Here is a 55,589-nt window from a genome sequence, read left to right as displayed (position 1 = left end):
CGAGCGCGTCCCACCCCGCCTCGCCATGCTGGGCGGTGTACCAGGCGCGGAAGGTCAGGCTCGGCAGGTCCTGCGCCGGGCCGACCAGATGCTTCGGCGAGCGCAAGGTGAGCATGCGGGCATAGGTGATCCAGGGGCCCTCCTGCCCGGCCGGGGCCGCATCCAGCACGCGATGGTGGCGGATGCCGAGGCGGGTGAGGGCGAGGCTCGCGGTCAGCCCCAGCATCCCGCCGCCGATGATGAGCGCATCGGTGATTTCGGCGCCGCGCGGCGGCACCCAATTCGCGGCGGGTTGGTTCAACGCGACGAGGTCCTGCCGCAACTGGGCCTCAAGGGCGGGTAGGGACAAGCCGGATCTCCTGAAGCGTCGCGCTGACCTCTTGTCTAAGCCTCGGGGGGCGGGGGAGTCACGGCGCGAACCGGCGGGGTTTCGCCCTCGATCGGGCGGATGCCGCGCAAGGTGACTGCGGGATGGCCACTCCGGTGCGCGGCTGCCGTATCCCGCAGCGCAACACGGGTGGTAATTGTGGACAGGCCGTGGACGAGCCGTCAGGCTCCGCCGCGATGACGACCACCGCAGCGCTTGAATTGATTGGATTGCGTACCGAGTTCCGCATTGGCGGCGCCTGGTATCCGGCGGTGCGCGACCTGTCGCTGCGCCTCGAACGCAATGAGACACTGGCCCTGGTCGGCGAGAGCGGCTGCGGCAAGAGCGTCACCGCGCTCTCGGTGATGGGGCTGGTGCAGCCGCCCTTCGGCCGCGTCGCCGCGGGCAGCATCCTGCTGGACGGGATGGAACTCGCCGGTGCCTCAGAAAAGGCGCTGGAGACGATTCGCGGCGACCGCATGGCGATGATCTTCCAGGAACCGATGACCTCGCTGAACCCGGTGATGACGGTCGGCGACCAGGTCGCGGAATCGCTGATGATCCATCGCGGCCTGTCGCGCGGCGAGGCGCTGGAGCGCGCCCGCGCGCTGTTCGAGGAAGTGAAGATCCCATCCCCCGCCGCCCGGCTGCGGGAATATCCGCACCAGTTCTCGGGCGGCATGCGCCAGCGCGTGATGATCGCCATGGCGCTGGCATGCGAGCCCGCCGTGCTGCTGGCCGATGAGCCGACCACGGCGCTGGATGTGACGATCCAGGCACAGGTGCTGGGGCTGCTCGCCGATCTGCGCGAGCGGCATGGCATGGCGGTGCTGTTCATCACCCACAACCTCGGCGTCGTCGCGCAGATCGCGGATCGCGTCGCGGTGATGTACGCCGGCGAGATCGTGGAGCAGGGGCCGGTCGATGTCATCTTCGCCGATCCGCGCCACCCCTATACGCGGGCGCTCTTCGCCGCGATCCCGCGGCTGGACCAGGCCGAGCAGGAGCTCTCGGCGATCGGCGGCCGGGTGCCGCCGCTCGACCAGATGCCGGAAGGTTGCCGCTTCGCCCCGCGCTGCCCGCTGGCGCAGGCGGGCTGCGAACTGCCGCAGCCGCTGGTGGCTCTCGCCGCCACTCATGCGGCGCGCTGCCACGTCACCACGGCAGCCGTCATGCATGCGTGAATTTCGGATTCGGAGCTTGGCCGCCACGGCGGCCGGCGCGCAAATTTTTGGGAGTGCAGAACGATGATACGACGGTTCGGTTTCAAGGCGGCCATCCTGGCCGCTGCTCTGGCGTTCTCGACGCCGGTTTTCGCGCAGCCGCTGCCGATCCTACGGGTCGGCATGGCGGCGCAGGATGTGGGGCGGCTGGACCCGCATTTCGCCGTCTCGACCATCGACCGCGTCGTGGTCGCCTGGATGTTCAACGGGCTGGTGCGCTTCAAGCCCGGCTCGATCGATCCGGCCGAGATCGAACCCGATCTGGCCCAGAGCTGGGAGCGCAGCGACGACGGGCTGACCTGGACCTTCCACCTCCGCCCCAATGTCGCCTTCCACGGCAACTACGGCATGGTCACTGCCGATGACGTGGTGTTCAGCCTGAAGAAATCCTCGACCGCGGCGACCAGCGCCTTCGCCGCCGATTTCGCGGCCTTCGAGACCATCGAGGCGGTCGATCCGATGACCGTGCGCATCAAGCTGCGCAACCCGGTGCCGAGCCTGCTCGGCATCCTCACCAACTACGCCGGCGGCTACATCGTCTCCAGGCGCGCGGTCGAGGAACGCGGTGCGGGCTTCGTGCGCAGCCCGATCGGGACCGGGCCGTTCATGCTCGACCACGTCACGCCGAACCAGAGCGCGGAACTCGTGGCACACGAGGGCTACTTCCGCGGCAAGCCGCTGCTCGGGGGCATCAGCTACCGCTTCATCCCCTCCGACGCCTCGCGCGATCTGGCCTTCCAGGCCGGTGAGCTCGATGTGAACTATGGCCGTGCCGACCAGACCTGGGTCAACCGCACCCGCCAGCTTCCGAACGTCACCGTCGATGTGTTCGAGCCGGGCGAGCTGACCGAGCTCAGCCTGAACATCACGCGCCCGCCGTTCAACGACATCCGCGTGCGCCAGGCGCTGGCCCATGCGGTGAACCGGGCGGAATTCGTGCGTTGGCGCGGGGCCGACGTCAGCCGCGAAGGCCAGAGCGTGGTGCCGCGCGGCTACCTCGGCTTCATCAACGATCCCGGCCTGCTGCCGCATGACATCAACCGCGCCAAGGCCCTGCTGGCCGAGGCCGGCTATCCCAACGGCCTCACCATCCGCGTGATCCACACGCAGCTGCCGGAAATGCTGTCGGGTATGCAGGTGCTGCAGCAGCAGCTGCGCCGCGCCGGCATCACGCTGGACCTGAACATCGTCGAGCACGCGACCTTCCACCAGCAGATCCGCCAGGATCTGTCGCCGATGGTCTATTACTCGGCGGCGCGCTTCCCGGTCGCCGACATCTTCCTGACGCAGTTCTTCCACAGCCGCAGCATCGTGCAGACGCCGACCGCGGTGACGAACTTCAGCCATTGCGACAAGGCCGATGCGCAGATCGACGGCGCGCGCGTCGCGACCGACCTCGTCGAACAGCGCCGCCTCTGGGCCGAGGCGCAGCGCATCATCGTGCGCGAGGTCTGCGCGGTGCCGGTGATCGAGACCCTGCTGGTCTTCGGGCGCCGCAACAACGTGGACTACGGCTATGAGCTGAACGGCTCGATGAGCCTCGGCCCGCTCATCACCGAGAAGACGCGGCTTCGTTGAGCGGACTGGGCTGATCCATGCTGGGCTTCGTCCTCAGGCGGCTGCTGGCGGCGATACCGACCTTGTTGGCGGTATTGACGCTGGTCTTCGTGATCGTCCGGGTCGTTCCGGGCGATCCTGCCCTCGTCATCCTGGGCGACCAGGCGACGCCGGAAGCCACGGCGGCGGTGCGGGAGCGGCTGGGGCTCGATCGGCCCTTGCTGGTGCAGTATTTCGACTTCCTGGGCAGCGCCTTGCAGGGTGATTTCGGCAACAGCCTCGTCACCAACCGGCCCATCCTGTCCGAGGTCCGGGCGGTGCTGCCGCATACCGTGGATCTGACGCTCGCCTCGATGGTGATCGGGGTGGCGATCGGGGTGCCGGTCGGCATCTGGGCGGCGCTCAACCGCAATGGCGTCATCGATGTGATGGCGCGGCTGCTGTCGCTGATCGGTCTGTCGTTTCCGGTCTTCGTCTCGGGGGTCTTTCTTCTGCTGGCCTTCGGGCTGCATTGGCGATTGTTCCCGGTCATCGGCTCGGCGGATCTCAACGATCCGCTCGACCGGCTGCACAAGCTTGTGCTGCCGGCGATGACGCTGGGGCTGCTGATGGCTGCCTACATCACCCGCGTCACCCGCAGCGCGATGTTGCAGTCGCTCGGCGAGGATTACATGCGGACCGCGCGGGCCAAGGGCGTGCCCCGGCGCCGCGTGGTCTGGGTGCATGGCCTGCGCAATGCGGCCCTGCCCATCGTCACCGTGGTCGGGCTTTATGTCGGCATCCTGCTCGGCAACAGCGTGCTGACCGAGATCGTCTTCAACCGGCCCGGGCTCGGCAAGATCATCGTGGGCGCGCTGAACCAGCGCGACTACCCGATGCTGCAAGGATTGCTGGTGATCTACTGCTTCCTGATCGTCATCGTGAATCTCATCACCGACCTGCTTTATGGCGTGATCGATCCGCGGGTGAAGGCGGCATGAAGGCCCTGCTGGCGAAGGTGTGGGCCAATCCCATGACCTTCCTGGGCGCGCTGCTGTGCCTCGCGATCGTGCTGGCCGCGGTGCTCGCGCCATGGATCGCGCCCTATGATCCCGCCGATCAGGACATCATCTCCCGCCTGCAACCGCCGGGCGGCGCGTATCCGTTCGGGACGGACCAGTTCGGGCGGGACATCCTGTCGCGGCTGCTCTGGGGCGCGCGGATTTCGCTGACCGTCTCGCTCGGCGCCATCGCCGTCGCCGTGGTGATCGGCGGCACCATCGGGATGCTCGCGGGCTATATCGGCGGCACCTTCGATCTGCTGGTGATGCAGGTGATGGATGTGCTGCTGTCCTTCCCCTCGCTGATCCTGGGGCTGATCGTGGTGGCGCTGCTGGGGCCGGACCTGATCAACCTTGTCGTCGCCATCGCCTTGACCGCGATCGCGCCCTTTGCCCGCGTCGCGCGGGCGCCGACCATGGCGCTGAAGGAGCGCGCCTTCGTCGAGGCCGGGCGGGCGCTCGGCTTCTCGCATCCGCGCATCCTGTTCCGCCACATCCTGCCCAACATCATGTCCGAGGTGATGGTGATGGCCAGCCTGTGGATGGCGACGGCGGTGCGCGTCGAGGCGTCATTGTCCTTCATCGGCCTTGGCGTGAAACCGCCGACCGCGACCTGGGGCGGCATGACGCGGGACGGGTTCGAGAACATCCTCGATGCGCCCTGGCTCGCGATCCTGCCCGGGCTCGCGATCCTGCTGCTGGTGCTCGGGCTGAACATGGTGGGCGACGGGTTGCGCGATGCCACCGACCCGAGGCTGCGCCAGGAATGACCGAACCCCTCCTGCGCGTCGAAGGCCTGCGCAAGCATTTCGTGCTGAAGAAGGGCTTCCCCAAGCCGCGCACCATCCGGGTGCGGGCGGTGGAGGATATCAGCTTCTCGATCGAGCCGGGCCAGGCCTTCGGGCTCGTCGGTGAATCCGGCTGCGGCAAATCCACCGCGGCGCGCGCGCTGCTGCGGCTGATCGAGCCCGATGCGGGCCGCGTGCTCTTCCGTGGCGAGGATGTGCTGACCGCCAAGGGGCAGGCGCTGAAGGCGCTGCGCCGCCGCATCCAGATCGTGTTCCAGGACCCGTATTCCTCGCTCGATCCCCGGCAGTCGATCGGCTCGGCGCTGACCGAGCCGATGCGCGTGCATGGCATCGCGACGGGTGCGGAGGCCAGGCGCCGCGCCGCCGCGCTGATGGAGGAGGTCGGGCTGCCGCCCTCCGCCCTCGACCGCCTGCCGCATGAGTTCAGCGGCGGCCAGCGCCAGCGCATCGGCATCGCCCGCGCGCTGACGGTGGAGCCGGAACTGATCATCGCCGATGAGCCGGTGAGCGCGCTGGATGTCTCGGTGCAGGCGCAGGTGCTGTTGCTGCTGCGCGAGTTGCGGCAGCGGCGCGGCTTGTCCTTCCTGTTTGTCAGCCACGATCTTTCGGTGGTGCGCTGGTTCTGCGACCGGGTGGCGGTGATGTACCTCGGCCGCATCGTCGAGGAGGGGCCCGCCGCGCGCGTGCTGGCCAATCCGCTGCATCCCTATGCGCAGGTGCTGCGCGATGCCTCACCGATCCCCGACCCGTCGCGCCGCACCGCGTTGCCGCGCATCCTTGGAGAAATCCCCTCGGCCGCGAACCCGCCGCCGGGCTGCCCGTTTCATCCGCGCTGCATCCACGCGATGCCGATCTGCTCGCAGCAGATGCCGGCCTGGACCCCGGCCCCCGGCGAGAAGGCCGGGGGCGTCGCCTGCCATCTGGTGGGGTAGTCAGCCCAACTCGTTCTTCACGAAGCGGCCGGCCTGGATGATCGCCGGCAGATGCGCGCCCTGGTGCGTCAGCAACGACAGATCGGCCAGCGGATCGCCATCGACGACGATCAGATCGGCCAGAGCGCCGGGGGCGATGCAGCCGATCCGGCCTTCCTGGCGCAGCATGATCGCGGCGTTGATGGTGGCGCCGCGGATCACCTCGATCGCCGGCTGCACCCGGCCGCGGATGACGAATTCCTCCGACTGGTGGCGGTGCATCGGCCCCAGCAGATCGGTGCCATAGACCATCATCAGCCCGGCGTTGCGCATCTTCTCCAGCGAGGCGAGGCCGGCCAGGCGCACATCGTCGATCTTGGCGACGCTGCTCTCGGGCAGGCCGAGCGAGGCGCCCTCGTTCTTCAGCGCCTCATAGGTCACGAGGGTCGGGCAGGCGATGGCGCCGGCCTCGGCGGCATCGCGCGCCGTCGCCTCGGTGATGAGGTTGCAATGCTCCAGGCTGCGCACGCCACAGCGCACGGCGCGGGCGATCGCCTCATCGGTGTAGAGATGCGCCGAGACATAGGTCTGCGCGCCCCGTGCCTCCTCGACGGCGGCGAGCACTTCCTCCTCGGAAAACCCCATGAAGGCGATGGGGTCGGTGGGCGAGGCGACGCCGCCATTGGCCATGATCTTGATGTAGTCGGCACCGGCCTTGATCTCCTCGCGGCAGGCGCGGCGGACTTCGGCGACGCCATCCACCAGGCGCCCGAGGCTGCCGAGGCGGCCGGCGAAGAACTCCGCCGAGCGCGTGTCGTGCCGCCCGCGGAAATCGCAATGCCCGCCGGTCTGCGACAGCGCCTTGCCGCTGAGGGACAGGCGCGGGCCTTCGAACAGCCCTTCGTCCCAGGCCATCTTCAGCGCATAGGTGGCACCGCCGAGGTCGCGCACCGTGGTGAAGCCGCGCAGCAGCATCTCGCGCATCAGCTTCGTCGCATGCAGCGTGACCACCGCATCGGGCAGCATCGCATTGGCGCCGAGGTTCGCCAGGGCCGCCACCACATGCACGTGGCAGTCGATCAGCCCGGGCATCAGCGTCTTGCCGCCGAGGTCGATGCGCGTCGCGGAGGTCGCGATGGCGCGGTCCGAAACCTCGCGGATCGCATCGCCTTCGACCAGCACGCTCATGTTGGGCAGGGCCTGGTCCTGGCTGCCATCGAGGACCGAGGCATTCTCGAACAGGATCATCATCGGCTGGCACCTTCCAATTCGGCCATGCGGAGCAGCGGCAAGGCGATGGCCGGGGCCACGGCCTGGATGGCGGGGATCTGATCCTCGCGCAGCACGCCCGGGCCATCCAGCACGTTCAGCGTGCCGATCAACTGGCGCATCGACACGACGGGGATGTTGATGCAGCTGCCGCAGCCGAGGCTGGCGATCAGCGCATGATCCGGGAAGGCCCATTCCATCGCCGCCGCATCGGCGCCGAACCAGGGCTGCTGGGCCTCCAGCACATGCGCGCCCCAGGGCGTCGGGCCCATGCGCTTGCGCCCGGTGAGGGTGTAGGCGGCGGGGTCGGAGGAATGCACGCGCTCGACCTCCTCCCCGCTGCGGGTCACGAACAGGATGGTGAAGAGGCGAAAGCCGGTCAGCGCGCGCACCGCGGTCTCGGCGGCGACGAAGGCCTGCTGCGGGGTTGCGGCCGCGGCCGTCTCCCGGGCCAAGCGCGCGAAAATATCGATACTCATACGAGAGGGGCCTTCTGGTTGCGTTCAGGCAGGATGCCCTGCGGCCGCCAATGCAGCAGCAGGATGAGGGCGACGCCGACCGAGGCCTCGCGCAGCGCCGCCGCCTGCAAGGCGGTGACCCCGGGGATGGCGCCGGCGGCGAAGCGCGTCGCCTCCAGGAAGGCGATGAGCAGATAGCCGCCGAGCACCGCGCCGGAGGGCCGCCCATTGCCCCCGGTGGTGACGGCGAGGAAGACGTAGATCGTGACCAGCGGCGCGAACAACTCCGGCGCGATGTAGGAGCCGTAATGCCCATACAGCGCCCCCGCCAGGGCCGCGATGCCGGCGGCGATGGCGAAGGCCTCGGCCTTCATCCGCGCCACGGGCTTGCCGGCGACGGCGGCGACGGTCTGGTCCTCGCGGATCGCGCGCAGGGCGCGGCCCCAGGGCGAGGCCGAAAGCCGCCGCAGCCCGAACCAGACGCAAAAGACCAGCACGGAGATCGTGCCCATCCAGGCCGCATGGAAGCCGAGGCCCCAGTCGCGCGGAAACCCGCCCGGGATGCCCGAAATGCCATCGGTGCCGCCGGTCAGCCAGATCTCGTTGCTGGCGATGATGCGCACCGCCTCGGCGAAACCGAGGGTGACGATGGCGAGGTAGTCGTCGCGCAGCCGCAGGGTCGCGCCCGTCACCACCAGCCCCGCGACGGCGCCGGCGATCACCGCCGCCACCAGCCCGACCGGCACCGGCACGCCCCCCCAGGTGACCAGCATGGCCGAGGCATAGGCGCCGATCCCGAAGAAGCCGGCCAGGCCGAGATTCACGAGCCCCGCCATGCCCCAGGCCAGGGTCACGCTCTGCGCCAGCAGCGCATAGATGCCGCCGATGACGGCGAGGAAGACGAGATAGGAGATCATGCCCGCGCCCCGAACAGACCGGCCGGGCGCACCGTCAGCACCGCCAGGATCACCACGAAGCCGACGACGGAGCGGTAGGAGGGCGCGATCAGCAGCACGGTCAGCTCCTCCGCCATGCCGATCACCAGTGCTCCGACCACCGCACCGGGGATCGAGCCGAGCCCGCCCAGCACCGCGGCGGCGAAGATCGACAGCACGAGGCGCGGCCCGGTCAGCGGATCGATCGAGGTATCGAGCCCGATCAGCATCCCCCCCATCCCCGCGAGCCCCGCGCCCAGCGCCACCGCCACCGCCGCGATCCGCACCGGATCGACGCCGCGCAGCCGCGCGAGATCGGCATTGTCGGCCACCGCCCGCATCGCCCGCCCGAGCGGGGTCAGCGCCAGGAAGGCCCAGAGCGCCACCATGGCGGCGATGCTGATGCCGAAGTTCTTGACCTGCTGCGGCCCGACGCGGATCGCGCCGAACTGCACATCCCGCAGCATCGGCAGGTCGTAGCCGCGCAGCCCATTGCCCCAGAAGAAGCGGATCACATTCTCCAGCACGATGGCCGCGGCCAGCGAGGCGATCGCCATCATCAGCGCCCCCGCCTGGTTCAGCGGCCGCACCGCCACCCATTCGACGACGATCCCCGCCACCGCCGCGGTGGCGAAGGCGGCCAGCAGCGACACCTCCAGCGGCAGGCCGAAGACCGTATTGGCCACGAGCCCGCCATAGGCCCCGACGCTGGCCAAGGCCCCGATCGCGAAGTTCGGGTAGTTCAGCACGGCGAAGATCGCCGAAAACCCGATCGCCGGCACCGCGAGGATGGTGCCGGAGATCACGCCATTGATCAGCGCCTGGAGAATAGCTCCGAACAGAAACGAATCCGGCAAGTTCAGGCGATCCGGATCAGGGTCAGCGCCCCCGCCTTGACCTGCTCGTAGCGGAACTTCACGTCCAGCACGTCGCCGATCTCGTTGAAGTCGCAGGGACCCGAGGCGCCTTCGTAGTTCACCTCTCTGCCGGCGGCGATCGCGCGCAGCCCGTCCAGCGCAGTGTCCACCGACTCGCCCGAGCCCTGCGACACCTTGCGGATGTTGTCATGCACCGCCTGCCCGGTCGTCGCCCCGCCCTTGGCCATGGCCATCAGCACGAGGTTCACATGGTCGTAGATCTGGCAGGTATAGGGGTCCGGCGCCTGGGTGCCGGCCAGAGCCTGCACCTTGGCATAGCCGCCCGACCCGGCGGCGGGGGAGGGGGCGAGGGTCATCACGCCCTCGACCACTTCCTTGGGGATGGCGCCCAGCATCGCCTGGTTCACCGCATAGGCGAAGGCCAGCACCTTGCCGCTGAAGGACGCACGATACAGGTCGCGCAGCAGCACCGAGGTATCGGGCGTATAGCCGCCGGCCACGATCACATCCGGGCGGAACCGCATCGCCTGATCGACCTCGGTGCGCAGGCTCGGCTTGGTCGCGTCATAGATGAGCAACTCGGCGGCACCGCCCCCGGCCTCGGCCGCGGCCTTCATGGCGGCGAACTGGGATTGGGTGAAGGGCGTCTGCGGCATCATGACGAAGATGCGCTTGGCGCCCTGGGCCACCGCGAATTCACCGAATTTCTTGCCCTGCAAGGTCGTGTTCGGCTGGGTCCGCACCAGCCAGCCATTGTGCGGCAGCAAGGTGATGGAATCGGCCCCGGAGACGGTGGCGAGGAACACCTTGTTCTCCCAAGCCAGCGGCGCGACCGCGGTGGTGACGCTGGAGGCCCAGGTGCCCATGATCGCCGAGACGCGATCCACATCGATCAGCTTGCGCGCGGCGCGGACGCCGGCCTCGGGGTTGGTCTGGTCGTCTTCGCTGATCAACTCGATCTGCTTGCCGAGCACGCCGCCGGCCGCATTCACCTGATCGACGACGCCGCGCACGCAGGCGGCCATGACGGGGCCATAGGGGCCGCCGGCGCCGGTCAGCGGCGTCAGCGTGCCGAGCTTGATGGGGGCCGCCTGGGCGCGCACCAGCGAGGGGGCGGCAAGCAGCGAGGTGGACAGCAGCAGCGTGCGGCGGGCGAGGGTCATGCGGACATCTCCTTGGTGGTATCGGGAACGGCGCGTCCGCCCAGGAACAGGCGCCGGATCGTGGGGTCGGCGGCGAGCGCGCGCGCCGGGCCGCCATGGGCATTGCGGCCATCGACCAGCACCACCGCCTCATCGGACACATGGAGCGCATCCAGCGCATTCTGCTCGACCATGAGGATGGGCATGCCGCTATCGGCCAAAGCGCGGATGGTCGCGAACAGCTCCTGCGCCGCGACGGGGGAGAGGCCGGCGGTCGGCTCGTCCAGCATCAGCAGCCGGGGGGCCGCCATCAGCGCCTGGCCCATCGCCAGCACCTGCCGCTGCCCGCCCGAGAGCGTGCGCGCGGCCTGCCTGCGCCGTTCGCGCAGCAGCGGGAAACGCGCATAGGCCTCGGCGATGCGGGACTTCGCGCGGCCGCGCTCGGTATAGGCGCCCATCAGCAGATTCTCCTCGACCGTGAGCGCGCCGAAGACGTTGCGTTCCTGCGGCACCAGCACGCAGCCCGCGGCGATCATCGCGCGGGGGGAGGCCGGGGTCACCGCCTGGCCGAAGACGCGGATGCTGCCCGCCATGGGGCGCAGCAGCCCGGCCAGCAGCTTCAGCACCGTCGATTTGCCGGCGCCGTTCGGGCCGATGACGCAGACGAGCCGGCCGGGCGCGACGGTGAGGCCGACGCCCTTCACCACCTGGTCGTCGGGGCCATAGCCGCCGACCAGGCCCTCGACCACCAGCGCCGTCATGCCGCGCGCCGGGTGCCGAGGTAGGCGTCCTGCACCGCGGGATCGGCGCAGACAGAGTCGAAATCCCCGGTGGCCAGGGTCCGCCCCGCCGCCATCACCACCACATCCTGGGCGATGCGCCCGACCAGGGCCATGTCGTGCTCGATCAGCAGGATGGTGCGGCCCTCGGCGGCGATGGCGACCAGGGCATCGCCGATCTCCTCGGCGAGCGTCGGGTTCACCCCGGCGGCGGGTTCGTCGAGCAGGATGACCTCGGGTTCGGCCATCAGGGTGCGGCCGATCTCCAGCAGCTTCTTCTGGCCGCCGGAGAGGGCGGTCACGCGGTTGTCGATGACATGCGCCAACCGCAGCCGGGCCGCGATGGCCAAGGCGCGTTCGGCCAGCGCCGCTTCCGCCCGGCGCGGCGCGGCACCGCCGAACAGGGCGGCGGTCCAGCGCTCGCCGGGCTGGCGCTGGCCGTAGAGCATCAGATGCTCGAACACCGTCAGCCTCGGAAAACCGCGCGCGATCTGGAAGCTGCGGACCAGCCCCTGGGCCGTCACTGCCTCCGGCTTCAGCCCCAGCAGCTCGCGCCCGCGCAGCCGCACGCTGCCGGCGTCCACACGCAGCAGGCCGGAGACGGCATTGAACAGCGTGGTCTTGCCCGCGCCATTGGGCCCGATCAGCGCGGTGATGCGCCCGGGTGCCACCGAAAAACTGACGCCATCCAGGGCCGCGAGCCCGCCGAAGCGGCGACGCAGGTTGGTGACCGTCAGAAGCGGGTTCGGCGCCTGCGCGGCGCCGTCGGGGTCGTTCATCGACGCAGTTAACCGATTGGCGCCGCAGGTGGGAAGCCGTTTCAGATCGGCGCCCGAGCCCCTGCCGTGGTTGCCTGAATTCGGGCAGCGGCTGCGCGCTGTCTCGGCAGGCCTGTGCCTGGCCCGGCAAACGCCCGGCGCAGACTCGTTGACAACCCAAGGGGCGACTCGCAGCGTCCCCGGCATCTTCCGCCGTGTCAGGAGGGATGCCATGCCCCACCCGAATCGTCGCATTGTGCTTGCAAGCCTCGCCGGGCTCGCTTCCCTTCGCCTCGCGGGGCCGGCCGTCGCGCAGCCGCGCCCGGGGGTGCTGCGCTTCGGCCTGGCCGCCTGGCCGCCGAACCTGCAGCCCTGGGTTTCGACCGGGGCGGCGGCGGGGACGGTGAAGATGCTGCTGCATCGCCGCCTGCTCGGCTTCGATGCCCAGGGCGAGCTGCGCGGCGAACTCGCGACCGAATGGAAGCTGGATGCCGAGGGCGCCTGGGTCTTCACCCTGCGCAGCGACGCGGTGTTCCACAACGGGGAAAAATTCACCTCCGCCGATGTGAAATGGAGCATCGAGCAGATCGCGGGCGAACGTTCCACCGCCTATTACCGCGCCCAGATGCAGCAGATCGAGCGGATCGAGACGCCGGATGCCGCGACCGTCCGCCTCGTGATGAAGACGCCGCTCGCGACCGTGCCGCAATGGTTCACCAACTACAACATGGCGATCGTCTGGCACGGCTCGCGCGATGCCAATGCGCCGATCGGCTGCGGCCCGTATCGCGTGGCCTCGCAGGAGCGCGGCACCTTCCTCGAATTGCAGGCGGTCCCGGGCTACTGGCTGCCCGGCCTGCCCAAGAGCCGCACCATCCGCATGACCGTCTATGCCGATGAGAACCTGCGGCTGGCGGCGTTGCAGTCGGGCGACGTGGACATGATCGAATACGTGCCCTGGTCCGGCATGGCGGCGGTCGAGGCCGATCCGCGGCTGAGCCTGGTCACGCAATACGGCCCCTTCATGGATCTGCTGTTCAACGGCACCCGGCCGCCCTTCAACGATCCCCGGGTGCGCCGCGCCTGCGCCCATGCGATCAGGCGCGAGGATATCGTGCGCGTCGCCTTCTCCGGCCGCGGCAAGCCGCTGGAGGGCGTGCCGATCGTCGAGGGCACGCCCTGGTGGGATGCGGAGCTGGCCAAGGGCTGGGCCTATGATCCCGACCGCGCCCGCGCCTTGCTGGCCGAGGCGGGCTATCCCAACGGCTTCTCGACCACGCTGCTCGCGACCTCGCAATTCGGCATGCACCAATCCACCGCCGAGATCGCGCAGCGCTACCTCGCCGCGATCGGCATCCAGGCGGAGCTGCGGCTGACCGACTGGTCCACGCGCGTCAGCCTCGGCATCCGCGGGCAGTATGATATCGCGGTGCATGGCGTCTCGGCTGATTTCAACGATCCGGACGGGCTGACGGTGGTGCTGGATACCTCGCTTTCGGCGGCGCATGGCCGCTCCTTCGGCGTGCAGGCGCCGCGCACGGTGGAGCTGCTGGCCAAGGGCCGCGCGGAATTCGACCCGGGCAAGCGGGTGGAGATCTACAAGGACATGCAGCGCGCCGCATTGGAGGAAGTGCCGATGGTCGGCCTCGCCTGGCGGGCGCAGGGCTATGGGCTGGATGCCAGGCTGACGGGCTTCGCCAACCTGCCCGGCGCGCTCAGCACCTCCTCTGGCGCCATGCTGGAGTATACGGGGCCCGGCTGATGCTCTGGCTGCTGCGGCGCCTCGGGACCTCGCTGCTGCTGATGTGGGTGGTCGCCTCGATCGTCTTCCTGGCGCTGCATGTGGTGCCGGGCGATCCGGCCGAGGTGCTGCTCTCCACCGGCGGCACCTCGCCCGATCCCTATGCGGTGGCGGAGCTGCGGACGCGGCTCGGGCTCGACCTGCCGCTGCATGTGCAATACGGCGCCTTCCTCGCGGGGCTGGCGCGGGGCGATCTCGGCGTGTCGCTGGTGGATGACTACCCGGTGGCCGAGGAGATCATGCTGCGCCTGCCGCGCACGCTGGAGCTGATCCTCGCCGGCTCGCTCATCGCCGTGCTGGTCGGGCTGCCGGCGGGCACCTATGCGGCGGTGCGGCATGGCAGCGGCTTCGACCGGGGGGCGGGGGCCACGGCGGCGGTGCTGCAATCGGTGCCGGTCTTCGTGCTGGGCACGCTGCTGATCCTGCTCTTCGCGCAGACGCTGCGCTGGATGCCGGCGGGGGGCTATGTGCCGGCGTCCGAAAGCCTGTTGCGGCATCTCGTGCTGCTGCTGCTGCCGGCGCTGGCGGTGGGCAAGGGGCTGGCGGCGGTGGTCTATCGGATGACGCGGGCCTCGGTGCTGGATGCGCTGTCGCGCGACCATGTCCGCACCGCCCGCGCCAAGGGGCTCACCCCGCGCCGGGTGCTGGCGCGGCATGTCGTGCGCAATGCGCTGAGCCCGGTCGCGACCGTGCTCGGGCTGCATATGGGCGCGCTGCTGGGGGGCACGGTGCTGGTCGAATACGTCTTCAACTGGCCGGGGCTGTCCACGCCGCTGCTGCGAGCGGTGGAGGCGCGGGACTACCCCATGGTCGTCGGCATCATCCTGACCGTCTCGGCGCTGTTCCTGCTGATCAACCTCGCCATGGATTTCCTCTACGCCGCGCTGGACCCGCGCATCCTGCGGTCATGAGGCGGCTGCTCTGGCCCGGCGCTGTTGTCGCCGTCATCGTGCTCGTGGCGGTGCTGGCGCCGCTGCTGCCGCTGCATGATCCGGTGGTGCAGGATGTCGGCAACCGCCTGGCGCGCTGGCTGCCGGACAGCCCGCTCGGGCGGGACGAGTTCGGCCGCGATGTGCTGTCGCGGCTGATCTGGGGGGCGCGCGCCTCGCTGACCGTGGCCTTCGTCGCCTCGCTGATCGCGGCGGTGGCGGGGACGGCGCTCGGGCTGCTCGGCGGCTGGTTTCGCGGGTTGCCGGAGTTCCTCGCGATCCGCGGTGCCGATGTGCTGCTGTGCTTCCCGCCGATCCTGCTGGCGCTGCTGGTGGTGACGCTGATGGGGCCGGGGACGGGGACGCTGATCTTCGTGCTGGCGATCCTGTATCTGCCGGGCTTCATCCGCGTCGCCTATGCCGAGGTGCTCTCCGCCCGCGCCCAGGATTATGTCGAGGCCGTGCGCGCCCTTGGGGCGCCGACGGGGCGTATCCTGCTGCGCACGGTGTTGCCGAATATCGCGGGGCCGGTGCTGGTGCAGCTTTCTCTCGCGGTCGCGGCCGCGGTGGTGCTGGAAAGCGGGCTGTCCTTCCTCGGGCTTGGCGTGGTGCCGCCGACGCCGTCCTGGGGGCAGATGATCCGCGGCGCGCGGGCGACCATGGAACAGGCGCCGACCTTGCTGCTCTGGCCCTGTGTCACGCTCACCGTGACCATCCTGGCGATGAACCTGCTCTGCGACGCGCTGCGCGATGCGCTGGACCCGCGCGGGGCGGCACCCCCCCGGCGGCTGCTGGACCGGGTGCTGCCCGGGCTGCTGCCGCCGACCGCCCCGGCGTTGCTGGAGGTGCGCGGGCTGACGGTGGAGATCGCGACCCCGGCGGGGGTGATCCGCCCGGTCGAGGACCTCTCCTTCTCCGTCGCCGCCGGCCGCACCCTGGCGATCGTGGGCGAAAGCGGCTCGGGCAAATCCATGGCGGCGCTGGCGGTGATGGGGCTGTTGCCGCCCGCGGCACGGGTGGCCAGCGGCAGCGTCTGGTTCGAGGGCGGCGAGTTGCTCCGCGCGCCGGAACCGGCCCGGCGCCGGCTGCGCGGCGGCGCCATGGCCATGGTCTTCCAGGACCCGATGAGCAGCCTCAACCCCGTGTATCGCATCGGCGCCCAGGTGACCGAGGCGATCGCCGCCCATCGCACGCCGGCGCGCGATGAGGCGGTGTCGCTGCTGAGCCGGGTCGGCATCGCCGATCCCGCCCGCCGGGCGCGCGCCTGGCCGCACGAGCTGTCGGGCGGGATGCGGCAGCGGGTCATGATCGCCATGGCCATCGCCAACCGCCCGCGGCTGCTGATCGCCGATGAGCCGACGACGGCGCTCGACGTCACCGTGCAGGCGGCGATCCTCGACCTGCTGGCCGATCTGCGGCGGGAGGGGGGCATGGGCATGGTGCTGATCACCCATTCCCTCGGCGTGGTCGCCGAAGTCGGCGATGAGGTCGCGGTGATGTATGCCGCGCAGATCGTCGAGCGCGGCTCGGTCGCCGAGGTGTTTTCCCGGCCCCGCCACCCCTATACAAGCGCCCTGCTGGCCGCCGTGCCGGATGGGGAGCGCGAGGCCGAGGGCATCCCCGGCACCGTCCCGCGCCCCGATTCCTGGCCCCCCGGCTGCCGCTTCGCCCCCCGCTGCACCCATGCCCGCGCCATCTGCGACACACCCCCGCCGCTTGAGGTCGTGGACGGGCGCGAGATCCGCTGCCTGCGCTGGCGCGAGATCGCGGCATGACGCTGGTCCAGGCCGAGGCGATCGAGAAGGTGTTTGCCGGCCGCGGCTTTTTTCGTCGCGCGCGCGGGGTGCGCGCGGTCGCCGGCATCGATGCCAGCGTGGATCGCGGCGAGGCGCTCGGTGTCGTCGGCGAAAGCGGTTCCGGCAAGAGCACGCTGGGGCGGCTCATGCTCGGGCTGCTGCCGGTCACGGCCGGGCGGCTGCGCTTCGATGGCGCGCCGATGCCGGCGCCCGATACCACCGCCTGGCGCCGGCTGCGCGCCCGCATGGGGATCGTGTTCCAGGATCCCTTCGGCAGCCTGGATGCCCGGCGCAGCATCGGGGCGCAGATCGGTGATGGCATCGCGATCCATGGTGGCGTGTCGGCCGCGGAACGCGTGGCGCGGGTCGCGGCCCTGCTGCACAAGGTCGGGCTGGATGCGCGCCGCGCCGGCGCCTTCCCGCATGAGTTCAGCGGCGGCCAGCGGCAGCGGATCGGCATCGCCCGGGCGCTGGCCTCGGGGCCGGAGTTCCTGGTGGCGGATGAACCGGTCTCGGCGCTGGATGTCTCGATCCAGGCCCAGGTGGTGCGGCTGCTGGCCGATCTGCGGCGGGACCTTGGCCTGGCCTTGCTGTTCATCAGCCATGACCTGCTGGTGGTGCGCCACCTGTGCGACCGCGTGCTGGTGATGTACGCGGGCCGGGTGATGGAGGAAGGCCCGGTGGGCGAGATCTTCGCCCATCCGATGCACCCCTATACGCGGGCGCTGCTCTCCGCGACGCCGATGCTGGACCCCGCGCGGCGGATCGCGCGGATCATCCTGCCGGGCGAGCCGCCGAGCCCGTCCAACCCACCCTCCGGCTGCGTCTTCCGCACGCGCTGCGCCCATGCCATCGATGCCTGCGCCGGATCGGTGCCGGCGCTGCGCCCGATGGGGCAGGGCAGCCGTGTCGCCTGCATCCGCGCCGAAGAGATCGCCTGATCAGAAGGAAACCGCACATGGCCGACAAATCCCCGACCAAGGTTCGCATGGGGGAAATCACCGGCGATGAGGCGCGCAGCCTCTACGCCACCAACCCGGTGATCCTGCTGCCCATGGGCAGCCACGAGGACCAGGGCCCGCATGCCCCGATGGGCGACTATTTCCTGGCCGAGAAGATCGCCGAGATGATCGCGCTGCGCGCCACCGCCGAGGGCACGACGACCGTGGTCGCCCCGGTGCTGCCCTTCGGCAAGGGCGATTTCTTCGGCTCCATGCCGGGCGGCATCGCGCTGTCCTACAGCACCGCGCGCGCCGTGCTGGACGACATCTTCGCCAATCTGCTGCGGCACAAGCTGACCAAGCTCATCGTCATCAACGGCCATGGCGGCAATGTCCCGGTCATCAACGACGCGACCCGCGCCGTGTTGCACGACAAGGGCGTGCTGATCCCGGCGATGTACCTCTGGCGCATCGCCTATGGGCTGCTGCCGAAGATCGTGGGGGCGGAGAAGGCCAAGGCCGTCTCCAGCCATGGCGCCGATCCGCTGACCAGCCTCGGGATGCATCTCTTCCCCGAGCGGCTGCGGCTGGACCTGATGCCGGCGCCGGGTGAGAAGCCGAAGCCCATGCATATGGGCCTGGGCTTCCAGGGCTGGGGCGCGCTCGATTTCCAGGGCGCCGAGGTCACCGTGCCGCTGGAATATGACGCGGTGAGCCCGAATGGCATCGGCACCGGCGATCCGCATCTGTGCAGCGCCGAGACCGGTGCCGCGCTGGCGGAGCAGTTGACGGCGATCGGCGCCGGCTTCTGCAAGCACTTCGCCGCGCAGAGCTAGCAGCGCGGGCTTCGGGCCGCCCCGGACCCCCCGGGGCGGCCCGAAGCATCGACGCCGAGGGCTTGCCCGGCTAGGGAGCGTGCCGAAGGCGCCTGACGCCGGATCGCTCTCACACCGGATCATCGCCATGACACCCGACCAGCCGCTGCCCATCCTCGCGACCCATGGCGGCAAGTTCCACTGCGACGAGGTCTTCGCCTATGCCGTGCTGCGCCTGGCGTTGGGCCTGCGCGAAGCCGGCCAGGACCATGTGCTGCGGCGAACCCGCAAGCAGGATCTGATCGATACCGCCGACATCGTCTGGGACGTGGGCTTCACCTTCGATGCCGCCGCCAAGCGCTTCGACCACCATCAGCGCGGCGCACCGCTGCGCATCGATGACACGCCCTTCTCCTCCGCTGGGCTGGTCTGGCAGGTCTATGGCGAGCAGGCGGTCGCGGCGCTGTTGCGGGAGAGCGGGTCCGAGGGTTTCGCCGCCGCCATCGCCGCCGAACTCGACGAGAACGTCGTGCGCAGGATTGACGAGATCGACAATGGCGTCTCGGTGGCAGGCCCGATCCTGCGCGACACGCTGGGGCTGGCGTCGCTGATCGGGGACTGCAACCCCACCTGGGACGACCCCGCCGGGAGCGGCCCGACCGCCGGCGATGCCGCCTTCCAGGAGGCCGCCGCACTGGCCCTGGGCATGCTGCGCCGCCGCGTCGAGGGGCTGCGGGCCCGGCTTGCCGCCGAGGCCAGTGTCCTCGCCGCGCATGCGGCGGGCGAGGACCCGCGCATCCTGGTGCTGGACCGCGGCATGCCCTGGAAGAACGTGGTGTTTTCCCATGATCTGCCGGTGCTCTTCACCGTCTCCCCGGCGTCCAATGGCAATTGGATGCTGGATACGATGCCGCCGGAGCCCGGCTCCTTCGGGCAGCGGCTGCCGCTGCCGGAAGCCTGGGCGGGGCTGCCGGCCGAGGCGCTCGCCACGACGACGGGCGTGGCGGATGCCGTCTTCGTGCATCTGCGCCGGTTCGTGGGCGCGGCCGGGTCGCGCGCCGGCGCCGTCGCACTGGCGCGCAAGGCGCTGGCGGGCTGAGGGCCTTAGGCGACGCGGTCCTGCGCGGGGATCTCCTCCCCGCGCGCGACGCGCTCGATATTGCCGAGCCAGTGCTTGATCCCGCGCGCCGCATTCTCATGCGCGGTCGAGGCCGAATGCGGCGTCACGATCACATTGTCCCTATGCAGGAACGGATGATCGGCCGGCGGCGGCTCCTGTTCGAAGACATCGACGGCGGCACCGGCCAGGGTGCCGTCGCGCAGCGCCTCGGCCATATCGGCCTCCACCACCACGCCGCCGCGCGCGACATTCACCAACAGCGCGCCGCGCTTCATCAGCCCGAAGGCGCGGGCGTCGATCATGCCCTTGGTCTGTGGCGTCAGCGGGCAGTTCAGGGTGATGAAATCGGACTCCGCCAGCAGCGCGTCCAGCGGCCGCCAGGTGGCGCCGAGTGCTGCTTCCTCGGCCGCCGGCAGCCGGTTGCGGTTGTGGTAGAGGATGGGGCAGCCGAAGGCCGCGAGCCGCTTGGCGACCTGCTGGCCGATCGCGCCCATGCCGATGATGCCGACGGTCTTGCCGGAGACGATGATGCTGCGGCGGGAAATCTCATTCTTCTCCCAGCCGCCGGCCGAGGTGCTGAGATGCGCCGGCACGATGCGCCGGGCGAGCGCCACCAGCACGCCGACGGTGAATTCGGCGACCGCCGTCGCATTGCTGCCGGTGGTGCGGGCGATCTGGATGCCGCGGGCCTGGGCCGCGGGGATGTCGATGTTGTCGATGCCGACGCCCCATTTGTGGATCAGCTTCAGCTTCGGCCCCGCCGCCATCACCTCATCCGGCACGCCGACATCCCACCACACCGCATAGGTCGCATCGGCCACGGCGGCTTTCAGATCGTCGATGCCGCGACCATTCACCCGCGTGATCTCGAAGCCGGGGGCGAGCAGGCTGCGGATCAGCTTGGCCTGATCGTCCGAGATCGGTTGCAGCATCGCGATTTTTTCAGACATGAGGGTCTCCAGGTGGCGCAATCGAAAGCGCCTTGGCCATATGCACGGTGACGCCGGCGAGGAACGGCTCCTCCCGCGTCACGCGATAGCCAAGGCGCAGATAGAGGGCGATATTTTCGGCGAAGAGCTTGTTGGTATAAAGCCGCATCTCGCGATGCCCGCGCGATGCGGCCAGATCTTCCGCATGCGCCATCAGGCGGCGCGCGAAGCCGCGGCCCTGGAAGGCGGGCGCGACGGCGAGGTTCTCGACCAGCAGATGATCCTCGCCCGGGATGGTCTGGATCAGCGCGGCCAGCGCCTCGTCCACGAACAGCAGGTCGAAGCGATGCTCACGCAGCGCGCGGTCGTAATCGGCCTGCATCGGCATGGGCTCGCGGCCGATGCGCGGGACCCATTTCGCATAGGCCGCGCGCGTCAGCCCCCGAATCGCGCCAGCATCGGCGGGGACAGCCTGCCGCGGCAGCATCGGCGCTAGGTGACGGGCGCATCGGGGGAGAAGCGCACCCCGGCCCGCGCATGCCCGCCACCGAGGGCCACCACCGAGCCATCGGCGCGCCAGCAGGCCGCTCCGGTCATGGCGCCATCGGCCTCAAAGGCGATGGCGTTCATGCCGCCGCCGATGGTCCGCACCCGCTTCACCGGATGGCCCATGGCGGAGAGCGCCTCGGCGGTCGCGGCGCTGATGTTCGGCTCCAGTTCGAGGTCCCCACCCATGGTCCAGATGCGTGGCGCCTCGACCGCGTATTGCAGCGCCATGCCATGGTCGATGAGGTTGACCAGCGCCTGCATCGCCGAGCCGAAGATCCGCAAGCCCCCGGGCAGCCCCAGCGCAAAGGCGGGCTTGCCGTCCCGGGTCACGATCATCGGCGCCATCGAGGTGAAGACCCGCTTGCCCGGTTCGATCGACAGCGCCGCACCGGGCTTGGGGTCGAAGTTCAGCATGTAGTTGTTGCAGATCAGCCCGGTCCCCGGCACCGCGACCCGCGCGCCGAACAGGCTGTTGATGGTCTGGGTGGTGGCGATGATGTTGCCGGCGGCGTCCGCCACGGTGACATGCGTGGTATTGGCCGATTCCTTCAGCGACGGATCGGCGGCCCAGGCCTGGGCGCAAGTGAGGTCGATCGCGGCCCGCCGTGCCTCGGCATAGGATTTGGCGATGATCTGCGCGACCGGCACGGTCACGAAGGCCGGGTCGGCGGTGGCGGCGGAGCGGTCGGCGAAGGCGATCTTCAGCACCTCGGCCAGCAGATGCACGGCAGCCGGCGTGCCTGAGCCGAGCGCCTTGAGGTCGAACCCCTCCAGGATGTTCAGCATCTGCGCGATATGCACGCCGGAGGAGGCGGGCGGCGGCGGCCCCCAGATGTCGAAGCCGCGATAGGTGCCGTGGATGGGGGTGCGCTCGATCGGCGCGGCGCCATCCAGATCGGCCTGGGAGATCAGCCCCGAGGCCGCGACGATCGCCGCCCCCAGCGGGCCTTGCAGCACCGCGGGGCCTTGGGCCGCGATCTCGCGCAGCGTATCGGCATAGGCGCCCTGCACCAGCACTTCGCCCGCCTTCACGCGGGTGCCGCCGGGCAGGAAACGCGCCGCCAGATCGGCATCCAGCGCCAGATCGGCGGAGGCATCGGCGATGGCGTCGGAGAGGTAGGCGGTGGCGCGGAAGCCGCGCGCGGCCGTGCGGATCGCCGGCTGCATCACATCCTCCAGCGACCAGGTGCCATAGGTCGCCAGCGCATGGCACCAGCCGGGCAGCGAGCCCGGCACCGCGAAGGAGCGCGCGCCATAGGCATTGGCGCGGTCGCGCACCTCGCCGGCGGCATCCAGCGCATACATGTCCGGCGTCGCGGCGGCCGGCGCGCGGGAGAGGCCGTCGATCACCATATGCCGCCCATCGGCCATCCGCAGATGCGCGGTGCCGCCGCCCATCAGCCCGACCATCATCGGCTCGACGACGGTCAGGGTGAACAGCGCCGCCACGGCCGCATCCACGGCATTGCCGCCGGCCAGCAGCACCTCGGCGCCGGCCGCCGAGGCCAAAGGATGATTCGTGCAGACCACACCGCGCGAGCCGCGCGCCGGCTGCTTTTCCAGCGAGAAACTCACAGACGAATAGCTCACTGGCCGGCCAGCACCTTGGCGCTGGCGCCGCTGAGGTCGCCGAGCTTTTCGCCCGCCGCGACCCGCCCTTGGGTGATCAGCCCGCGCGCCTGGCGGTCGATGGCGGCACGGGCCTCGGCCTCGGCCTCGGCGGGCGGCATCACCAGCACGCCCGATTCATCGCAGAGCACCGCATCGCCCGGCATCACCACCGTGCCGCCGATCGAGACCGGCACATTCATCCGCCCGCCCAGGTCGTAGACGCGGGTCGTGATCGGCGCGAGGCCGCGGCCCCAGAGCGGGAAGGCGGAGGCCTCGACCTCCTCCAGATCGGTGCAGGGCCCGTCCACCACGCCGGCCTTGGCGCCGGCCGCCTTGGCCGCCACGGTCACGCCCCCGCCCCAGCAGGCGTGGCGCGTGTCGCCCAGGCGGTCCACCACCAGTATGTCGCCCGGCCGCAGCAGCCCGAGCACATGATGCAGCAGCGTGCTGTCGGCCCCCGGGATCTGCACGGTGACGGCGGTGCCGGCGAAGCGGCGGCCGCCCTTCACCAGGCTCGGCAGCAGCGCATGCACGCCGCGATCGACGAAGCCCCAGTGGCGCCAATGGCCGATGGTGGCCGTCTCGGCCTGTTCCAGAAGCGCGACGACCTCGGTGCTCAACGGGCTCGGCATCGGGCCCAGGAAGTATTTCGACATGGCGATCAGTCCCTTGTGCAGACGGCGGGGTGCAAACGGCGGGGTATGGACGCGGCCGGGCCGGGCGCTGCCAGCGGATGGCGCATGGAATGACCCCTCTCCAGAAGCCGTGACGCTGGCATGGCACTCCGGGGCGGGCAATCGGCTCAGACGGTAAATTGCTCCGCGATCACCCGCTCGGACAGCCCATGCCCCGGATCGAAGAGCAGGGTGAGCGACACCGTCCGATCCTCGCGCACCTCGACGCGGACGACCTCGCGCACCTCGGTGAAGTCGGCGACGGCGGCGACCGGGCGCTTCTCGGGCTCCAGCACCTCGAACACCACCTGCGCCTCCGATGGCAGCAGCGCGCCGCGCCAGCGGCGGGGGCGGAAGGCGCTGATCGGGGTCAGCGGCAGCAGATTGGCCGAAAGCGGCACGATCGGCCCATGCGCCGAGAGGTTGTAGGCGGTGCTGCCGGCCGGGGTGGAGACCAGCACGCCGTCGCAGCTCAGCTCCGCAAGGCGCTCCCGCCCATCGACGGTGATGCGGATCTTGGCGACCTGGCGGGTCTCGCGCAGCAGGCTGACCTCGTTGATCGCCACCGCCTCATGCCGCTTGCCATGCACATCCAGCGCCATCATCCGCAGCGGATGCAGGGTCGCGGCCTGGGCCTCGGCCAGCCGCGCGGGCAGGCCGTTCTCCGACCAGGCATTCATGAGGAAGCCGACGCTGCCGCGGTTCATCCCATAGACCGGGATGCCGCGATGCAGGACGCGATGCAGCGTCTCCAGCATGAAGCCATCGCCGCCGAGGGCGACGATCACCTCCGCCTCCTCCTCCGGCAGGTCGCCGTAAAGCTCGACCAGCCGTGCCAGCCCCTCCTGCGCCGCCGGGGCGGAGGAGGCGAGGAAGGCCGCGCGGGGGGGAATCAGGCGGCGTCCCGCGCCGCGAGGCTGGCAGCCTTGTCATGGCCGGGGAGCATCTGGATCGCGGACATGGGCATGGCTCGGCTCCTGGTCGGGCGCATCAAGCGCCGGTCGGCGGGGCCGGGCAAGCCGCGGGGGGAAAACGGCCGCGCCGACACGCCGCGCGGCGGCGAGCGGCGATCATGTTCAGCGGCGCGCCGATCTGGCGACCCCGGGTATCGCGCTGCCGCAACCAACGCCCGCGGCGGGCGCGCCTTACCGCCCGCTGCGGGGCCAATCGATCCGGGGCTCCGTCCGCCCCCTGGCGCTCGGCCAGGCGGGGGGGGGCGGGATCGGGGGCGCCGGGCTCGGCGCCTCCGCCTCGGTGCGGGCGATACGCGGGCCGATGGGCGGTTCCGCCCAGCCCTCATCGGGGGAGATGCGGCGGCCCTGCGGCTGCTCGCGCACCGACAGGGTGCGCAGCTCGGCCTGGATCTCGTCGAGCTGCGCTTCCAGGATCTCCAGCCGCCCCTTCAGCCCGAAGACGGAGAAGGGCATCAACAGGAAGGCCGCGCCGAAGACCGCGAGCATGCCAAGCAGCACGAGGCCGCTCCAGTCCGGCAGGCCGGGGATCGCCAGCCGGTTGACCAGCTCCACCACCGTCAGCCGCCCGTCACGCTCATATGGCGGGCGACGGCGGCGCGATCCATAACGAAATCATGCCCCTTCGGCTTGCGTGCGATGGCGGCGAGGATGTGTTCGCGCAAGCCCTCGTCATCGACACCCGGATCGCGCAGCGGCCGGCGCAGATCGGCCGCGTCATCCTGGCCGAGGCACATGTAGAGCGTGCCGGTGCAGGTCAGCCGCACCCGGTTGCAGGATTCGCAGAAGTTGTGGGTCATCGGCGTGATCAGCCCGAGCCTGCCGCCGGTTTCCGCCACGTCGTAGTAGCGGGCGGGGCCGCCGGTCGCATGGCTGCTTTCGGTCAGCGTCCAATGCTCGCGCAGCCGCTGGCGGACCAGGGAGAGCGGCAGATACTGGCCGGCGCGATCGCCGGAGATGTCGCCCATCGGCATGGTCTCGATCAGGGTCAGGTCGAAGCCATGCTCGCCGCACCAGGCGAGCATGCGGTCGTATTCCTCCTCGTTCACGCCCTTCAGCGCGACGGCATTGATCTTGACCGCGAGGCCGGCGGCCTTGGCGGCGAAGATGCCATCCAGGGTCGGCTCCAGCTTGCCCCAGCGGGTGATGGCGGCGAATTTCTGCGCATCCAGCGTGTCGAGGCTGACGTTGATGCGCCGCACCCCGGCCGAATAGAGCTGGCCGGCCATCTTGGTGAGTTGCGAGCCGTTGGTCGTGACCGTCAGCTCCTTCAGCCCGCCCGGCCCGATCCGGTCGCCGAGGTTGCGGAACAGCGAGATGACGTTCTTGCGGACCAGCGGCTCGCCGCCGGTGAGGCGGATGCGTTCGACGCCCAGGCCGATGAAGGTGCCGCAAAGGCGGTCCAGCTCCTCAAGCGTCAGGACCTCCGACTTGGGGAGGAAGGTCATGTCCTCGGCCATGCAATAGACGCAGCGGAGGTCGCATCGGTCGGTGACCGAAACGCGGAGGTAGGAGATCCGCCGGCCGAACGGATCGAGCATCTTGGGCCTGTCCTTCCTGGGTCGGGTGACACTGATATGGCGGGATTTGGTCCGATACCCCCCCGCGCCGCAAGCCCTTTGCGGGGTTTACGCTCAGAACAGCAGGGCGAAGCCGCCCGCCAGCGCCAAAAGCAACTGGGCACAGCGCCGGTACCAGACAATGGGCAGGATATGGAACAGCCGCACGCCCACGGGGACGGAGATCGCCAGCACCGGCAGCAGCAGCGCCACCTTGGCCAACAGCACCGGCCCCATCAGCCCGGCCCAGAGCGGGGCGGCGATGGAAATCACTGAAATCATGGAGAAAAACAGAATGAGGCTGGCGCGATGCTGGCGCGCTGCCTCCGGCCCGGAGAGGAGGTAGAGGATGACGGGCGGCCCGCTCATCCCCGTCGCCCCCTTCAGCAGGCCCGAGGTGACGCCGACCGAGAGGTTCAGCAGCAGCGGGCGGGAGCCGTGGTAGCGCCAGCTCGACATCAGCAGCGCGCCGAACAGCAGCACGCAGACCCCGATCGCGCGGCGCAGGATCTCGCCATCCGCATTCAGCAGCACCCAGGCGCCGAAGGGGGTCGCGACCACGGCCGCGGCGCCGAGCGGCAGGATGGTGCGGCGGTCCGCCTCCCCAATCGCCTTGGGCAGCAGTTGCATGGAGACGATCAGCTCCATCAGCAGGATCGCCGGCACGCCGCCCAGGGTGCCGAACAGCGTGGAATAGACCGGGGAGAGCAGGATCGCGGTCCCGAATCCCGAATAGCCGCGCATCATCCCGGCCACCGCCGTCGCGCCGACAGCCACCCAGAACTGCCAGGTGCCTGGTAGTTCCATCACAGCCGCAAAAAATTCCGTCATCGCGTGTCGGGTGCCTCGTCCAGCGTCTGCAAGGCGATGACCGCCCCATTGATGAGCACCTTGCCCGCGTTCTCAAAATTCACGGTCACCCGGTCGCCGATCACCGACTGCACCTGGCCAATGCCCCAATCGGGGCGGCTTGGGTGGCGCACCCACATTCCGGGCTCAAGAAGAAAGGGCATGACCGGGCGCACCATCCCGCCGAGTTTACTGGTTCGCAAGGGGGCTGGCCCTAACACTTGCGGTTGCATCCGGGCAGAGTGGCGCGATGACGGTTGGAACAGATTTTGCCAGTGTAACGGCACTGCGGCTCGCACAGGCGCTTTGCGCGCGCATCTGCCATGACATGGGCGGGCCCGCGGGCATGGTTGTCGGTGCGCTGGAAATGGCGGGCGATGCCGAGGATGCGGCCGATGCCCAAGTGGGCGCGGCGGTGCCCGATGAGGCGATGGAACTTGCCCTGGAAAGCGCCCGCGCCATTCGCGCGCGGCTCCGCCTGTGGCGCGCGGCCTGTGCCGGCGATACCGGCCCGATGCCGGCGCCGGCGCTGTCGGCGCTGCTGGATGCGGTGCTGGCCGGCGGCCGCGTCCGCTTCCTGGGCGGGCTGCCGCCGGGGGTGGTCCTGCCGGCCGAGGCGGGGCAATTGGCCCTGGTCGGCGCCATGCTGGCGGTCGAGGCGCTGCCGCGCGGCGGGGTCGTGCATCTGACCGGCTCGGCCGACCACCTCGTCATCCTGCCCGAGGGGCCGGATGCGCGCTGGCCGGCGGGGCTGGGCCAGGGCCTCGCCGGCACCTTGGTCGAACCCGAGCCGCGCGCCGTGCTCACGCCAATGCTCCTGGCCCTGGCGAAGGCCGAGGGCTGGCGGGTCTCCCTCGCCTTCGGCGCCGGCCCGCAGCCGGGGCCGCTGCTGCTCCAACGCGGCTGAGCAGCCCCTTTACCCTTCCTTCGCTCCCCCCCCGGCAGACTGCGCTTTCGTGAATCGCAGTGCCGGGGATACGCCATGGATGACCTGCTCGCAGACTTCCTGACCGAGACGAATGAGGGGCTGGTGGCGTTGGACGCCGCCTTGGTGAAGCTGGAGCGCTGCCCGGACGACCGGCCGACCCTGTCGGAAATCTTCCGCCTGGTTCACACCATCAAGGGCACCTGCGGCTTCCTCGGCCTCTCCCGCCTCGAACATGTCGCCCATGCCGCCGAGAATGTGCTCGGCAAATACCGCGACGGCAGCCTGGTCGTGACCGGCGACGGCATCACCTTGGTGCTGAGTTCGCTCGACCGCATCAAGATGATCGTCTCCGGGATCGAGCGCACCGGCTCGGAGACCGCGGGGGACGACCAGCCGCTGATCGCAGCCCTGGATGCGGCCTCCGAGGGGCGCAGCCCGCCGCCGGCCGCGTCGGCGCCCGAGGTCTCGCTGGCGGTCGAGGTCGCGCCCGAGCCGGCCGAGATCGCCGCCCCGATCCTCCGCGCGGAGACGCCGCCCCTGGCCGAGCCGGAATCATCGTCCGGCACCAGCCTCGCGCCGCAGACCATCCGCGTCACCGTGGATGTGCTGGAGGATCTGATGACCCTGGTCAGCGAGCTGGTGCTGACCCGCAACCAGCTGATGCAGCTGGTCCGCGCCTCGGGCGACAATGCCTTCGCGGTGCCGTTGCAGCGGCTGTCGCACATCACCACCGACCTGCAGGAAGGGGTGATGAAGACCCGCATGCAGCCGATCGGCAATGCCTGGGCCAAGCTGCCGCGCCTCGTGCGCGACCTCTCGCTCGAACTCGGCAAGAAGATCGAGCTGGACATGCGCGGGGCCGAGACCGAGCTTGACCGCCAGGTGCTCGAACTCATCAAGGACCCGCTGACCCATATGGTCCGCAACAGCGGCGACCATGGCCTCGAAACCCCGGCGCAGCGCCGCGCGGCGGGCAAGCCCGATGCCGGGCGCATCATCCTGAACGCCTATCATGAAGGCGGGCACATCATCATCGAGGTCGGCGACGATGGCCGCGGCCTGCCGGTGGAGCGCATCCGGCAGAAGGTTCTGGCCAATGGGCTGGCGACCGAGGCCGAACTCGCCGGCATGGCCGAGCACGAGATCCAGCGCTTCATCTTCCGTGCCGGTTTCTCCACCGCGGCGGCGGTCACGGCGGTCTCGGGGCGCGGCGTCGGCATGGATGTCGTGAAAACCAACATCGAGAAGATCGGCGGCACGATCGAGTTGCGCTCGCGCGAAGGGCGCGGCACCACCTTCATCATCAAGATCCCGCTGACCTTGGCGATCGTCTCGGCGCTGGTGGTCGCGGCCGGCGGCGAGCGCTTCGCGATCCCGCAGATCGGCGTGCTGGAACTGGTGCGCGTCGGCGGCGGCGGCGGGGCGGCGGTCGAGCGGGTCAACGACACCCCGGTGCTGCGGCTGCGGGAGCGGCTGCTGCCGCTGGTCTCGCTCGCCACGCTGCTGCGGCTGGATGCGGTCCCCGAGGGCAATGGGGACGCCGCCTTCGTCATCGTCACCCAGGTCGGGCCGCATGTCTTCGGCATCATCGTCGATCGCGTCTTCGACACCGAGGAGATCGTGGTCAAGCCGGTCGCGCCGATCCTGCGCCATGTCACCATGTTCAGCGGCAACACCATCCTCGGCGATGGCTCGGTCATCATGATCCTCGATCCCAACGGCATCGCGCGGGCGACCGGCGTCGGCGCCGATGATTTGGGCGAGGACCAGGCCGCCGCCGCCATCGCCAATGCGCGCTCCAATGCCCGCACCGCGATGCTGCTGTTCCGCGCCGGCGATGCGACGCCCAAGGCGGTGCCGCTCGGCCTCGTCGCGCGGCTGGAGGATATCGCCGCCGAACAGATCGAGATGTCGGCCGGCCATCCGGTGGTGCAGTATCGCGGCAAGCTGATGCCGCTGATCCCGATCGGTGGCCATTGGATGCCGCCCGAGCCCGGCGCGCGCCAATCGGTGCTGGTCTTCAACGAACGCGACCGCGCGCTCGGGCTGATGGTCGATGAGATCCTCGATGTCGTCGAGGAACGCCTGACCATCGAATCCCAGCAGGACCAGCCGGGTTTCCTTGGCAGTGCGGTGATCGCGGGCAAGGTGACCGAGGTGCTGGACTGCGCCTATTGGCTCCACCAGGCGGGCGAGGATTGGTTCGGCCCCGAGGCGCGGCAGCAGGCCTCCGCCCGCGTGCTGATCGTCGAGGACAGCGCCTTCTTCCGCAACCTCGTGGTGCCGACGCTCTCCTCGGTCGGCTACGAGGTCACCGCGGTCGATGATGCCATGGCGGCGCTGCGGCTGCGCGAGGCGGGCCATAGCTTCGACATCATCATCTCCGACATCGAGATGCCGGGGATGGATGGCTTCGCCTTCGCCGCGGCGGTGCGGGAGGGCGGGCCGTGGCGCGACCTGCCGCTGATCGCGCTGTCCGGCCGGGCGGGGGCGGCGGATGTCGCGCGCGGCCGCGAGGCCGGCTTCACCGATTACGTCGGCAAGTTCGACCGCGGCGCGGTGCTCCGCAGCCTCGCCGATTGCCTCGCCCATGTCGGCGCCTGAAGGGATCACGACAATGCAGACCAACATGCAGACCGGTACCCAACCGGGCCCACCCGCCTCGCGCGGCGCCGTGCCCGCCGAGGATGCCGGCATCGTCTTCCTCACCCTGACCGTCGCGGGCAAGCCCTGCGCGGTTCCGGCGCTGGTGGTGCGCGATGTGCTCGGGCCGCAGACCATCACGCGCATCCCGCTGGCGCCGCCCGAGGTCGCCGGCAGCCTCAATCTGCGCGGCCGCATCGTCACCGCGATCGACCTGCGCCGCCGCCTCGGCCTGCCGCCACGCGAGGCGGGCGCGCCGGCGCCGATGAGCGTCGTCGTCGAGCATGGCGGCGAACTCTACAGCCTGCTCTCGGATGCGGTGGGCGAGGTGGTGCCGCTGCATGCGCGCGACGCCGCCCCGAATCCCCCGACCCTGGACCCGTTGTGGCGCGAGGTCAGCAAGGGTGTGCATCGGCAGGATGGGCGGCTGCTCATCGTGCTGGATGTGGAGCGGGTTCTCGCCTTCGGGCCGATGTGAGCGGAGAGGCGAGATGCGACGCTCTGCCCTGGTGGTGGATGACAGCCGTGTGGTCCGCAAGGCCGCGCGGCGGATGCTGGAAGGCTTCGGCTTTTCGGTGCGCGAGGCCGAGGATGGCGAGCAGGCCTTGATCGCCTGCCGCGCCGAGGCGCTGCCGAATGTGGTGCTGCTCGACTGGAACATGCCGGTGATGGACGGCATCACCTTCCTGCGCGCGGCGCGTGCCGAATTCGGCGCGGATCGGCCGCCGATCGTGCTCTGCACGACGGAATCGGAATTCTCGCGGATCGTGGAGGCGCTGCAGGCCGGCGCCCAGGAATACATCATGAAGCCCTTCGACGCGACGATCCTCGGCGGCAAGCTGGCGCAGATCGGCCTGCTCGACGCGGCCGAGGTGCCCGCGTGATCGCCCTGGCCCCGGCGAGGATTGCGGTGGGCGCGGCGGCGGTGCGGGTGCTGATCTGTGACGACAGCCCGACCGCGCGCGGCGCGATGGCCCGCGTGCTGGAGGCCGATGGCGGCATCACCGTGGTCGGCCGCGTCGGCGATGGCCGCGCGGCGCTGGAGGCGGTGCGGAGCCTGCAGCCCGATGTGGTGCTGCTGGATCTGGAAATGCCGGTGATGGACGGGATGACGGCGCTGCCGCTGCTGCTGCGCGCGCGGCCGCAGCTGGTGGTGATCGTGGCAAGCGCCTTGACCCAGCGCGGGGCCTCGGCGGCGATGGCGGCGCTGCGGGCGGGGGCGGCGGATTACGTGCCCAAGCCTGGTGCTGCCGGCGGCGGCATCCAGGACCCCGCCTTCCGCGCCGAGCTGGTGGAGAAGGTGAAGGGCTGGGCCAAGGTCAGGGCCCGGCGCCGGGTGCTTTCGGCCCCAGCGCTGCCTCCCGCCGCGCCACTGGCCCGATCTGGCGCACGGCCGCGGGCGATCGGGATCGGCAGCAGTACGGGCGGGCCGCAGGCGCTGGCCAGCCTGATCCGCCGGCTGGTGCCGGCGCCCAGCCTGCCGATGCTGCTGGTGCAGCACATGCCGCCGGGCTTTACCGCCATGCTGGCCGACCACCTCGGCCAGCTCGGCGGCCCCCCGGCGGCGGAGGCCAAGGACGGCGAGCCGCTGCTGCCGGGGCGGATCTATGTGGCGCCGGGCGATTATCATCTGCTGGCGGAACGCGATCCCGCCGGGGTGCTTTTTGCGAGGCTGACCCAGGACCCGCCCGAGAATTTCTGCCGCCCCGCGGTCGATCCGATGCTCCGCAGCCTGGTGCGCGCCTGTGAGGGGCGGGTGCTGGCGGTGGTGCTGACCGGCATGGGCCAGGACGGGCTGATCGGATGCCAAGCGGTCGCCAAGGCGGGCGGCACGGTTTTGGCGCAGGACGAGGCCTCCTCCGTGGTCTGGGGGATGCCCGGGGCGGTGGCGCGGGCCGGGCTGCCCGCGATGCTGGCCCCGCCCGAGCTTCTGGCGGACCGGATGCTGGCGCTCTGCGCCGGCGAGCAGGGCAGGGGGTTGCGGGCATGAGCGGCAGCAGCCCCGATACCTTTGCCGCCATCGCCGGGCTGGTGAAGGCCCGCGCCGGGATCGTGCTGACGCCGGACAAGGGCTACATGCTGGATACGCGGCTGGCGGCGATCCTCAGGCGGGGGAATTTTGCCTCCCTGGCGGCGCTGGCGCAGGCGCTGCGCGACCCGCGTGGCGAGCCGCTGGTGCGCGACGTGGTGGAGGCGCTGACCACCAACGAAAGCAGCTTCTTCCGTGACGGCAAACCCTTTGAGCATGTGAAGCGCATCCTGCCCGCGCTGCACGCCGCCCGCCCGGCGGGGGCGCGGCTGCGGATCTGGTCGGCCGCCTGCAGCACGGGGCAGGAGGCCTATTCGCTGGCGCTGCTGCTGGCCGATCAGCTTCCGGCCCTGGCCGGGCGGCAGGTCGATATCCTCGGCACCGATTTGTCGCGGGAGGTGGTGGAGCGCGCGCGGGAGGGTGTCTTCTCCCAATTCGAGGTGCAGCGCGGCCTGCCGGTGCAGATGCTGGTGAAGCATTTCATCCAGGAGGGCGGGAAGTGGCGGATCAAGCCCGCCCTGCGCGCCATGTGCCGGTTCGAGGAGCGCAACCTGCTCGGCGAGCATCGGGGCTTGGGCGGATTCGACCTGATCTTCTGCCGCAACGTGCTGATCTATTTCGACACGCCGACCAAGGCGAAGGTGCTGGCGGCGCTGGCGGCGCAGTTGGCCCCGGATGGCGCGCTGTATCTGGGCGGCGCCGAAACCGTGCTGGGGCTGACCGACCGCCTGGTGCCGCTGCCGGGGGAGCGGGGGGTCTATGGGCCGGCGCCAGCCCTGGCACGGAGCGCCTGAGCCGGCGCCTCGGGCGGCCTTAGCCGGGGCGCGGTCACTCTTCGTTTCCCGTCCGGCGGTCGCCGTGGCGGCGGGGCGGCGTTACAGGGGGGGAGATGACCGGCCTCCCCCCCGGCCCCGCCGTCTCGCGGAGGCCGCCGATCCACGCGCCGCGTCCCGATCGGATGGGGCTGTCGCGCGCCCATGCCCGGCGCCGGCTGATCGGGCGCTGGATCGCGGCCTCGCTGCTGCTGCATGCCGCCCTGCTGCTGGGCTGGCTGCTGCCCGATATGACCCGGAAGCTGCCCGAACCCTTGCCGCCCGCCGCGATCGAAGTGGTGATGGAGGGCGGCGCGCCCGACCGCCCGGCGCAGCAGCCGGCCGAGGCCGCCCCGCCACCCGCCGAGGCCCCCGCGGTGCCGGACGCACCTCCGCCGGTCCCGGCCCCGCCGCCGCCGCCGGCCCCGCCCGTGGCGCAGCCCGCCGCCCCGGCGCCGCCTCCGCCGCCGGTCGAGGCGCCGCCAACGCCCGCGCCGCCCCGCCCCGCGCCCGCCGCGGTGCCGGAACCCCCGCCGCCCGCCGATGCCCCGGCGCCGCCCGAGCCGCCCCCGGTCCCGCAGCCCCCGGTCCCGCAGCCCCCGCTGCCCGAGCCCCCGCTGCCCGAGCCCCCGCCGCCCGAGACACAGGCACCGCCGGAGCCTGAGCCCCCGTCGTTCAGCCTGCCCACGCCGCGCCCCCTGGCCCTGCCGATCCGCCCCCGCGCCCCGGCCCCACCGGCCCCGGCGCCGCGCAGCAGTCGAAACGCGCCGATCTGGCTGCCCGAGGGCTTCGCCTTCGAGCGCCCATCCGCCCCCACGACCCGGCGCCGGCAACTCGACACCGCCATCGGCCCGGATCTCCTCGGCCGCCTCTCGCCCGACCCGACCCTGGAGGTGCGCGGCGCGCAGGTCGGCCCCGATTGGCGCAACGCCTTCCGGGCCTGGCTCGACCAAAACCTGCGCTATCCGGAGCTGGCGCGGCTGAATGGGGAGGATGGGACCGTCCAGGTCCGCATCACCGCCTCGCCCGATGGCACGGTGCGCGGGGTCCGGCTGTTGCGCGGGTCGGGATCGACCTGGCTCGATCGCGGCACGCAGGTGCCGTTCCGGGCCGGTGCGCGGCTGCCGCCCTTCCCGCCGGGGGCGGACCCGAGCGGCGTCACGATCGACCTGCAGGTGGTCTATACGCTTATAAGACGGTAGTATGCCTCCGCGCGGGCATCGCCTGCCTTGGCTTCCGCGGCTGCTTCGGCTAAGGCCCGCGCTTCGCAGCGACATGGGAATACCCGGACGCGGGCGTGGTGGAACTGGCAGACACGCCGGATTTAGGTTCCGGTGGCGCAAGCCTTGGGGGTTCAAATCCCTCCGCCCGCACCAGACCGGCTTCCCTCTATCGCCAACACGCTTGCCAGGAACGGGTCACACGAAAGATGCAGGTCACCGAGTTCGCCAATGAAGGCCTCAAGCGCGGCTACAACGTCGTGGTGCCCGCCTCCGATATCGCGGCTGGCCGCGACCGGCGCCTGGCCGTGCTTGGCCGTGACCTGCGCCTGCCGGGCTTCCGGCCGGGCAAGGTGCCGGCGTCGGTGGTGAAGCAGCGCTATGGCGCCGCGGTGATGACGGAAGTGCTGGATGAGCAGGTCGGCGAGGCGACGCGCAAGGTCGTGGCCGATCGCGGCCTGCGCCCCGCGTTGCAGCCGAAGGTGGAGCTGGTGAGCTTCGTCGATGGCGGCGACCTGGAGTTCAAGGTCGAGCTGGAGCTGCTGCCCGAGATCCCGCTGCCCGATTTTTCCGCCATCGCGCTGGAGCGGCCGAAGGCCGTGCCGACCGAGGCCGAGATCGACACCGCGATCCAGGGCATCGCCGCCCGCAACCGCAGCCTGACCGATGTCGAGCCCGGCCGCCCCGCCGCCAAGGGTGAAGTGCTGGTGTGCGATTTCGTGGGCCGCCTGTCTGGCCAGGCCGCCGAGGCCCTGCCCCCGGTCGTGGCGCCGCAGGATGAGGCCAAGTGGCCCGCCGGCTGGCGTGGCTTCGCCGACCGCGGGCTGACCGAGCGCCTGCTCTGGACCCGGACGATCGATGGGGTGGTGACGTCCGAGGTCGCGTTCAGCGGCACGGCGGAGGCCAATGCCCGTGGCTACGTCTTTTTCACCGACAATGCCGGCGTCGCCGTGCCCGAGGGCGAGATCACCGGCGCCTGGAACTGGGCGCTGGTCAGCGGCACCCTTCCCGAGAAGACCCAGAGCGCCATGCTCATCGGGGCGCGCGATGCGGACCGCAAGGGCGTCGCCGGCGGCGGGCTGGAGCGTAGCTTCGGCCTGCCCGGCGCCGAGACCGCCCGGCCCAGCGTGAAGATGCTGCCCGTCTTCCCCGAAACGCCCGCGACCCTGCGCTTCGCCGCCGGCCTGATCTTCCCCGCCGGCGAGGTGGACGTCGTCCTGCGCGTCTCCGCGCCCAGCATCACCACCAACTCCGGCCTCGCCGAGCCCTTCCCGGGCGGCAGCATGACCGACATGCCGATCGAAGTGGGGGGGGACGGCTTCATCCCCGGCTTCACCGACCAGATCGAGGGCCTCGCCCCGGGCGAGAGCCGCAGCATCAACGTGACCTTCCCCGATCCGTACAACGCGCCGGATCTGGCGGGTAAGGCCGCGGTCTTCGAGATCACCGCCAAGAAGCTGCAGATCCCGGTGCCGCCGGTGATCGACGATGCCTTCGCCGCGACCCTCGGCGTCGCCGATCTGGCGACCCTGAAGACCCGCCTGATCGAGGGGCTGCAGCGCGAATACGACAGCCTGTCGCGGATGAAGGTGAAGCGGGCGCTGTTGGACGCGCTCTCCGCCCAGACCGGGTTCGAGGTCCCCGAGAGCATGGTGGAGAGCGAATTCGCCCAGATCTGGCAGCGGGTCGAGGCCGACATGAAGGCGGGCCGGCTGGATTCGGATGATGCCGGCAAGGATGAGGAGACGCTGAAGGCCGATTACCGGGCCATCGCGGCGCGGCGGATTCGCCTCGGCCTGCTGCTCTCCGAGGTTGGGCGCGTGAATGGCGTGCAGGTCACCGCCGAGGAGATGAACCGTGCCGTCCGCGAGGAGGCGCAGCGCTATCCGGGGCAGGAGAAGCAGGTGCTCGACTTCTTCCGCAAGAACCCGGAAGCGGCCGACAACCTGCGTGGCCCGATCTTCGAGGACAAGGTCGTGGACTTCATGCTGGAGCTGGCCAAGGTCACCGACCGCGAGGTTTCGGTGGCCGAGCTGACCGCGATGCCGGCCACCGCCTGACCATCGCCGACGCCCCCCCTTTTCGCGGGGCGTCGCTTATCCCATGTTCACAGGTGCCGGGTAGGGTGTCGCTGGCGGGGCGACACAAACCTCATCCCAGGGGGCCTTTCGTGTCCGGCCGTGCCTCTCGTGGGGCGGCCGGGGCGGCGGGGGGCCAGACCCGGTTTCGCGCCCTCCGTCGGGCGGCAAGGGGCTAGTCAATGCGCGATCGTGATCCCGTCGAAGTCTACAACAACTCGCTCGTGCCCATGGTGGTCGAGCAGACCGCCCGCGGTGAGCGGGCCTTCGACATCTATTCCAGGCTGCTGAAAGAGCGGATCATCTTCCTGACGGGGCCGGTCTACGACCAGGTTTCGGCGGTGATCTGTGCCCAGTTGCTGTTCCTTGAGAGCGAAAATCCCAACAAGGATATCGCCTTCTACATCAACAGCCCGGGCGGCGTGGTTTCGGCCGGCCTCGCGATGTACGACACCATGCAGTACATCCGCGCCCCGGTGAGCACCGTCTGCCTCGGCATGGCGGCGAGCATGGGCAGCCTGCTGCTGACCGCCGGCGAGAAGGGCAAGCGCTTCGCCCTGCCGAACAGCCGCATCATGGTCCATCAGCCCTCGGGCGGGGCCCAGGGCCAGGCGACGGACATCGAGATCCAGGCGCGGGAAATCCTCGACCTGCGCAAGCGGTTGAACCTGATCTACGTGCACCACACCGGCCAGCCGATCGAGGAGATCGAGCGCAAGCTCGAGCGCGACAGCTACATGTCGGCCGAGGAGGCGCAGGCCTTCGGGTTGATCGACCAGGTGGTGTCGCAGCGGCCGTTGACCGCGGCCGAGGCCAAGGCCTGACCCGCCCGATGACGCGGGCGCGGCGACGCGACCTCCGATCTTCCTTGTCGGTGACGGCGAGGCTACACTTCAGGGACGGGGGCCAGACGCCCCCCTGGGTTCGCCTGTGGGGGACGGGACAGGTCCCGTCTTCTCCGGAAGCCCGCTAGGAGAGTCATGAGCAAATCCAGCGACTCGAAGAACACCCTGTATTGTTCGTTCTGCGGTAAGTCGCAGCACGAGGTCCGCAAGTTGATTGCCGGGCCGACGGTGTTCATATGCGACGAATGCGTCGAGCTTTGCATGGATATCATCCGTGAAGAGCACAAGACGCATCTCGTGAAGTCGCGCGATGGGGTGCCGACACCGAAGGAGATCTGCAAGGTCCTCGATGATTACGTCATCGGGCAGACCCATGCGAAGAAGGTCCTGTCGGTCGCGGTCCACAACCATTACAAGCGGTTGGCGCATCAGGCGAAGAACGCCGATGTCGAGATCGCGAAATCCAACATCATGCTGGTCGGCCCGACCGGCAGCGGCAAGACGCTGCTGGCCCAGACCCTGGCCCGCATCCTCGACGTGCCCTTCACCATGGCCGATGCGACGACGCTGACCGAGGCCGGCTACGTGGGCGAGGATGTCGAGAACATCATCCTCAAGCTGCTGCAGGCCGCGGATTACAACGTCGAGCGGGCGCAGCGCGGCATCGTCTATATCGACGAGGTCGATAAGATCAGCCGCAAGTCGGATAATCCCTCGATCACCCGCGATGTGAGCGGGGAGGGCGTCCAGCAGGCGCTGCTCAAGATCATGGAGGGCACGGTCGCCAGCGTTCCGCCCCAGGGCGGCCGCAAGCATCCGCAGCAGGAGTTCCTGCAGGTCGATACCTCCAACATCCTGTTCATCGTCGGCGGCGCCTTCGCCGGGCTGGAGCGGATCATCGCGGCGCGCGGCAAGGGGTCGGGCATCGGCTTCGGCGCCGAGGTCCGTGGGCCCGATGAGCGTCGCACAGGTGCAATCCTGCGTGAGGTCGAGCCCGAGGATCTGCTGAAATTCGGCCTGATCCCCGAGTTCATCGGCCGCCTGCCGGTGGTCGCGACGCTTGAGGACCTGGATGAGCCGGCGCTGATCGAGATCCTGACCAAGCCGAAGAACGCCCTGGTGAAGCAGTACCAGCGCCTGTTCGAGATGGAGGGCGCCAAGCTCACCTTCACGGATGAGGCGATGCAGTCGGTCGCCAAGCGGGCGATCCTCCGCAAGACCGGGGCGCGCGGGTTGCGCTCGATCATGGAGAACATCCTGCTGACCACCATGTTCGACCTGCCTGGGCTGGAGGATGTGGAGGAGGTTGTGGTGAACCGTGAGGTCGCGGAAGGCCGCGCGACGCCGCTCTTCATCCATGGTCAACGCCAGGCGGAGCAGTCCTCAGCCTGACGCAGGGCTCAGGGTTCGCGCATGATCTTGTCCATGCGCGAACCCTTCCCATTTAAATTGCTACCGTGGCGGTCCGGTCGCATGCCGATTCCCGGGTGCGACCCCGCCGATCGTCCTTCGTGAGGTCCCCATGACGGAAACCATCCGCGGCGAGCTTCTGCCCGTTCTGCCGCTCCGTGATATTGTCGTTTTCCCACACATGATCGTGCCGCTCTTCGTCGGCCGTGAAAAATCCGTACGCGCTCTGGAAGCCGTGATGCGGGAGGACAAGCAGATCCTTCTGGTCGCCCAGAAGAACGCCGCCCAGGACGATCCCGCCGCCACCGACCTCTATGAGGTCGGGACCGTCGCGACGGTGCTGCAACTGCTGAAGCTGCCGGACGGCACCGTGAAGGTGCTGGTCGAGGGCAGCCGCCGCGCCAGCATCACCGCCTGGAAAGAGACGGAAACCCATTTCGAGGCCTATGCCGCCCCGATCGAGGAAGAGCCCGCCGATGCGCGGGAGCTTGAGGCGCTGTCGCGCAGCGTGGTCTCGCAGTTCGAGGCCTATATCAAGCTGAACAAGAAGATCGCGCCCGAGGTGCTGGTCTCGATCAACCAGATCGATGAGCCGGCCAAGCTCGCGGATACGGTCGCCTCGCATCTGAACCTGAAGATCGCCGAGAAGCAGGAACTGCTGGAGATCGTGCCCATCCAGGCGCGGTTGGAGCGGGTCTTCGCCCATATGGAAGGCGAGATCGGCGTCCTGCAGGTCGAGAAGCGCATCCGCAACCGCGTCAAGCGGCAGATGGAGAAGACCCAGCGCGAGTACTATCTGAATGAGCAGCTGAAGGCCATTCAGAAGGAGCTGGGCGAGGGCGAGGAAGGCAAGGACGAATCCGCCGAACTCGAAGCCAAGATCAAGGCGACCAAGCTTTCGCCGGAAGCCCGTGAAAAGGCGATGGCCGAGCTGAAGAAGCTGCGGACCATGAGCCCGATGTCGGCCGAGGCCACGGTCGTGCGCAACTACCTGGATTGGATCCTGTCGATCCCCTGGAAGAAGCGCAGCAAGGTCAAGAACGACGTCGTCAAGGCGGAGGCCGTGCTTGAGGCCGACCACTATGGTCTCGACAAGGTCAAGGAACGCATCCTTGAATATCTGGCGGTGCAGTCGCGCAGCCCGAAGATCAAGGGGCCGATCCTGTGCCTCGTCGGTCCTCCGGGTGTCGGCAAGACCTCGCTCGGCAAGTCGATCGCCAAGGCGACCGGGCGGACCTTCGTGCGCATGTCGCTCGGCGGCGTGCGGGACGAGGCCGAGATCCGTGGCCACCGGCGCACCTATATCGGCTCCATGCCGGGCAAGGTGATCCAGGGCATGAAGAAGGCCAAGACCAGCAACCCGCTGTTCCTGCTGGATGAGATCGACAAGCTCGGCAATGACTGGCGCGGCGATCCGTCCAGCGCGCTGCTGGAGGTGCTCGACCCCGAGCAGAATGCGACCTTCGCCGATCACTATTTGGAGGTGGATTACGACCTCTCGGATGTGATGTTCGTCACCACGGCGAACAGCCTGCGGATGCCGCAGCCGCTGCTCGATCGCATGGAGATCATCCGTGTCTCCGGCTACACCGAGGATGAGAAGGTCGAGATCGCCAAGCGCCATCTGCTGCCCAAGGTCAATGAGGCCAATGGGCTGAAGGAGGGCGAATGGAGCCTGACCGACGAGGCGCTGCTCGACCTGGTGCGCTTCTACACGCGTGAGGCCGGTGTCCGCTCCCTGGAGCGGGAACTCGGCGGCCTGGCGCGGAAGGCGGTGCGCGAAATCGTGGCCAAGAAGGCCAAGAAGGTCGCGATGAACCGGAAGAACCTCGACAAGTATGCCGGGATTCGGAAGTACCGCTATGGCGAGGCGGAAGCCGAGGACATGGTGGGCTGCGTCACCGGCCTCGCCTGGACCGAGGTTGGCGGCGAGATCCTGACCATCGAAAGCGTCATCGTGCCGGGCAAGGGCAAGGTGCAGACCACGGGCAAGCTCGGCGACGTGATGCAGGAAAGCGTCTCCGCGGCGCTGTCCTACGTCCGCAGCCGCAGCATCACCTTCGGCATCAAGCCCACCCTGTTCGAGAAGCGGGACATCCACGTCCACGTGCCCGAGGGGGCGACCCCGAAGGACGGCCCCTCGGCCGGCATCGCGATGGCGACCTCCATCGTCTCCATCCTGACCGGCATCCCGGTCCGCAAGGATGTGGCGATGACGGGCGAGATCACGCTGCGCGGCCGGGTGCTGCCGATCGGCGGGTTGAAGGAGAAGCTGCTGGCGGCCCTGCGGGCGGGCGTCACCACGGTCTTCATCCCGAAGGAGAACGAGAAGGACCTCGCCGAGATCCCGGAGAACGTGAAGAAGGGGCTGATCATCAAGCCCGTGAGCCACGTCGATGAGGTGATCGCCGAGGCCCTGGTGCGGCGGCCGGAGCCCATCACCTGGGAGGAACCGCCCGAGGCGCCCGCGGTCGCGGCGACGCCGGCGGCGGTATTGCCCAGCCTGCCGCATTGAGCCTGGAGCAGGGGGGTGGCGAGAGCCATCCCCCTGTTGCCGTTGGGGCGCGGATTGGGTCGATCACGCAGAAATCGGCGGATAACCTGGGCAATTCGGGACGCGCGTCGTTGACGGGCGGAAAGCGGCCTACCTACTGTGCGGACAATGCGTCCTCGCGATTCTGCCTGGACGTCGCACACCCGCTGTTGGAGGGGGCTTCCATCGTGAACAAACAGGATCTGGTCAACGTCATCGCCGAAGCAGGCGATCTGTCCAAGGCCAAGGCGGGCGACGTGCTCGACGCCGTGTTCGACGCCGTGCAGGACGCGTTGAAGAAGAAGGAAGAGGTCCGGCTGGTGGGCTTCGGCACCTTCAGCACCTCCGGGCGTAAGGCCGGCAAGGGCCGCAATCCCCGCACCGGTGAGGAAATTACCATCGAAGCGACGACCACCGTCCGCTTCAAGGCCGGCAAGGCCCTGAAGGATGCGGTGAACTGAGCCGTCATCGCTGACAGGTTTTTCCGAAGAGGGCCGCTCCGTGAGGATCGGCCCTTTTCTTTTGGCCCCCGCGCACAGTATCCAGGCCGAAGAGGGCGCTTAGCTCAGCGGTAGAGCGTCTCGCTTACACCGAGATGGCCGGCGGTTCGATCCCGTCAGCGCCCATTCCACCCCCCGGATTTTGCACATCGCGACTGCCATCGGGTTGACACACCCCGGCCGCCCCCATACACCCCGCCTCGCTGGATGCGGGTGTAGCTCAGTTGGTTAGAGCGCCGGCCTGTCACGCCGGAGGTCGCGGGTTCGAGCCCCGTCACTCGCGCCAGCCCCCTTTCGAACGCCGTCGGTTAACACCGGCGGCGTTCTTGTTTTCCGGGGCTTGCGGGCCTATGGCGCGGTACTGGCGGGGCTAGTATGGTCCGGCCACGCTGCGGTGCGGCATGCCGAACCGTGGTAACGCGACGCGCCGACACCGCTTGGGTGCCAGCGTGTCAGATCTGTCGAGGCACCATGACCGAGCCCCTTCTGGCCGAGTATTTCCCGATCCTGGTCTTCCTCGGGATCGCCGCGGCCATCGCCATCGCGATGGTCGGCGGCTCCGTGCTGGCCGCGCACCAGAAGCCGGATTCCGAGAAGCTCTCGGCCTATGAATGCGGCTTCGAGCCCTTCGACGACACGCGCCGCCGCTTCGACGTGCGCTTCTATCTGGTCGCCATCCTGTTCATCATTTTCGACCTGGAAGTGGCCTTCCTGTTCCCCTGGGCGGTGACGCTCGGGCAGATCGGCTGGCTCGGCTTCGCCTCGATGATGGGGTTCCTCGGCGTGCTGACGGTCGGGTTCATCTATGAATGGCGCAAGGGCGCCCTGGATTGGGAGTGACCGGCATGAGCGTCACCGGCATGAGCGACAATGCGGTCGCCTGGAACCAGCAGGCCCTTCCCCCCGGCCCGGCGCAGGACGCCGTGCTGCAGGATGTGAACGACGAGATCACCGACAAGGGCTTCGTCGTCGCCCAGATCGACAAGGTCGTGAACTGGGCACGCACGGGCAGCCTCTGGCCGATGACCTTCGGCCTCGCCTGCTGCGCGGTGCCGATGATCCACGCCTATATGCCGCGCTACGACCTCGACCGGTTCGGCATCATCCCGCGCGGTTCGCCGCGGCAGTCGGATGTGATGATCGTCGCCGGCACGCTGACCAACAAGATGGCCCCGGCCTTGCGCAAGGTTTACGACCAGATGCCGGAACCCCGCTGGGTGATCAGCATGGGCTCCTGCGCCAATGGCGGCGGCTACTACCATTACTCCTACAGCGTGGTGCGCGGCTGCGACCGCATCGTGCCGGTGGACATCTACGTGCCGGGCTGCCCGCCGACCGCCGAGGCGCTGGTCTATGGCATCCTGCAATTGCAGAAGAAGATCCGCCGGACGGGGACCATCCTCCGTGGCTGATCTGACTGCGCTTGGCGAAGCCATCGCCGCCGCCGCCCCCGCCGGCGTCATCAGCCACGTCCATGTGCCGCGCGGCGCCGAGCTTTGCCTGCATGCCGACAAGCGCGCGCTGCTGCCGCTGCTGCTGATGCTGCGCGACGATCCGCGATTCGCGGCCGAGCAATGCATGGACATCTGCGGCGTGGACCACCCGGAGCGCCCCGAGCGATTCGAGATCGTCTACAATTTGCTGTCGCTGACCCATAACCATCGCATCCGGGTGATCGTCTCCACCGATGCGGCGACGCCGGTGCCCTCCGTCGTGGACATCTGGCCCTCGGCCACCTGGTACGAGCGTGAAGCCTGGGACATGTACGGCATCGTCTTCGAGGGCCAGAACGACCTGCGTCGATTGCTGACGGATTACGGTTTCGAAGGACATCCCCTGCGCAAGGATTTCCCCCTGACCGGCTTCGTCGAGCTGCGCTACGACCCCGAGCGCCGCGCCGTCGCCTATGGCCCGGTGCAGTTGACGCAGGACTATCGCAACTTCGACTTCCTCTCCCCATGGGAGGGCATGACCAGCCTGCCGGGGGACGAGAAGGTGCATCTGAACCGGATCGAGGGGCCGAGCCCGTGAGCACTGCTGCCCCCGAGCCCCGCGTTTTCGAGATGGACAGCCACACCATCAACTTCGGCCCGCAGCATCCCGCCGCGCATGGCGTGCTGCGGCTGATCCTGGAGTTGAAGGGGGAGGTCGTCGAACGCGCCGATCCGCATATCGGCCTGCTGCATCGCGGCACCGAGAAGCTGATCGAGCACAAGACCTATATCCAGGCGCTGCCCTATTTCGACCGGCTCGATTACGTCGCGCCGATGAACCAGGAGCATGCCTTCGCCCTGGCGACCGAGCGGCTGCTCGGCATCGAGGCGCCGGAGCGGGCGCAGTATATCCGGGTGCTCTTCGCCGAAATCGGCCGCATCCTGAACCATCTGCTGAACATCACGACCTATGCGCTGGATTGCGGCGCCATCACCCCGAGCCTCTGGGGCTTCGAGGAGCGCGAGAAGCTTCTGGAATTCTACGAGGCGACCAGCGGCTCGCATTACCACGCGAATTATTTCCGCCCCGGTGGGGTCGCCAAGGATCTGCCCGCCGGGCTGGAGGCGCGCATCGGCGCCTGGGCCGATACCTTCCCCAAGTTCATCGACGATCTCGATGCGCTGCTCTCGGGCAACCGCATCTTCAAGCAGCGCACCGTCGATATCGGCGCGATGAGCGCCGAGCAGGCGATGGCCTGGGGCTTCTCCGGCCCCTGCCTGCGCGCCTCGGGCTGCGCCTGGGACCTGCGCCGCAGCCAGCCCTATGACGTCTATGACCGCATGGACTTCGAGATCCCGGTCGGGCGCCACGGCGATTGCTATGACCGCTACCTCGTCCGCATGCTGGAAATGCGCGAGAGCCTGAAGATCATCCATCAGTGCCTGGCGCAGATGAAGCCCGGCCCGATCAAGATCCAGGACAACAAGATCACCCCGCCGACACGCGGCGAGATGAAGCGGTCGATGGAATCGCTGATCCATCACTTCAAGCTCTACACCGAGGGCTATCACGTGCCGACGGGCGAGACCTACACCGTCGTCGAGGCGCCCAAGGGCGAGTTCGGCGTCTATCTCGTCGCCGATGGCAGCAACAAGCCGTATCGCTGCAAGATCCGCGCGCCGGGCTTCCCGCATCTGCAGGCGATCGAAGTGCTGTCCAAGGGCCATATGCTGGCCGATGCCGTGGCGATCATCGGGTCCCTCGATATCGTCTTCGGGGAGATCGACCGATGAGCGAGCCGACCGAGTTTTCCTTCGACGCCGACAGCGAAGCCAAGATCACGATGATCCTGGCCCGCTACCCGGAGGGCAAGCAGGCCAGCGCGGTGATCCCGTTGCTCTATCTCGTGCAGAAGCAGATGGGCCGGCTGACCGGCAGCGCCTGGCTGCCGCGCGTGGCGATGGATGTGGTGGCCGATCGCCTCGGCATGGCGCCGATCCGCGTCTACGAGGTCGCGACCTTCTATCTGATGTTCAACACCAAGCCGATCGGCCGCTACCATTTGCAGGTCTGCGGCACCACGCCGTGCTGGCTGCGCGGCTCGGATGATGTGCTGCGCGCCTGCAAGGATGCGGGCGCCCTCAAGGGCTATGGCGACAGCAGCGCCGACGGGCTGTTCACCTTGACCGAGGTCGAATGCCTCGGCGGCTGCGTGAACGCGCCGGTGCTGCAGGTCGATGACGACTACTACGAGGATTTGGACTACGCCCGCACGGTGGCGCTGATCGAGGCGCTGAAGCGCGGCGAACGCCCGCCGATCGGCAGCAGCATCGGCCGCCAGACCAGCGCGCCCGAAGGCGGTCCCATGGTGCTCACCGGTGCGGAGAACTGAGATGGCGCTGGCTGATCGCGATCGCATCTTCACCAACCTCTATGGCACGCAGCCGTGGAACCTCGCCGATGCGCAGAAGCGCGGCGACTGGGACGGCACGGCCGCGATCATGGCCAAGGGTCGTGACTGGATCGTCGAGGAAATGAAGCAGTCGGGCCTGCGCGGCCGTGGCGGCGCGGGATTTCCGACCGGGTTGAAGTGGTCCTTCATGCCGAAGGAACGCCCGGCCGATGGCCGCCCGGTCTATCTCGTCATCAACGCCGATGAATCCGAGCCCGGCACCTGCAAGGACCGCGACATCCTGCGGCACGATCCGCACAAGCTGATCGAGGGCGCGCTGCTCGCCGGCATGGCGATGGGCGCGACCGCCGGCTACATCTATTATCGCGGCGAGTACTTCAACGAAGGCAATATCCTGCAGGCCGCGATCGATGAGGCCTATGACGCGGGGCTGCTCGGCAAGAACGCGGCCGGCAGCGGCTATGATTTCGAGCTCTACACGCATCGCGGCGCCGGCGCCTATATCTGCGGCGAGGAAACCGCGCTGCTCGAAAGCCTGGAAGGCAAGAAGGGGATGCCGCGGCTGAAGCCGCCGTTCCCCGCCGCCGTCGGCCTCTATGGCTGCCCGACCACGGTCAACAATGTCGAGACCATCGCGGTGGTGCCGACCATCCTGCGTCGCGGGGCGAGCTGGTTCTCCAGCTTCGGCCGGCCGAAGAATTCCGGCACCAAGATCTTTTGCTTGCAAGGGCATGTGAACAAGCCCTGCAACGTCGAAGCCGAGATGAGCATCCCGCTGCGCGAGCTGATCGACCGCTATGCGGGCGGCGTGCGCGGGGGGTGGGACAACCTGCTGGCGGTGATCCCGGGCGGATCCTCGACGCCGATGCTGCCGAAGGCGATCTGCGATGATGTGCTGATGGATTTCGACGCGCTGCGCGACCACAAGACCGGCCTCGGCACCGCGGGCGTGATCGTGATGGACAAGTCCACCGATCTGATCAAGGCGATCGCCCGCCTCGCGCAATTCTACAAGCATGAGAGCTGCGGCCAGTGCACCCCTTGCCGTGAGGGCATGGGCTGGATGAAGCGGGTCATGGACCGCATGACCGAGGGCCGCGCCGAGGTCGCCGAGATCGACGTGCTGGAACAGGTCACCCGTCAGATCGAGGGGCACACCATCTGCGCCTTCGCCGATGGCGCCGTCTGGCCGATCCAGGGGCTGATCCGCCACTTCCGCCCGCTGATGGAAGAGCGCATCGCCGATTACCGAACCCGCAAACTGCCCATGGCGGCGGAGTGAGCGCCCGATGACCAAGCTCTTCGTCGATGGTGTCGAAGTCGAGGTGCCGGCCGGCTCCTCCGTGTTGCAGGCCTGCGAAGTCGCGGGGCGGGAGATCCCGCGCTTCTGCTACCACGAGCGCCTTTCGGTCGCCGGCAATTGCCGCATGTGCCTGGTGGAAGTGGAGAAGGCGCCCAAGCCCGTCGCCTCCTGCGCCTATCCCGTCGCCGAGGGCATGAAGGTCTTCACCGACACGCCGATGGTGCGCAACGCGCGGCGCAACGTGATGGAATTCCTGCTGATCAACCATCCGCTGGATTGCCCGATCTGCGACCAGGGCGGCGAATGCGATCTGCAGGACCAGGCCGTCGCCTATGGCAAGGATGGCTCGCGCTTCCTGGAACAGAAGCGCGCGGTGAAGGACAAGTATGTCGGTCCGCTGATCAAGACGATCATGAACCGCTGCATCCATTGCACCCGCTGCATCCGTTTTGCGACCGAGGTCGCCGGCGTACCGGAACTGGGTGCGACGGGGCGCGGCGAGAACATGGAAGTCGGCACCTATGTCGAGAAGGCGCTGACGACCGAACTGGCCGGCAACCTCATCGACCTCTGCCCGGTCGGCGCGCTGACCAGCCGGCCCTATGCCTTCGTCTCGCGGCCTTGGGAATTGCGCAAGACCGATAGCGTGGACGTGCTGGATGCGGTGGGAGCGGCGATCCGCATCGACACCCGCGGCCCGGAAGTGCTGCGCATCCTGCCGCGCACCAATGAGGATGTGAACGAGGAGTGGCTGGGCGACCGCTCGCGCTTCTCCTTCGACGGGTTGAAGCGCAAGCGGCTGGACCGGCCCTGGATCCGCCGCGACGGCAAGCTCGTCGCCGCCTCCTGGCCCGAGGCTTTTGCGGCGATCGCGGAGAAGCTGAAGCCGCTCTCCGGCGACCGCATCGGCGCCGTGGCCGGCGACCTCGTGGATGCCGAAAGCGTCGTGGCGCTGAAGGATCTGATGGCCGGCCTCGGCAGCGAGAACCTCGACTGTCGCCAGGATGGCGCCGCACTCGATGCCTCCCGCCGCGAATTTTACGTCTTCGGCAGCGGCATCGCCGGGATCGATGACGCCGACGCCCTGGTCATCATCGGCAGCAACCCGCGCACCGAGGCGCCGGTGCTCAACGCCCGCATCCGCAAGCGCTGGCTGGCCGGCAAGTTCCCGGTCGGTTTCGTCGGCCCGGCCGGCATCGACCTCACCTATCCGGTGACGGCGCTGGGCGAGGGGCCGAGCGCAATCGCCGATGCCGCCGCGATCCTGAAGGACGCCAAGCACCCCATGGTCCTGGTCGGACGCGGTGCGCTGGCGCGGCCGGATGGCGCGGCCGTCGCCGCCGCCGCCTGGGCGCTGCTGCGCGGCGCCGAGGGGCTGCGGGCGGATTGGAACGGCTTCTGCGTGCTGCATCAGTTCGGCGGGCAGGTCGGCGCGCTCGACCTCGGCTTCGTGCCGGGGCCGCAGGGGCGCAGCCTCGGGGGCATGCTGGGCGGGGGCGTGGATGCGCTCTGGCTGCTGGGCGCGGATGGCTTCGACCCGGCGCTGATCGGGCCGGAGACCTTCGTGATCTACCAGGGCCATCACGGCGACCGCGCCGCGTCGCGCGCCGATGTGATCCTGCCGGGTGCCGCCTATACCGAGAAAGAGGCGACCTACGTGAACACCGAGGGCCGGGTGCAGCGCGGCCGCGCCGCCGTCGCCCCCCCGGGCGAGGCCCGCGAGGATTGGCGCATCCTGCGCGCCTTCTCGGCGGTGCTCGGCACGCCCTTGCCCTATGACACCATCGAGGCGGTGCGCGCGCGCATGGCGGCGGTGAACCCGGTGTTCGGCAGCGGCTTCCTCACCGCGGCCTGCAGCGACCCGGCGGGGCCGGCCGGCGATCCGGCGGCGCTTGGGGACGCACCCTTCGTGCCGCCGATCCCGGTCTATTGGCAGGCGGACTGCATCAGCCGGGCCTCGGCGACCATGGCCGAATGCGCGCGGGTCATCCCCCCCGCCATGGCGGCGGAGTAGCCCGGCATGGATGCGTTTCTCGCGACCCCGCTCGGCATCCTGGCGCTGACCGTCGCCAAGGCCCTGGCGCTGCTGGTGCCGCTGCTGCTGGCGGTGGCCTATCTCACCTGGGCGGAGCGGAAAGTCCTGGCGCTGATGCAACTGCGGAAGGGGCCGAATGTGGTCGGGCCCTTCGGCCTGCTGCAGCCCTTCGCCGATGCGCTGAAGATGCTGATGAAGGAGACGATCATCCCGTCCGGCGCCTCCCGCGCGCTGTTCGTGATGGCGCCGATGATCACCTTTGGCCTCGCGATGATCGCCTGGGCGGTGATCCCGGTCAGCGACGGCTGGGCGATCGCCGATATCAACGTCGGCGTGCTGTATCTCTTCGCGATCTCCTCGCTTGGCGTCTATGGCGTGATCGTCGCGGGCTGGGCCAGCAATTCCAAATACGCCTTCCTCGGCGCGCTGCGCTCGGCGGCGCAGATGGTGTCCTACGAAGTCTCCATGGGCTTCGTCATCGTGACGGTGCTGCTCTGCGTCGGCTCGTTGAACCTGACCGATGTGGTCCGGGCGCAGGAACACATCTGGTTCTTCATCCCGCTGTTCCCGATGTTCGTGATCTTCTTCATCAGCGCCTTGGCCGAGACCAATCGCGCGCCCTTCGATCTGCCCGAGGGCGAGAGCGAGCTCGTCGCCGGCTTCTTCGTGGAATACAGCAGCCTGTCCTTCGGGCTCTTCTTCCTCGGCGAATACGCCAACATGATCCTGATGTCGGCGCTGGTGACGATCCTGTTCCTGGGCGGCTGGTATCCGCCTTTTGCCATCGAACCGCTGACCTGGATTCCCGGCCCGCTGTGGTTCATCGCCAAGATCTGCTTCTGCCTGTTTGTCTTCATCTGGGTGCGGGCGACCTTCCCGCGCTACCGCTACGACCAGCTGATGCGGCTGGGGTGGAAGGTGTTCCTGCCTTTCAGCCTCTTCTGGCTGGTGTTGACCGCGGCCGTGCTGAAATTGACCGGCTGGCTGCCGGCTTAGGGGATAGACCATGCCCGCATTCGACAGCCTGGCGCGCAGCCTGCTCCTGACCGAGCTTCTGGCCGGCATGCGCCTGACCTTCATGACGATGTTCAAACCCAAGCCGACCATCGACTACCCGTTCGAGAAGGCGCCGATCAGCCCGCGCTTCAAGGGCGAGCACGCGCTGCGCCGCTACCCCAATGGCGAGGAGCGCTGCATCGCCTGCAAGCTGTGTGAGGCCGTCTGCCCCGCCCAGGCGATCACCATCGAGGCCGAACCGCGTGAGGACGGCTCCCGCCGCACCACGCGCTACGACATCGACATGACCAAGTGCATCTACTGCGGCTTGTGCGAGGAAGCCTGCCCGGTGGACGCCATCGTCGAGGGGCCGAACCTGGAATTCGCGGTCGAGACGCGGGAGGAGCTGTTCTACGACAAGGACCGGCTGCTCGCGAACGGCGACCGCTGGGAAACCTTGCTGGCCAAGCGCCTCGAACTGGATGCGCCCTACCGATGATCGCAGCCCTCGCGTTCTATTTCTTCGCCGCGATCCTGATCGCTTCCGCCGTGATGGTGGTGACCAGCCGCAACCCCGTGCACAGCGTGCTGTTTCTCATTCTGTGCTTCTTCAACGCCTCGGCGCTGTTCCTGATCGCGGGGGCGGAGTTCCTCGCGATGATCCTGGTCATCGTCTATGTCGGCGCGGTCGCGGTGCTGTTCCTCTTCGTCGTCATGATGCTGGACATCGACTTCGCCCGGCTGCGGGAAGGCTTCCAGCGCTACGCTCCGGTGGGCGCGGCGGTCGGTGGCGTGCTGTTCCTGGAACTGCTGATGGTGCTGGGCACCTGGCGCTTCGCGGATGATGCGGCGAGCCTGCGGATCAATCCCACGACCCCCGGCGGCATCAGCAACACCGCGGCGATCGGGCGCATCCTCTATACGGATTACATCTATCTGTTCCAGGCAAGCGGCGCCGTCCTGCTGGTCGCGATGCTGGGCGCCATCGTGCTGACCCTGCGCGACCGTCCCGGCACCAAGCGGCAGAGCGTGGCCGTGCAGGTCGCGCGCGATCCGAAGCTTGTGGAAACCCGGGCCGTGGCGCTTGGCGCCGGGCTCGACACCATCGGCATCCGCCGGCCGCTGCCGCCGCCGGAACCGCCGAAGAAGGTGGAACACGCCGCGGATCACGCCGCGGATCATGGGGGGCATCACTGATGTTCGACATCGGCCTCGTCCATTATTTGACCGTGGGTGCGATCCTCTTCGTGCTCGGGATCTTCGGCATCTTCCTGAACCGCAAGAACGTCATCGTCATCCTGATGTCGGTGGAGTTGATCCTGCTCGCGGTGAACATGAACCTGGTCGGCTTCTCCTCGGTCCTGCAGGATCTGACCGGGCAGATCTTCGCCATGCTGATCCTGACGGTCGCCGCGGCGGAAGCGGCGATCGGGCTGGCCATCGTCGTCATCTACTACCGCAATCGCGGCAGCATCGAGGTCGAAGACATTTCGACCCTGAGGGGCTAGGCCATGTTCGTCGGCGCGATCTTCTTCCCCCTGCTCGGCGCCTGCATCGCGGGGTTCTTCGGCCGTCTGATCGGCGACCGGGCGGCGCAATGGGCGACGGTGGTCTGCATGGCGCTGGCCGCGGCCTGCGGCGTCGCCGCCTTCTTCCAGGTCGGCTTCGCCGAGGCGGACCGCACCCTTGAGATCGGCACCTGGATCGATGTCGGCGGGCTGCAGGTGGTCTGGGCCCTGCGCTATGACACGCTGAGTGCCGTGATGGTCGGGATGGTGACCTTCATCTCGACGCTGATCCACCTCTACAGCGTCGGCTACATGTCGCATGACCCGACACGGCCGCGTTTCTTCGCCTATCTGTCGCTGTTCACCTTCATGATGCTGATGCTGGTGACGGCGAACGACCTGTTGCAGCTGTTCTTCGGCTGGGAAGGGGTGGGCCTCTGCTCCTACCTGCTGATCGGCTATTACTATGAGCGTGAAAGCGCCAATCGCGCGGCGATGAAGGCCTTCATCGTCAACCGGGTCGGCGATTTCTTCTTCATGCTGGGCATGGCGCTGACCTTCTGGACCTTCGGCAGCATCAACTTCGACGACATCTTCCTCTCGGTGCCGGAGGCGGTGGGCAAGACCATCGGCGGCATGCCGGTGCTGGAGGTGATCGGCGTGCTGCTCTTCCTCGGCGCCTGCGGCAAATCGGCGCAGTTGGGCCTGCACACCTGGTTGCCGGATGCGATGGAGGGGCCGACGCCCGTCTCAGCACTGATCCATGCCGCGACCATGGTCACCGCCGGCGTGTTCCTGATGGCGCGGATGTCGCCGCTGATGGAATACGCGCCGGTCGCCTTGGCCATCGTGACCATCGTGGGGGCCAGCACCGCCGTCTTCGCCGCGACGATCGGCTGCGTGCAGAACGACATCAAGCGCATCATCGCCTATTCGACCTGCTCGCAGCTTGGCTACATGTTCTTCGCGGTCGGCGTGGGCGCCTATCAGGGCGCGGTGTTTCACCTCTTCACCCATGCCTTCTTCAAGGCGCTGCTGTTCCTGGGCGCGGGCTCCGTCATCCATGCGATGAGCGACGAGCAGGACATCCGCAAGATGGGCGGCATCTGGAACAAGATCCCGGTCACCTATGCGGTGATGTGGATCGGCAGCCTGGCCCTGGCCGGCGTGCCGCTCTTCGCCGGCTTCTACTCCAAGGATTTCGTGCTGGAGGCCGCCTTCGCCGCCCATACCGGCGTCGGCCTATATGCCTTCGTCGCCGGGCTGATCGCGGCCTTCCTGACCGCCTTCTACTCCTGGCGCCTGTTGATCCTGGTGTTCCACGGCGCACCCCGGGCCGATGCCCATACCATGGAGCATGTCCATGAAAGCCCCGCGGTGATGCTGATCCCGCTGCTGGTGCTGGCGGCGGGGGCGATCTTCGCGGGCGCCGTCTTCGCCCCGTATTTCGTCGGCCATGGCTTCGAGGAGTTCTGGCGCGACTCCATCTTCAACGGGCCGGACAACGACATCATGCATGCGGTGCATGAGGTGCCGGGCTGGGTGCCGCTGGCGCCGACCGTGCTGGGCGTCCTCGGCATCGTCCTGGCCGGGCTGCTCTATCTGGTCTTCCCGGCGGTGCCGGGCAGGCTCGCGACCCAGTTCCAGGGCATTTATCTGTTCCTGCTGAACAAGTGGTACTTCGACGAACTCTACGATCACATCTTCATCCAGCCCTTCCGCCGCCTCTCCGTGTTCCTGTGGAAGACCGGCGACGCCAAGATCATCGACGGCATGCCGAATGGCGTCGCCGAGATCGCGGTGGATGTCGCGCGCGGCGCGGTGCGGTTGCAGTCGGGACGGGTCGCCAACTACGCCTTCGCGATGATCATCGGGCTGGTGGTCTTCATCTCCGTCTATCTGTTCGGGGCCCTCCGATGAACGTCCTCGGCTTCCCGCTGCTCTCGCTGCTGACCTTCCTGCCGCTGGTCGGCTGCGCGATCATCCTCTCGGTGCGGGGGGATGAGGCGGTGGTCGCGTCCAACGCGCGCTGGACCGCGCTCTGGACCAGCCTGATCATCTTCGCCCTGTCGCTGATGCTCTGGGTCAACTTCGACCAGGGCAGCGCCGAGTTCCAGTTCGAGGAGAACCTGGCCTGGCTGCCGGACTTCGGCCTGTCCTACCACATGGGCGTCGATGGCATCTCGGTGCTCTTCGTCCTGCTCTCCACCTTGCTGACGCCGATCTGCATCCTCGCTTCCTGGGAGTCGGTGCAGACCCGGGTCCGCGAATACATGATCGCCTTCCTGGTCCTCGAGACCATGATGGTCGGCATGTTCTGCGCGCTGGACTTCGTGCTGTTCTACGTCTTCTTCGAAGGCGTGCTGATCCCGATGTTCCTCATCATCGGCGTCTGGGGCGGGCCGCGGCGGGTCTATGCGGCCTACAAGTTCTTCCTCTACACGCTGCTCGGCTCGGTGCTGATGCTGCTGGCGATCCTGGCGCTGTGGTTCCAGGCCGGCACCACCGATATCCCGGCGCTGTTCGACCTGCAGCTCTCGGTGCCGATGCAGAGCTGGATCTTCGTCGCCTTCCTCGCCTCCTTCGCGGTGAAGGTGCCGATGTGGCCGGTGCATACCTGGCTGCCGGATGCGCATGTCGAGGCACCGACCGGCGGCTCGGTCATCCTGGCCGGCGTGCTGCTCAAGATGGGCGGATACGGCTTCCTGCGCTTCAGCCTGCCGCTGCTGCCGCAGGCGGTGGAAACCTTCGCGCCCTTCATCTTCGCGCTCTCGGTGGTCGCGGTGGTCTATACCTCGATGGTCGCCTTCGCCCAGTCGGACATGAAGAAGCTGATCGCCTATTCGTCGGTCGCCCATATGGGCATCGTGACGCTTGGCATCTTCACCATGAACCAGCAGGGCATCTCGGGCGCGATCTTCCAGATGCTGAGCCATGGCATCGTCGCCGGCGCGCTCTTCCTCTGCGTCGGCGTGCTCTACGACCGGGTGCACAGCCGCGAGATCGCGCGCTACGGCGGGGTCGCCAAGATCATGCCGACCTATGCGGTGATCTTCATGCTCTTCACCTTGGCCTCGGTGGCACTTCCCGGCACCGCCGGCTTCCCGGGCGAATTCCTGGTGCTGGTCGGCGCCTGGAAGGCGAACCCGATGGTGGCGGCGCTGGCGGCACTCGGGATGATCCTGGGCGCTGCCTATATGCTCTACCTCTATCGCCGCGTGATCTTCAGCGCGATCACTCGCCAGGATCTGCGGGCGCTGCTGGACCTCAGCCCGCGCGAGATCGCGGTCTTCGCGCCGCTGGTGGTGCTGACCCTGTGGATGGGGATCTATCCCTCCTCCTTCCTGTCTTTCTTTGAAGTCTCGGTGGCGGCATTGGTGGAGCGGCATGAGGCCGCACTCGCCTTGCCGCGGCTGGCGGGGGTCATCGCGCCATGAACTGGACCTTGCTGCTGCCCGAGATCGTGCTCGGCGTCTCCGGGCTGATCGCCATCGTGGCGGGGGTGATCCCCAAGCGGGACACGACCTTCCCCGTGGCGCTCGGCGTGCTGGGGGCGATGCTGCTGGCCGCCGTGCTGGTGATCGGCCAGGGCGAGGGCACCGCCATGGGCGGGCAATACGCCGCCGATGCCTTCACCCGCTTCGCCAAGCTGCTGGTGCTGCTGGGGGCCGCCGGCGGCCTCGTGCTGTCGCTGGACTGGAATGAGAAGGAGGGTCTGTCCCGCTTCGAATTCCCCGTCCTGATCCTGTTCGCGACGCTCGGGATGATGGTGCTGGTTTCGGCCAACGACCTGATGTCGCTGTATCTGGGGCTCGAGCTGATGTCGCTCGCGCTCTATGTCATGGCCGCCTTCAATCGCGACGATGGCCGCTCGGCCGAGGCGGGGCTGAAGTATTTCGTCCTGGGCGCGCTGGCCTCCGGCTTGCTGCTCTATGGCGCCTCGCTGATCTATGGCTTCTCGGGGACCACCAATTTCGACCGGATCGCCGATGCGGTGGATTCCTCCGCCGGCAACCTCGGCGTGGTGGTTGGGCTGGTGTTCGTGATCGCCGGCCTCGCCTTCAAGATCAGCGCCGTGCCGTTCCACATGTGGACGCCCGATGTCTATGAGGGCGCGCCGACCCCGGTGACCGGCTTCTTCGCCGCCGCCCCCAAGGTCGCCGGGCTGCTGCTGCTGGCCCGCGTGCTGCAAGGCCCCTTCGCGGCCCTGGCGCCGGCCTGGCAGCAGGTGA

At 68.9% G+C, this 55,589-nt stretch carries 54 protein-coding genes and 3 tRNA genes (2 of these 57 only partly in view); 40 read left to right on the top strand and 17 right to left on the bottom strand.

Annotation, left to right across the window (positions count from 1 at the left end; translation table 11 throughout):
* Positions 1–349, bottom strand: partial view of an NAD(P)-binding domain-containing protein gene (locus C8P66_RS14150; RefSeq protein WP_111398916.1) — the 5' portion only. 1,079 nt of this gene lie to the left of the window's left edge; only the first 349 of its 1,428 coding nucleotides appear in the window; its start codon is at positions 347–349; its stop codon lies beyond the left edge, outside the window.
* Positions 350–564: 215 nt separating this feature from the next.
* On the opposite strand from C8P66_RS14150, the gene C8P66_RS14145 reads away from it, so the two are divergent.
* From C8P66_RS14145 to C8P66_RS14125, 5 genes are all read left to right on the top strand, one after another.
* Entirely contained in the window at positions 565–1,551 is a 987-nt protein-coding gene (locus C8P66_RS14145) for an ABC transporter ATP-binding protein (RefSeq protein ID WP_111398915.1), read from the top strand.
* Between the two features lie 63 nt (positions 1,552–1,614).
* Positions 1,615–3,168, top strand: a complete 1,554-nt coding sequence (locus C8P66_RS14140; protein ID WP_111398914.1) for an ABC transporter substrate-binding protein — start codon at positions 1,615–1,617, stop codon at positions 3,166–3,168.
* Positions 3,169–3,185: 17 nt separating this feature from the next.
* Complete coding sequence (locus tag C8P66_RS14135; RefSeq protein WP_111398913.1) at positions 3,186–4,127, top strand: ABC transporter permease; 942 nt, start codon at positions 3,186–3,188, stop codon at positions 4,125–4,127.
* Positions 4,124–4,957, top strand: a complete 834-nt coding sequence (locus C8P66_RS14130) for an ABC transporter permease (RefSeq protein WP_111398912.1) — start codon at positions 4,124–4,126, stop codon at positions 4,955–4,957. The genes C8P66_RS14135 and C8P66_RS14130 overlap by 4 nt, the downstream gene beginning before the upstream one ends.
* Positions 4,954–5,928 (top strand): ABC transporter ATP-binding protein, encoded by a 975-nt coding sequence (locus tag C8P66_RS14125; RefSeq protein WP_111398911.1) that lies wholly within the window; start codon positions 4,954–4,956, stop codon positions 5,926–5,928. The genes C8P66_RS14130 and C8P66_RS14125 overlap by 4 nt, the downstream gene beginning before the upstream one ends.
* Here C8P66_RS14125 and C8P66_RS14120 read toward each other — a convergent pair whose 3' ends face one another.
* Genes C8P66_RS14120 through C8P66_RS14090 form a run of 7 tightly spaced genes read right to left on the bottom strand, consistent with a single transcriptional unit; the run spans position 5,929 to position 12,147 of the window.
* Positions 5,929–7,158 (bottom strand): metal-dependent hydrolase family protein, encoded by a 1,230-nt coding sequence (locus tag C8P66_RS14120; protein WP_111398910.1) that lies wholly within the window; start codon positions 7,156–7,158, stop codon positions 5,929–5,931.
* Entirely contained in the window at positions 7,155–7,655 is a 501-nt protein-coding gene (locus C8P66_RS14115) for a GAF domain-containing protein (protein ID WP_111398909.1), read from the bottom strand. Before C8P66_RS14115 ends, C8P66_RS14120 begins: the two co-directional genes overlap by 4 nt.
* Entirely contained in the window at positions 7,652–8,551 is a 900-nt protein-coding gene (locus C8P66_RS14110) for a branched-chain amino acid ABC transporter permease (protein ID WP_111398908.1), read from the bottom strand. Before C8P66_RS14110 ends, C8P66_RS14115 begins: the two co-directional genes overlap by 4 nt.
* Entirely contained in the window at positions 8,548–9,426 is an 879-nt protein-coding gene (locus C8P66_RS14105; RefSeq protein ID WP_245903527.1) for a branched-chain amino acid ABC transporter permease, read from the bottom strand. Before C8P66_RS14105 ends, C8P66_RS14110 begins: the two co-directional genes overlap by 4 nt.
* A gap of 2 nt (positions 9,427–9,428) precedes the next feature.
* Positions 9,429–10,610, bottom strand: coding sequence for an ABC transporter substrate-binding protein (locus tag C8P66_RS14100; RefSeq protein ID WP_111398907.1), 1,182 nt, complete (start codon positions 10,608–10,610; stop codon positions 9,429–9,431).
* Positions 10,607–11,350, bottom strand: coding sequence for an ABC transporter ATP-binding protein (locus C8P66_RS14095; RefSeq protein WP_111398906.1), 744 nt, complete (start codon positions 11,348–11,350; stop codon positions 10,607–10,609). Before C8P66_RS14095 ends, C8P66_RS14100 begins: the two co-directional genes overlap by 4 nt.
* Positions 11,347–12,147, bottom strand: coding sequence for an ABC transporter ATP-binding protein (locus tag C8P66_RS14090; protein WP_111398905.1), 801 nt, complete (start codon positions 12,145–12,147; stop codon positions 11,347–11,349). The genes C8P66_RS14095 and C8P66_RS14090 overlap by 4 nt, the downstream gene beginning before the upstream one ends.
* 211 nt (positions 12,148–12,358) lie before the next feature.
* Between C8P66_RS14090 and C8P66_RS14085 the strand changes: the two genes are divergently transcribed.
* The 6 genes from C8P66_RS14085 to C8P66_RS14060 all read left to right on the top strand — a co-directional run bounded on the left by C8P66_RS14085 (position 12,359) and on the right by C8P66_RS14060 (position 19,507).
* Positions 12,359–13,888, top strand: a complete 1,530-nt coding sequence (locus tag C8P66_RS14085; protein ID WP_111398904.1) for an ABC transporter substrate-binding protein — start codon at positions 12,359–12,361, stop codon at positions 13,886–13,888.
* A complete protein-coding gene (locus C8P66_RS14080; RefSeq protein ID WP_111398903.1) occupies positions 13,888–14,838 on the top strand; it encodes an ABC transporter permease in 951 nt (316 codons plus the stop codon). The genes C8P66_RS14085 and C8P66_RS14080 overlap by 1 nt, the downstream gene beginning before the upstream one ends.
* Entirely contained in the window at positions 14,835–16,631 is a 1,797-nt protein-coding gene (locus tag C8P66_RS14075; RefSeq protein WP_111398902.1) for a dipeptide/oligopeptide/nickel ABC transporter permease/ATP-binding protein, read from the top strand. The genes C8P66_RS14080 and C8P66_RS14075 overlap by 4 nt, the downstream gene beginning before the upstream one ends.
* Positions 16,628–17,593, top strand: coding sequence for an ABC transporter ATP-binding protein (locus tag C8P66_RS14070; RefSeq protein ID WP_111398901.1), 966 nt, complete (start codon positions 16,628–16,630; stop codon positions 17,591–17,593). Before C8P66_RS14075 ends, C8P66_RS14070 begins: the two co-directional genes overlap by 4 nt.
* A gap of 17 nt (positions 17,594–17,610) precedes the next feature.
* Positions 17,611–18,429 (top strand): creatininase family protein, encoded by an 819-nt coding sequence (locus C8P66_RS14065; protein WP_111398900.1) that lies wholly within the window; start codon positions 17,611–17,613, stop codon positions 18,427–18,429.
* 127 nt (positions 18,430–18,556) lie between these two features.
* Positions 18,557–19,507: an MYG1 family protein gene (locus C8P66_RS14060; protein ID WP_111398899.1), complete on the top strand. Its 951-nt coding sequence runs from the start codon at positions 18,557–18,559 to the stop codon at positions 19,505–19,507.
* A 5-nt stretch (positions 19,508–19,512) separates the two neighbouring features.
* On the opposite strand, the gene C8P66_RS14055 is transcribed toward C8P66_RS14060, so the two are convergent.
* From C8P66_RS14055 to C8P66_RS14015, 9 genes are all read right to left on the bottom strand, one after another.
* Entirely contained in the window at positions 19,513–20,478 is a 966-nt protein-coding gene (locus C8P66_RS14055) for a 2-hydroxyacid dehydrogenase (RefSeq protein WP_111398898.1), read from the bottom strand.
* Complete coding sequence (locus C8P66_RS14050) at positions 20,471–20,944, bottom strand: GNAT family N-acetyltransferase (RefSeq protein ID WP_111398897.1); 474 nt, start codon at positions 20,942–20,944, stop codon at positions 20,471–20,473. The genes C8P66_RS14055 and C8P66_RS14050 overlap by 8 nt, the downstream gene beginning before the upstream one ends.
* 5 nt (positions 20,945–20,949) lie before the next feature.
* Positions 20,950–22,596 (bottom strand): gamma-glutamyltransferase, encoded by a 1,647-nt coding sequence (gene ggt, locus C8P66_RS14045; protein WP_245903525.1) that lies wholly within the window; start codon positions 22,594–22,596, stop codon positions 20,950–20,952.
* Complete coding sequence (locus C8P66_RS14040) at positions 22,593–23,273, bottom strand: RraA family protein (protein ID WP_111398896.1); 681 nt, start codon at positions 23,271–23,273, stop codon at positions 22,593–22,595. Before C8P66_RS14040 ends, ggt begins: the two co-directional genes overlap by 4 nt.
* Before the next feature lie 146 nt (positions 23,274–23,419).
* Positions 23,420–24,187 (bottom strand): NAD kinase, encoded by a 768-nt coding sequence (locus C8P66_RS14035; RefSeq protein WP_111398895.1) that lies wholly within the window; start codon positions 24,185–24,187, stop codon positions 23,420–23,422.
* Positions 24,188–24,436: 249 nt separating this feature from the next.
* On the bottom strand, positions 24,437–24,820 hold the full coding sequence (locus C8P66_RS14030; RefSeq protein ID WP_111398894.1) for a hypothetical protein: 384 nt from the start codon (positions 24,818–24,820) through the stop codon (positions 24,437–24,439).
* A 2-nt stretch (positions 24,821–24,822) separates the two neighbouring features.
* Positions 24,823–25,803, bottom strand: coding sequence for a GTP 3',8-cyclase MoaA (gene moaA, locus C8P66_RS14025; RefSeq protein WP_111398893.1), 981 nt, complete (start codon positions 25,801–25,803; stop codon positions 24,823–24,825).
* Between the two features lie 93 nt (positions 25,804–25,896).
* Positions 25,897–26,652 carry a sulfite exporter TauE/SafE family protein gene (locus C8P66_RS14020; RefSeq protein ID WP_111398892.1) on the bottom strand — a complete coding sequence of 252 codons (756 nt, stop codon included), beginning with the start codon at positions 26,650–26,652 and terminating at the stop codon, positions 25,897–25,899.
* The gene (locus C8P66_RS14015; protein ID WP_111398954.1) at positions 26,649–26,834 is read right to left on the bottom strand and encodes a DUF3553 domain-containing protein; all 186 of its coding nucleotides are present in this window, start codon (positions 26,832–26,834) and stop codon (positions 26,649–26,651) included. Before C8P66_RS14015 ends, C8P66_RS14020 begins: the two co-directional genes overlap by 4 nt.
* A gap of 86 nt (positions 26,835–26,920) precedes the next feature.
* Between C8P66_RS14015 and C8P66_RS14010 the strand changes: the two genes are divergently transcribed.
* The 29 genes from C8P66_RS14010 to nuoN form a co-directional block, all read left to right on the top strand.
* Complete coding sequence (locus C8P66_RS14010; RefSeq protein WP_111398891.1) at positions 26,921–27,577, top strand: histidine phosphotransferase family protein; 657 nt, start codon at positions 26,921–26,923, stop codon at positions 27,575–27,577.
* A 75-nt stretch (positions 27,578–27,652) separates the two neighbouring features.
* Positions 27,653–30,202 (top strand): hybrid sensor histidine kinase/response regulator, encoded by a 2,550-nt coding sequence (locus C8P66_RS14005; RefSeq protein ID WP_111398890.1) that lies wholly within the window; start codon positions 27,653–27,655, stop codon positions 30,200–30,202.
* Positions 30,203–30,227: 25 nt separating this feature from the next.
* A complete protein-coding gene (locus tag C8P66_RS14000; RefSeq protein WP_245903523.1) occupies positions 30,228–30,719 on the top strand; it encodes a chemotaxis protein CheW in 492 nt (163 codons plus the stop codon).
* 13 nt (positions 30,720–30,732) lie between these two features.
* A complete protein-coding gene (locus tag C8P66_RS13995; RefSeq protein ID WP_111398888.1) occupies positions 30,733–31,125 on the top strand; it encodes a response regulator in 393 nt (130 codons plus the stop codon).
* Entirely contained in the window at positions 31,122–32,231 is a 1,110-nt protein-coding gene (gene cheB / locus C8P66_RS13990; protein ID WP_281271350.1) for a chemotaxis-specific protein-glutamate methyltransferase CheB, read from the top strand. Before C8P66_RS13995 ends, cheB begins: the two co-directional genes overlap by 4 nt.
* Positions 32,228–33,064: a CheR family methyltransferase gene (locus C8P66_RS13985; protein ID WP_111398887.1), complete on the top strand. Its 837-nt coding sequence runs from the start codon at positions 32,228–32,230 to the stop codon at positions 33,062–33,064. The genes cheB and C8P66_RS13985 overlap by 4 nt, the downstream gene beginning before the upstream one ends.
* Before the next feature lie 95 nt (positions 33,065–33,159).
* The gene (locus C8P66_RS24715; RefSeq protein ID WP_146422864.1) at positions 33,160–34,284 is read left to right on the top strand and encodes an energy transducer TonB; all 1,125 of its coding nucleotides are present in this window, start codon (positions 33,160–33,162) and stop codon (positions 34,282–34,284) included.
* 89 nt (positions 34,285–34,373) lie between these two features.
* Positions 34,374–34,458, top strand: a tRNA-Leu gene (locus C8P66_RS13975).
* A gap of 53 nt (positions 34,459–34,511) precedes the next feature.
* Positions 34,512–36,362 (top strand): trigger factor, encoded by a 1,851-nt coding sequence (gene tig, locus C8P66_RS24375; protein WP_245903521.1) that lies wholly within the window; start codon positions 34,512–34,514, stop codon positions 36,360–36,362.
* A gap of 200 nt (positions 36,363–36,562) precedes the next feature.
* Positions 36,563–37,204: an ATP-dependent Clp endopeptidase proteolytic subunit ClpP gene (gene clpP / locus C8P66_RS13960; protein WP_111398885.1), complete on the top strand. Its 642-nt coding sequence runs from the start codon at positions 36,563–36,565 to the stop codon at positions 37,202–37,204.
* Between the two features lie 156 nt (positions 37,205–37,360).
* The gene (gene clpX / locus C8P66_RS13955; protein ID WP_111398884.1) at positions 37,361–38,617 is read left to right on the top strand and encodes an ATP-dependent Clp protease ATP-binding subunit ClpX; all 1,257 of its coding nucleotides are present in this window, start codon (positions 37,361–37,363) and stop codon (positions 38,615–38,617) included.
* 130 nt (positions 38,618–38,747) lie between these two features.
* Positions 38,748–41,150, top strand: a complete 2,403-nt coding sequence (gene lon / locus C8P66_RS13950) for an endopeptidase La (RefSeq protein ID WP_111398883.1) — start codon at positions 38,748–38,750, stop codon at positions 41,148–41,150.
* Positions 41,151–41,356: 206 nt separating this feature from the next.
* Positions 41,357–41,629, top strand: coding sequence for an HU family DNA-binding protein (locus C8P66_RS13945; RefSeq protein ID WP_111398951.1), 273 nt, complete (start codon positions 41,357–41,359; stop codon positions 41,627–41,629).
* 93 nt (positions 41,630–41,722) lie between these two features.
* Positions 41,723–41,794 (top strand) — tRNA-Val (locus tag C8P66_RS13940).
* 83 nt (positions 41,795–41,877) lie between these two features.
* Positions 41,878–41,954 (top strand) — tRNA-Asp (locus C8P66_RS13935).
* 185 nt (positions 41,955–42,139) lie between these two features.
* Positions 42,140–42,508 (top strand): NADH-quinone oxidoreductase subunit A, encoded by a 369-nt coding sequence (locus C8P66_RS13930; protein ID WP_111398882.1) that lies wholly within the window; start codon positions 42,140–42,142, stop codon positions 42,506–42,508.
* Between the two features lie 5 nt (positions 42,509–42,513).
* The gene (locus C8P66_RS13925; protein ID WP_111398950.1) at positions 42,514–43,080 is read left to right on the top strand and encodes a NuoB/complex I 20 kDa subunit family protein; all 567 of its coding nucleotides are present in this window, start codon (positions 42,514–42,516) and stop codon (positions 43,078–43,080) included.
* Positions 43,022–43,699, top strand: a complete 678-nt coding sequence (locus C8P66_RS13920; RefSeq protein WP_111398881.1) for an NADH-quinone oxidoreductase subunit C — start codon at positions 43,022–43,024, stop codon at positions 43,697–43,699. The genes C8P66_RS13925 and C8P66_RS13920 overlap by 59 nt, the downstream gene beginning before the upstream one ends.
* Positions 43,700–43,731: 32 nt before the next feature.
* Complete coding sequence (locus C8P66_RS13915) at positions 43,732–44,895, top strand: NADH-quinone oxidoreductase subunit D (RefSeq protein ID WP_245903537.1); 1,164 nt, start codon at positions 43,732–43,734, stop codon at positions 44,893–44,895.
* A complete protein-coding gene (locus tag C8P66_RS13910; protein WP_111398879.1) occupies positions 44,892–45,494 on the top strand; it encodes a complex I 24 kDa subunit family protein in 603 nt (200 codons plus the stop codon). Before C8P66_RS13915 ends, C8P66_RS13910 begins: the two co-directional genes overlap by 4 nt.
* A gap of 1 nt (position 45,495) precedes the next feature.
* Positions 45,496–46,797 (top strand): NADH-quinone oxidoreductase subunit NuoF, encoded by a 1,302-nt coding sequence (nuoF, locus tag C8P66_RS13905; RefSeq protein ID WP_111398878.1) that lies wholly within the window; start codon positions 45,496–45,498, stop codon positions 46,795–46,797.
* 7 nt (positions 46,798–46,804) lie between these two features.
* Positions 46,805–48,832, top strand: a complete 2,028-nt coding sequence (gene nuoG, locus C8P66_RS13900) for an NADH-quinone oxidoreductase subunit NuoG (protein ID WP_111398877.1) — start codon at positions 46,805–46,807, stop codon at positions 48,830–48,832.
* A 6-nt stretch (positions 48,833–48,838) separates the two neighbouring features.
* The gene (gene nuoH, locus C8P66_RS13895; protein ID WP_111398876.1) at positions 48,839–49,849 is read left to right on the top strand and encodes an NADH-quinone oxidoreductase subunit NuoH; all 1,011 of its coding nucleotides are present in this window, start codon (positions 48,839–48,841) and stop codon (positions 49,847–49,849) included.
* Positions 49,850–49,859: 10 nt separating this feature from the next.
* A complete protein-coding gene (nuoI, locus tag C8P66_RS13890; RefSeq protein ID WP_111398875.1) occupies positions 49,860–50,348 on the top strand; it encodes an NADH-quinone oxidoreductase subunit NuoI in 489 nt (162 codons plus the stop codon).
* Positions 50,345–51,046 carry an NADH-quinone oxidoreductase subunit J gene (locus C8P66_RS13885; protein WP_111398874.1) on the top strand — a complete coding sequence of 234 codons (702 nt, stop codon included), beginning with the start codon at positions 50,345–50,347 and terminating at the stop codon, positions 51,044–51,046. The genes nuoI and C8P66_RS13885 overlap by 4 nt, the downstream gene beginning before the upstream one ends.
* The gene (gene nuoK / locus C8P66_RS13880) at positions 51,046–51,357 is read left to right on the top strand and encodes an NADH-quinone oxidoreductase subunit NuoK (protein WP_111398873.1); all 312 of its coding nucleotides are present in this window, start codon (positions 51,046–51,048) and stop codon (positions 51,355–51,357) included. The genes C8P66_RS13885 and nuoK overlap by 1 nt, the downstream gene beginning before the upstream one ends.
* A gap of 3 nt (positions 51,358–51,360) precedes the next feature.
* Positions 51,361–53,277, top strand: coding sequence for an NADH-quinone oxidoreductase subunit L (nuoL, locus tag C8P66_RS13875; RefSeq protein WP_111398872.1), 1,917 nt, complete (start codon positions 51,361–51,363; stop codon positions 53,275–53,277).
* Positions 53,274–54,794, top strand: a complete 1,521-nt coding sequence (locus C8P66_RS13870; protein WP_111398871.1) for an NADH-quinone oxidoreductase subunit M — start codon at positions 53,274–53,276, stop codon at positions 54,792–54,794. The genes nuoL and C8P66_RS13870 overlap by 4 nt, the downstream gene beginning before the upstream one ends.
* A protein-coding gene (gene nuoN / locus C8P66_RS13865) for an NADH-quinone oxidoreductase subunit NuoN (RefSeq protein WP_111398870.1) crosses the window boundary here: on the top strand, positions 54,791–55,589 show its 5' portion. It continues 620 nt past the right edge of the window; the window shows 799 of its 1,419 coding nt (coding positions 1–799); the start codon lies at positions 54,791–54,793; the stop codon falls past the right edge of the window. Before C8P66_RS13870 ends, nuoN begins: the two co-directional genes overlap by 4 nt.

The sequence above is a fragment of the Humitalea rosea genome, from assembly GCF_003253705.1.
Classification (GTDB): domain Bacteria; phylum Pseudomonadota; class Alphaproteobacteria; order Acetobacterales; family Acetobacteraceae; genus Humitalea; species Humitalea rosea.
The sequence above is the reverse complement of the archived record's forward strand: the minus strand, read 5'-3'. Positions and strand labels throughout refer to the sequence as shown.

Excerpts from the sequence above, each read along its gene's own strand:
- C8P66_RS14145 (WP_111398915.1), top strand. The coding sequence starts at position 565 with ATGACGACCACCGCAGCGCTTGAATTGATTGGATTGCGTACCGAGTTC.
- C8P66_RS14140 (WP_111398914.1), top strand. The coding sequence starts at position 1,615 with ATGATACGACGGTTCGGTTTCAAGGCGGCCATCCTGGCCGCTGCTCTG.
- C8P66_RS14135 (WP_111398913.1), top strand. The coding sequence starts at position 3,186 with ATGCTGGGCTTCGTCCTCAGGCGGCTGCTGGCGGCGATACCGACCTTG.
- C8P66_RS14130 (WP_111398912.1), top strand. The coding sequence starts at position 4,124 with ATGAAGGCCCTGCTGGCGAAGGTGTGGGCCAATCCCATGACCTTCCTG.
- C8P66_RS14125 (WP_111398911.1), top strand. The coding sequence starts at position 4,954 with ATGACCGAACCCCTCCTGCGCGTCGAAGGCCTGCGCAAGCATTTCGTG.
- C8P66_RS14120 (WP_111398910.1), bottom strand. The coding sequence starts at position 7,158 with ATGATGATCCTGTTCGAGAATGCCTCGGTCCTCGATGGCAGCCAGGAC.
- C8P66_RS14115 (WP_111398909.1), bottom strand. The coding sequence starts at position 7,655 with ATGAGTATCGATATTTTCGCGCGCTTGGCCCGGGAGACGGCCGCGGCC.
- C8P66_RS14110 (WP_111398908.1), bottom strand. The coding sequence starts at position 8,551 with ATGATCTCCTATCTCGTCTTCCTCGCCGTCATCGGCGGCATCTATGCG.
- C8P66_RS14100 (WP_111398907.1), bottom strand. The coding sequence starts at position 10,610 with ATGACCCTCGCCCGCCGCACGCTGCTGCTGTCCACCTCGCTGCTTGCC.
- C8P66_RS14095 (WP_111398906.1), bottom strand. The coding sequence starts at position 11,350 with ATGACGGCGCTGGTGGTCGAGGGCCTGGTCGGCGGCTATGGCCCCGAC.
- C8P66_RS14090 (WP_111398905.1), bottom strand. The coding sequence starts at position 12,147 with ATGAACGACCCCGACGGCGCCGCGCAGGCGCCGAACCCGCTTCTGACG.
- C8P66_RS14085 (WP_111398904.1), top strand. The coding sequence starts at position 12,359 with ATGCCCCACCCGAATCGTCGCATTGTGCTTGCAAGCCTCGCCGGGCTC.
- C8P66_RS14080 (WP_111398903.1), top strand. The coding sequence starts at position 13,888 with ATGCTCTGGCTGCTGCGGCGCCTCGGGACCTCGCTGCTGCTGATGTGG.
- C8P66_RS14075 (WP_111398902.1), top strand. The coding sequence starts at position 14,835 with ATGAGGCGGCTGCTCTGGCCCGGCGCTGTTGTCGCCGTCATCGTGCTC.
- C8P66_RS14070 (WP_111398901.1), top strand. The coding sequence starts at position 16,628 with ATGACGCTGGTCCAGGCCGAGGCGATCGAGAAGGTGTTTGCCGGCCGC.
- C8P66_RS14065 (WP_111398900.1), top strand. The coding sequence starts at position 17,611 with ATGGCCGACAAATCCCCGACCAAGGTTCGCATGGGGGAAATCACCGGC.
- C8P66_RS14060 (WP_111398899.1), top strand. The coding sequence starts at position 18,557 with ATGACACCCGACCAGCCGCTGCCCATCCTCGCGACCCATGGCGGCAAG.
- C8P66_RS14055 (WP_111398898.1), bottom strand. The coding sequence starts at position 20,478 with ATGTCTGAAAAAATCGCGATGCTGCAACCGATCTCGGACGATCAGGCC.
- C8P66_RS14050 (WP_111398897.1), bottom strand. The coding sequence starts at position 20,944 with ATGCTGCCGCGGCAGGCTGTCCCCGCCGATGCTGGCGCGATTCGGGGG.
- C8P66_RS14040 (WP_111398896.1), bottom strand. The coding sequence starts at position 23,273 with ATGTCGAAATACTTCCTGGGCCCGATGCCGAGCCCGTTGAGCACCGAG.
- moaA (WP_111398893.1), bottom strand. The coding sequence starts at position 25,803 with ATGCTCGATCCGTTCGGCCGGCGGATCTCCTACCTCCGCGTTTCGGTC.
- C8P66_RS14020 (WP_111398892.1), bottom strand. The coding sequence starts at position 26,652 with ATGACGGAATTTTTTGCGGCTGTGATGGAACTACCAGGCACCTGGCAG.
- C8P66_RS14015 (WP_111398954.1), bottom strand. The coding sequence starts at position 26,834 with ATGCCCTTTCTTCTTGAGCCCGGAATGTGGGTGCGCCACCCAAGCCGC.
- C8P66_RS14010 (WP_111398891.1), top strand. The coding sequence starts at position 26,921 with ATGACGGTTGGAACAGATTTTGCCAGTGTAACGGCACTGCGGCTCGCA.
- C8P66_RS14005 (WP_111398890.1), top strand. The coding sequence starts at position 27,653 with ATGGATGACCTGCTCGCAGACTTCCTGACCGAGACGAATGAGGGGCTG.
- C8P66_RS14000 (WP_245903523.1), top strand. The coding sequence starts at position 30,228 with ATGCAGACCGGTACCCAACCGGGCCCACCCGCCTCGCGCGGCGCCGTG.
- C8P66_RS13995 (WP_111398888.1), top strand. The coding sequence starts at position 30,733 with ATGCGACGCTCTGCCCTGGTGGTGGATGACAGCCGTGTGGTCCGCAAG.
- C8P66_RS13985 (WP_111398887.1), top strand. The coding sequence starts at position 32,228 with ATGAGCGGCAGCAGCCCCGATACCTTTGCCGCCATCGCCGGGCTGGTG.
- C8P66_RS24715 (WP_146422864.1), top strand. The coding sequence starts at position 33,160 with ATGACCGGCCTCCCCCCCGGCCCCGCCGTCTCGCGGAGGCCGCCGATC.
- tig (WP_245903521.1), top strand. The coding sequence starts at position 34,512 with ATGCAGGTCACCGAGTTCGCCAATGAAGGCCTCAAGCGCGGCTACAAC.
- clpP (WP_111398885.1), top strand. The coding sequence starts at position 36,563 with ATGCGCGATCGTGATCCCGTCGAAGTCTACAACAACTCGCTCGTGCCC.
- clpX (WP_111398884.1), top strand. The coding sequence starts at position 37,361 with ATGAGCAAATCCAGCGACTCGAAGAACACCCTGTATTGTTCGTTCTGC.
- lon (WP_111398883.1), top strand. The coding sequence starts at position 38,748 with ATGACGGAAACCATCCGCGGCGAGCTTCTGCCCGTTCTGCCGCTCCGT.
- C8P66_RS13930 (WP_111398882.1), top strand. The coding sequence starts at position 42,140 with ATGACCGAGCCCCTTCTGGCCGAGTATTTCCCGATCCTGGTCTTCCTC.
- C8P66_RS13925 (WP_111398950.1), top strand. The coding sequence starts at position 42,514 with ATGAGCGTCACCGGCATGAGCGACAATGCGGTCGCCTGGAACCAGCAG.
- C8P66_RS13920 (WP_111398881.1), top strand. The coding sequence starts at position 43,022 with ATGGCATCCTGCAATTGCAGAAGAAGATCCGCCGGACGGGGACCATCC.
- C8P66_RS13915 (WP_245903537.1), top strand. The coding sequence starts at position 43,732 with ATGGACAGCCACACCATCAACTTCGGCCCGCAGCATCCCGCCGCGCAT.
- C8P66_RS13910 (WP_111398879.1), top strand. The coding sequence starts at position 44,892 with ATGAGCGAGCCGACCGAGTTTTCCTTCGACGCCGACAGCGAAGCCAAG.
- nuoF (WP_111398878.1), top strand. The coding sequence starts at position 45,496 with ATGGCGCTGGCTGATCGCGATCGCATCTTCACCAACCTCTATGGCACG.
- nuoG (WP_111398877.1), top strand. The coding sequence starts at position 46,805 with ATGACCAAGCTCTTCGTCGATGGTGTCGAAGTCGAGGTGCCGGCCGGC.
- nuoH (WP_111398876.1), top strand. The coding sequence starts at position 48,839 with ATGGATGCGTTTCTCGCGACCCCGCTCGGCATCCTGGCGCTGACCGTC.
- nuoI (WP_111398875.1), top strand. The coding sequence starts at position 49,860 with ATGCCCGCATTCGACAGCCTGGCGCGCAGCCTGCTCCTGACCGAGCTT.
- C8P66_RS13885 (WP_111398874.1), top strand. The coding sequence starts at position 50,345 with ATGATCGCAGCCCTCGCGTTCTATTTCTTCGCCGCGATCCTGATCGCT.
- nuoK (WP_111398873.1), top strand. The coding sequence starts at position 51,046 with ATGTTCGACATCGGCCTCGTCCATTATTTGACCGTGGGTGCGATCCTC.
- nuoL (WP_111398872.1), top strand. The coding sequence starts at position 51,361 with ATGTTCGTCGGCGCGATCTTCTTCCCCCTGCTCGGCGCCTGCATCGCG.
- C8P66_RS13870 (WP_111398871.1), top strand. The coding sequence starts at position 53,274 with ATGAACGTCCTCGGCTTCCCGCTGCTCTCGCTGCTGACCTTCCTGCCG.